The following is a 43,657-nucleotide window of genomic DNA, read 5'->3' on the forward strand; positions in this document are numbered from 1 at the left end:
ATAGCGTACCATTTTCATATGAAAACATGGTGTTTTCATATGGTGGAGTACCATTTTCATATGAAAATGGCATATCAGCATATGTATGGAATTAAACAAAAATGCCTTCCGGTTGGAATCACTTTCCAACCGGAAGGCATTAGCCTTTTAAAAATCTAATTTTACAAAAAAACGTAGTTATTCAATTGAGTGATCAGGTCCAATGTCGCGCAAGGCTCTGCGTATGTCCTCTTCATCCTGCTTGATTAGTCTGGAAAACTCTTTCACACTGATAAAATCGTTCTTCTCTTTGCCAAGTATTGCCCGATTACTGGCTAATATCATTTGGGCTTTGCGTATTCCACATCCAAGCAATTCAGCTACCTGATTGGTATGAATAACAAACTGATACTTGTCATTCCTTGCATACATTGGTTCGCCAAGTGGAAATTCATCGAACCATTCCATGGCTCGTTGCTTAAGGATCTCAATACCTTCGGCGGTCAGATACGGTAACCCGTTAACAACAAAATAAGGCGCTTCACCAGGCTTAAGCCTCGCAATTGACTCGAGCGCCTTTTTCTTACTTTTTTCAGCCTGTGCCCGCGCTTCGGGCGAGTTAAAAAATTCGACCATCTCCATGTTAAAAGCTTTTAGTGATAAAATACTGTTACTAATAGCTACCAATCAGAGAGAAAAGTTTACATAGAAGGGAAATTATTTAATAGAACTATAGAAATTTGATTAAGCTTAACATCAGGAGGAATGAATTGTATAATATCGCGTGTTTCTTCCTCATTAAGACGAAACAAATGGCAGAATTCATTTTAATGTAGCAGCATTTAAAACAGCCTTTCTTTTGCCTCTTTCAAATGGGGAATTCCGGGTGTTGTCGTCGAAGTTATTATCCATGGTAAAAGATTATAGTTTGCGTACAAATAACAATACTAATCCTTACCAATCAGAGCGGGCGCTTACATAAGGGCGGGAGTTGTGGGAGAATTGATTTGTAAATATAAAAAATCTATGAAAATAAAAAATAATACGGCCGGGAAATTATACCTGCAATGCAGGCACGCAACGCTACCCATACAGGTATAAAAAAGTCCCGCTCACATTTCGTGGCGGGACTACGTTAGTCGGGAGTACAGGATTCGGAAACTATGGTATTGGTCTTAATACTTTATAAATAACTCATCAACTAGCCAACCTGTCAACAACCAGTCAACTCGTCAACTACTCCTTAACAATCTTCCTCGTAACAACCTCCCCACCACGCTTCACCTGGATGAAATACGTCCCCTGCATATACTTACTTACATCTATCCGATGCACGGCGCCTGTCATTCGCGCAACATGCACCACCCTCCCCATTACATCATGTACCACAATCTGCGCCCCGGCGCCATATTGAACAACCAGCTGATCCTTCACCGGGTTAGGATAAATAACTACCCCCCGCTCCATTTCACTCATCGCTGCCGGCGCTGCCGCCTGCCGCGCAGTCATCAATTGAGTAGCGCCAATGGTAAAGCTGCCTTCCGGTGCAAAGGCACTCCCTGCATACGCGGCATCTATCGTTTGCACACTCCACACATAATCACCCGGCGGCAATCCTTTCAGCTTCCATCCCAGGTTCTGGTAGGCATTGCCCAGTGAACTCGTCATGCGCACGCCCGTTGAAATATTCGCATTGGGGAAAATATAGTAATGCCCGTTCGCGCCCTTTACATATAAGTTATAACTCAGCGCTTTTACCGGCGTTTCGGCATCGGCGCCGGCTGTCCAATTCAACTGTACGCTATCACCCGCCACCTGCGCCTGTAAACCCGATGGCGCTAATGGCGTATTATTCGTATTCATTGTTACGTTCTTAAACAGGAACGCCACATTGCGCGTATACGCTCCACTATAACCGTTCAACAACACATCGGTTCTGCCATCATGATCGAAATCGCCCAGTTCTATAGTGCCTTTATTGATGCCGGGTAAATTCAAACTCTCGGGGCTTTTTGTAAACACGCCCGTTCCATCGTTCAGGAAAATATTCGTTACCTCGCGCGCTTCACTGCTGCTGCGGCCGGTTAATAATATGTCGTAATCGCCGTCATTGTCCCAGTCTACAAACGCACTGCCTTTTCCATTACAGTTTTGGCGGTAATTCTGGAAAGTAGCTTTCTCTGTATAATTACCCGTACCATCGTTCAGGTACAACCGGTAAATATCATGACTTCCGGCATCGCTGTAACCATCGCCATCGCCGTTCAGCAACATATCGAGGTCGCCATCGGCATCCACATCGGCAAACTGCGAACTGCCCCAGTGTTTTTGTTTGAACGGAACCGCCTGCTCGGCAAACGTTCCATCCCCATTGTTCTTCCACACTTGTGTATACCGGCGCGATGCGCTGCGGTTCCAGGCCTGCACACAAAAGTCGATATCCTGGTCATTGTCTATATCAACCCAGCTGGCATCGGGGTCCTGGATGTTCATCGCATTGTTCACCCGGTTCACCGGCGCCTGCACGCCTGTACTGTTTTGAAAATAGAACTTGTTGGCATTGCCATTTCCTATCATGAAATAATCGGGGTAACCGTTATTGTCCAGATCGGCAATACCCGCCACCGGCGCATTTACCTGCGGCATGGTTTCCAATGTGAAAAACCCGGTTCCATCGTTGCGCAACAGGCGCGCATAGGGCGCCCAGGCATTGGCGCGGTCCCACCCGGCAACAATCACATCCAGGTCGCCATCGCCATCCACATCACCGGCGTTTATACCCGGTGTATAGATGCCGGGAATACTTTGACCCGTGGAGGTAAAATTGCCATGGCCATCATTTTTCATTATGCCGCCTACATAGGGATCAACGCCTGAATAAATAATATCGAGGTCGCCATCGTTGTCGATATCGGCCGACAATGATTTCCCGTAATCGAACCCAACGCCCACGCCGGCATATTCAATAGGCGGCTGTGGCGGCGGTATATATGGCCTGTTGAATGCCATCGCTTCATTATACGCCATCGGCGATTTTTTATCGCGGTATACCATACCCGCCGGCGTTAGTACGGTGGGCGATTTATAGAACATGCGCCGGGTATCGCCTACCCATTCGTACAATGCATAGCGTTCTACAAACGAACAGGTATCGAGCACGTTCAAAAACTTCGCAATGGTCTCCGCCTGATCGGCATAACCGGGCGTACAACAGGTCCAGTTGGCGCCATTGTTCCATTCGGTGATCCAGAGCGGACGGCCCGTACGGTCGTGTATTGCTTTTAAGCGGTTGTATAATTGTTGCGGTGTTTGTCCGCCCAGATAAAAGTGCATGGCCACAAAGTCAACGCGGTAGTTCAATGCATCGGCGCGATCGATAAACGAATACAGCCATTCGAGTCCGCCATCACTGGGTGAAGGCGATCCGAGGCGCAATCCGCTGCGCATGAGTTCGGGCCACAATGCCAGCGCATCGTCGATGCTCATATTGGCCTGATCGGTACGTTCGGGTTCATTGAACCCAAGCGCATGGGTGCTTTTCTTTTTATTATTGATATTGCTGAACGCATTCCACCAGCGGTTGTGCCGCATAGGGATGTATTCAACATTGTGTCCGCTTACGGCTACATTGTCCCAGTCGTATTGCCAGCTGGCATTGAGCGCTTCGGCGGCATCGCGTCCGCTCGTCCAGCCCTTTTTCGCAACCCAGCGCCAGGGTAGTACGCGAACAAACGATACATCGTTGTACAAACCGGCGGGCAGCGAGTCGATAACAAGATCCTGTTTATCGGCAATATATACGCGGCTGTAACCCGTGCCCATAGAGTCTTTGGCAAAAGTGGCCATATAGCCTTTTTTCAGCCGGAACGATTTTATGGCATCGTGCATGCCGCCCAGTTCGCCTGCTCGATTATACGTGTACATTCCCAACTGCTGTGAAGCGCCGGAGCGGTTCAACCCGTCATATACCTGTAGTGGTTTGTAATCGTGGGGGTGACTGATCACCATGGTTCCCTGCAGGTATTGTTCTACCCGAATATTGCTATCGATCACCGCTTTTTTGCCATCGACCATTATCTGCGGCAGATACGTATTGGCGAGAACCGAGGGTTTTATATTCGGAAAGTACAACCATACGTTCTCACTCCGCAGATCGAGCATGGAGCCTTTTAACGGGTTGGCATCACCGGTGATGGTCACCTGCGCATTACCGAACAACAATAATATTTTGTTGGTGATGGCAGCCACCGTATCAGTATAGTTATTGCGAATGAACGGCAGCATGGGCAGCGGTACGCGTTTTATCGAATACGTTTTGCTGGCGCCATTCTCGGCGGTCACCACAATTTTCATCTGGTTGGTGATATAGGCCGTAACCGGAGCCGCCACGCCGCCGGTATCTGTTATTGTAAAAGTAGCATGGGGCGATACGGTGATGGCCGATCGCAGTTGTGCCACCCTGCAATTGATGGGCAGCCACACGCTCGCATTAAGGGGATTAAGCAAACCAACCGATACGTTGGTGATCTTGTTCTTCTCTCCCACATCGCGCAGCGTTATGGGGTATTGGCCGGAACCGTTCAAACCCTTTACCAGCACGGCCATGGTATCGGACACTTTTGCGGTGTCCTGCATGGCCACAGGTAAGCCACTTACCAAACTCACAATATCAACCGTTGCGGTGGGCGCCACCTGCAGCGCGCCTTTTAATTGTGTCACCGTTTTGCCAGGGGTAACGTTTATAAGGGTATGATTGGTTGTATCGATGCTGCCCTCGGTGGTGGAGAGGATGGAATAATCATTGATAAGGCTTACTTCCAACTCATCGATCAGCACCTCGAGCGGTGCGGGCAGGGTGGTTGCGGAAGAACCGGTTTTGATGGCGAAGTATACATCCACGAATGCCGAGGTATCGGTTCCCGGTACTTTAAACACCTTTTTACCGCTGCAGCCATTCATTACGAAGGTGCCGTCGGTATTGGGACCGCAGCCGGCCCAGGTGCTGAAACCGCGCACCACATCGCCGTTGTTGTTTGGGGCATAATCGGCGTTGGGATTAGGGGCTATGGTGCTCAGATAAATTTCGCACCAAAAGCTGGCGGCCATACCGGTTTTAAAAGCGCCATTCACCACATAGGATTTACCTACCTGCAGGGACAGTTTTTGCCAAAAAAGGATATTAGTCCGGTTGGGACTGGTGATGCGCAGGCATCCACCTGCCCCGGCCGCCGGCGTTTGGGCGGTATAGTTAAACGCATAGGACGCCGGGAATGCGCTACCCTGGTGGTAGACGGTCCACCCCGCGGAATCGCTCATATTACCATTCGTTAGTTGTTGCTGCGCAAACAGCGCGGCAACCGGTAATATGGTTAGAAAAAATAATAGACATACATGAACTTTTTTCATTGGCAGGCAATTGTGGTTGAATGAATTTGTAAGGTGGGCAAGGTGCGTTGGATTTTTTTTCTGATGGAGGGTGGTTTTATGATTTTAGGGGGGACAAACTGGTAATGGGGGGAGTTGCAAAGGTGCTAAAAGGATTTGGGGAAGAATGCTTAGCTCCCTGGTTGACACGAGTCAACAAATCAATTAAAACCAACCACTTACCATACAATGAAGGCCATAGCGGCTAAATTCGTTATATTTGATTAGAATAATTTTAAATGATATGGCAGCCGGGAAACTTTTTTTTAAACTAAGCGCTGAAGAACAGGAAAACAGGTTAAAAGCTGTTTTGGAAAAGGAAATGGAAATTGCAAAAGCCAGGAACCTGCCAATCATTTACAGGAATGAGTTATGCGTTAAGCCAAATTATTTCATTCACAAATACCCCAACGGACGGCAGGAGCTGATAGAATTGAATCCCGACAATTCTGAAGAAACTGTAATAAAGGTTTTACAGGAAGCATGAACAATCCCGGTCTTTTTATAATAGCAGGACCAAACGGCGCAGGTAAAAGCCTTTTCTCAAAAGAATTAGCAATAACAGAACTGGAAGTTTTTGACGGCGACAAACACATGGCCGTACTGGTAAAGAAATATCCCGAAACGGGTAGTGAGGCGCTATGGTCGTATATCAATGAAAACATATTCGAGGAACAAAAGAAAAAGGTCATTCGTTCACGCCAAAATTTTGCGTTTGAAACCAACTTCAGCTCAGCGAATCCCATGAAGACTGCCCGGGAATTTAAGAAAGAAGGATATCAAATACATTTTGTCTTTATGGGACTTTCTTCAATAGAAGAATCGTTAGAACGAGTAGCGTGGCGTGTTCGTTTGGGAGGACATAAAGTGACAGAAGAGTCAATCAGATATAATTATGAACATGGTTATAAAAACCTGTACAAATACATAACCGAATTTGATACAGTTCTTATTATAGATAATAGCATTTCTTTGGTTGGAAAAGTTGTAATACCTAAAAGAATACTACATATAGAGAATGGTGAAGTTTCCTTAATACCAGAGGAATATCCAGCCTGGGTGCAGCCAATTCTCGATACTTTCAAAATTTCGTAAAAAGCAGTTACTTCAGGGTGGGCGTAAAATAAAAAAGGTCCACTGTAGAAACAGCCGACCTCTAACGATTGCTTGCCATATGAAAAAAAACGTAAGATCTGATTTATAGTGAAGCTTTCGCTTCGTGGCAGCCTTCTCCTCTTTTGCCTTTATGCCTCTTTGCCTTTCCCTTTATGCCTCTATGCCTTGTTGCCTATGTGCCTTCTCTTATGCCAGCCGGTGGAACTATTTGAAGAAATCACTGGCTAATCAACTCTTCCAACCAATTGAAAAACGGTATCGCGATAGTTACTGTTTGCATATTCGAAGCTGACAGTGTCATGAAGAAGTATACTATAATACTTTTTTTCAGACATGGTATTTTTTGATATGAATGCAAAATAATAATTAACGTCGGTTCTACCTGGCGCTATTTTAAAAGTATCAGACAAGGTTTTTACGTTGAACGCTTTGGCCATTTGACGTGGTACAATATCATATTCGCCGTTTTTTGAGCTGATTGAAAAATCGCGTATGTCAAAAAGTAATGAGTCCCTGTTTTTATTAATTATAACACATTCAATGGCAATTGACTTCTTTTTGCCTGAAGTGTAAAAAAAATGTGCATTAGAAAATTCTATAGTTAGTTGATTTTTTGCTGTAAAATTCTGGCAATACCTCTTACTGCATATAAAACGCGCATGATCAGGGTACCGGTGACAATTAAAAGGCAATATAAACAGTAACCCAACAAACAACAGCTTCATAGTTTATGCATTTTAATATGTTACTGAGCTATGAATTTATTATAAATATGGTCTCGAAAATATTTGTAAAATCTATCTGAGGCATTTTCATTCGTTCCTGGCGTTTGATCAGAATCACCTCCTATAATCCATTGTTCATGCATACCTCAAAAGCCTTTGAACTGCGGTATTGCACCCTCAGCCGCACCTATAACGGATCCCCAGGTAATTTCATTGCCAAAGGCTACATTAATACCGGCGTTTGTAGCAATAAATTGAGCCATTCCATGATGAGGACAAGGTAAGGCTGTATTAAGAATAATTAAAGCCCGTAATCTATGTGATTACGGGCTTTAATTATTTTACCTGAGATCGATGGCCAGCCGGTGGAACTATTGAAATATTGCCGGCTAATACCTTGATCCAATCAACTGTAAAATGGTGTCGTGATAATTACTTCCCGAATATTTGAAGTTGATAGTATCACTGAAAAGAATATCGTTATACTCTTTTTCAGACATCTTATTCCGTGAGACGAAAGCAAAGTAATAACCCAAACTGGTTATACCTGGTCCAATTTTGAAAACGTCTGACTTAGATTTTACATTAAACGCTTCTGCCATTCGCCCTGGCACAACATCGTATTCGCTATTATTCGAGCTGATCGAAAAATCACGACTATCAAACAGCAGGGAATCCGAAGTCTTATTATGTATAGCACACTCAATGGCAATTGACTTCTTTTTATCCGAAGTGTAAAATAAAATTGATCCTGTAAATTCTATCGTCAATGAATTTTCCGTCACGAAACTTTCACAAGGCCGCTGGCCACATATAAATTTCGTATGATCGGGGTACCTGTGGCAATGATACGGTGCTATAAATAATAAACCAGCAAACAACAATTTCATAAATAACTTATTAGCGTTTATTGTTCTATAAAATCAGGACCATACGTTTGTTTATAAAATCATGCCGGGCGGAGGAGCCGCCGGGCGCGACCAGGTGTATAAAAGAAAAAAGGTCCACTGTAGAAACAGCCGACCTCTAACGATTGCTTGCCATATGAAAAAAAACGTAAGATCTTGTTGGGGTGAAGCATTTGCTTCGTAGTAGCTTTCTTCTCTTTCTTTTTCCACTTTTACTGTGCTACCGTTGTTGATGATGTAAAAGTACAGCGCGCATCGTTTATTGCATAATCACCTTTTTCACAAATTCATGATGGCTAACGAAGCTATATAAATGCAAAACCCGCGGCCAGTCTGGAAAAGCACCCCATTTTGTTTATGATCTCCGCACCTGTTTTATCAATGAAAAAAGAGGTGTTGATTAAACGTTTTGCCTGTATTAACCAGGGTGAGTAGGTAAGGTTGCATGCGTGAATAAAAAAAACAACAGGCAATGAGCAACCACTATCAACGCTAAGGTACCAGGTTGGATTTACTGTCCTTTATCGCCCAGTCGGCCATGGCCATCAGGATCGGGGACAGTGATTCACCGGCCTGGGTAAGAGTATATATAGTGATCGGCGGCATCAGCTGCTCTACCTTTTTTGCCACCAGGTTATCGCCCACCAGTTGTTTTAAATGCTGCGCCAGCATCTTCTCCGTAATAGCAGGGATAGCCCTTTTGAGCTCACTGAACCTTTTTGGGCCAGCCATCAGGTTATACAAAATAACAGGCTTCCAGTGGCCGCCCACCTTGTTCATTGCATACGTTATGGGACAGGCACTTGCGGAAATGCCCTTATTCTGATTCCTGGTTGATTGCTCTTTTACTTTTGTCATGACACTTACTTTGGGGTAAGCTATTGTTATAAAGTTAGATCAAAAATAGCTTTGCTGAAACATTTAAACAATTAAGCATGAAATACACAGTAACCGGTTCACTCGGCAATATCAGCAAACACATCGTTGACATACTTGTTAAAAACGGGCACGACGTCACTGTTATCAGCAGCAACCCGCAAAAGCAAACAGCCATCGAGGCCCTGGGCGCGAAAGCAGCCATTGGCTCTGTCACCGATGCCGCCTTTCTCACCAATGCATTCAAAGGCGCAGATGCCGTTTACACGATGGTTCCACCCGATTTTACTAAAAGCGATTATCGCCAGCATATGGCTGATACAGGTAAGAACTACCTCGGGGCGATCAAGGCCTCCGGCGTAAAACGGGTCGTTAATTTAAGCAGCATTGGCGCTCATTTGAGCGCAGGAACCGGTCCCATCGCCGGGCTGCATGAAGTGGAACAATTACTGAATACGCTGGATGGCGTGGCCATTAAACATTTACGTCCGGGTTTCTTTTATACCAACTTCTTTTTTGATGTGGCTGTGATCCGTAACCATGGGATCATGGGGAGTAATTATAGTGCTGACAGCAAATTATCGATGGTACATCCAAAAGATATTGCGGTAGTGGCAGCGCAGGAACTGCAAACCGCATTTGAAGGTAAAAGCCATGAGTATATTGTCAGCGATGAACGAAAAATGGCCGAGGTAGCACAAACTTTAGGCGCTGCTATTGGTAAACCGGAATTGCCATGGGTTACCATCAGCGATGAGCAGTTATTGGGCGGTATGACCGGCGCCGGCATGGGCGATTCGATTGCCAGATTGTATGTTGAAATGGGACATGCTATCGGCAAAGGCATCCTGTTCGAAGATTTCCATAAGCAGCCTGAATTCGCGGGCAAGACAAAACTCACCGATTTCGCTAATGAGTTTGCAGCAGTATATAATTCAAACCAATAAAAGTTTTATAATTCTGCCCATGTAGGAGCCGCAAAAGTGATTATAGTCAACGCGCGGCAGCACTCCCTTCAGGGGTCAGGGGCATAAAAAAAGGTCCGCTGTAGAAACAGCCGACCTCTAACGATTGCTTGCCATATGAAAAAAGTTATAATCGAATTGAGTTGAAGCGTTCGCTTCGTAAGCGCGCGACTTGAGGCTTTGCAGCTGTATTTGCTTTCGGCTTTAGCCTGTATTTGCCTTTCCGCCCTCTATGCCTTTGTGCCTTTGTGCTTCTCTTCTGCCTCTATGCCTTATTGCCTTTTTTTTATTGATGCAAATTTACAATGCGCATCCATCACTGCATAATCGGCTTTGTCACATATTCATGATGCCTAACGCTGCAATACATATGCAATTTGGCTACCAGTCTATAACATCATTGTTGCTTACCGGATATTAAACGGGCATCATGTATAAAAATTGTATTAATTGTAAGTTTTACTAATAAAATCCATGTACTACCAGGAACAGGACAGTGCAGGATAGTGCACTATAAGTATTCAGTTCTGAGTTCCGGGTTCCGCGGGGGACAGGGGATATAAAAAGAAAAAAGGTCCACTGTAGAAACAGCTGACCTCTAACGATTGCTTGCCATATGAAAAAAAACGTAAAATCTAATTTGGGTGAAGCCTTTGCTTCGGGTAGCTTTCTTCTCTTATCCTCGTGCCTCTGTGCCTTTTTCTTTGCTACCGTTGTTGATGATGTAAAAGTACAGCGCGTTTCGCCGCATTCCTAACCAGCTTTTTGGTCATTTCATTACGCCAACCGCTGCTATACAACTGCAAAACCCTTAACCATCCTGCATTTCAGCCAATTTTACGTGTGATCGTTACCACCTGCGTTCAGGATAGTACAGGATAGTACAATTGGCAATAACTATTTAAAATAAATAACCGTTTAATCCCTGCCAATCAATTGCAGTACGGTGTCATAGCGATCACCCCGGGCGTACCCGAACGTGATAGTATCACGAAACAGGATATTCGAATACTCCTTCTTTGACATTTTATTTTTGGACCTGAACGCAAAAATGAAATTGTACTTTTTACGGCCGGGAGCCAGTTTGATCGTGTCGGGCATAATATACTCCGAATATCCGGGCGCGCCTTCACTCGATACGGCTTCATATTGGGCGTATTTCGAGCTAACGGAAAACGCGCGTTTATCAAACAGTAAGGTATCGGCGCTACTGTTAATTAAATTACAACCGATGCCAATTGACTTTTCTCTATCCAGGCGAAAAAAACGAGCATATACAAATTCAATATCCGGCAAATTAGCTGTTTTGAAAACCTGGCAATTCGAACGGCTACAGATAAAATATGCATGAGTTGGGTACCGGGTGCAAACAGCAGATGATAACATAAACATCAATGCTACTAATATGAATCTCATCAATAATTATTTAGCCGCGAAACTGATTTATATGATCTCTGAAATGATTAACGACTTTCCTTTAGGCGGGACAAGGGGGATAAAAAAAAGGTCCACTGTAGAAACAGCTGACCTCTAACGATTGCTTGCCATATGAAAAAAAAGGTAAAATCTGATGTAAGTGAAGCTTTCGCTTCGGGTAGCTTTCTTCTTTTCTTCTGCCTCTTTCCCTGCTACCGTTGTTGATGATGTAAAAGTACAGCGCGGCAAATTCCTATCATAACAAGCTTTTTCACTGTTTTATTATGGCAAAGCCTTGTACACACTAACAAAACCCTTGCTACACAAGCCTTTCAGCCGGTTATATCTGTAATAGCCAACGCAAAAAAACAGTGAATAACCATGGCAAATTATACGCCCCTTTACTTTTCTTTAACATTTTTAACAACATCGATGCCCTGAAACCGGCCTGCAGCCGGCATTTCAGCTAAACATTTCAGCAGCCTGATGACCTGCTTCTACCCAATAACTAAAGCACCCGCCCATCAACCTGCCAGCCGTTACTTACAAGGCCGCACAGCGTACACCCATTCACCATTGACCACTCAACCTGCCTGCCATTACTTATGAAGCCGCACAGCGTACGCCCTTTCATCATTGACCATTCACCATTCACCATTGATGCGCCATCGGCTAAATTAAAGTTCATGGTAAGGCTACCAGTGTTGCGTATACGGGTACGCTGACTGCCATTTTTTCTATCGGTTGATAAATTACCGATAAGGCGTCGTTGAAATTCCGGGAGCCTGACGAAAGCGTAACGTTGCCTGCCGTGTAGGCAGTTTTGGTGCCCGATTCAAAGGATTCGGTCAGCGTTGTCAATTCGGTGCACCGGTAGTTGAACCGGCGCCGTCAACACCATCGATATTCCAGGCCGTAAACAGGAGGGAAATAGAAAAAACGCCGGCCAGTAGCCGAACATTCATATTGGTTGGTTGAGTCATATAATTAAAGGTTTAAAAGCAAGTACGTCAAATATTCCAACTGATGCGTTTAATACCTTTCTAATAATATTCTAATAATCCTTTATGGCAATTACGAGGTAAATGTGATGTACTTAAATGGAAACTTAAAGGGAGAATAACATAAGTAAGGCGGAAGACTGTGTACTTTACTACAACTTGCGGAAGATTTTGAAGTGTATCGTTTGAACGAGTGGGTTAAAAGAGGGGCTGGATAGACATCCGCCCCCGTTTTAATCCAAAAATACTCTTTGAAAAACTAATGTAACTTAGTTCAAATTACACGCCAATCGCATAATAAACTAACTTTTGCTTATCTATTTTGTGGCAATGTGAATTAATTTCCTCCTCAGGGGATTATTTATTCCTTTATCGTTGACGAAATTCCCGGTTTAGGAACGTTAATGTACTATAGTACAATGACTTTGATGTTTATTTATTTATTTAAACGTCGACAGGGGAACGCTGCCGTTATACTAACGCAGGCGTTCCGCCATGTAGTCATGCACACACCACTTCATGTACATAGTATTTCTACTGCCGGGTTCATAAAAGTGTACAGCCTGTGCTTTATCCTTACTTTTGAAAAAAAGAACTCATATTATGCACAAAGTCCGCTGGGGTATTTTAAGCACCGCCAAAATAGCGCGGGAGAAAGTGATCCCCGCCATGCAACGTGGAAAGTATTGCTACATCGCCGCCATTGCTTCCCGCAACATCGGGCAGGCAACCGAAACGGCCGCCCGGCTGAATATCCCCACCGTATACGGTTCGTATGAAGAATTACTGAACGACCCCAACATAGACGCGGTATACATTCCGCTGCCCAACCATATGCACGTTGAATGGGCGCAGAAAGCCATTCAGGCCGGTAAACATGTGTTGTGCGAAAAACCGGTTGCCCTTTCTTCAACCGAAGCCAGGCAATTGCTAAAGGTGGCGCAGGAGCACCCGCAGGTTAAAGTAATGGAAGCCTTTATGTACCGCTTTCACCCGCAATGGGTGCGCGCCAAAAAGCTGGTCGATGAAGGCCGGATCGGGCAGTTGAAAACCATTCACTCCTTCTTCTCTTACTTCAATGCCGACCCCAATAACATCCGTAACCAGAAAGACATGGGCGGCGGCGGCATGATGGACATCGGTTGTTACTGCGTTTCGCTGGCGCGGTTTATCTTCAACAGCGAACCGTTGAAAGTATACGGTCACGTTACCATCGACCCCGTGCTGCTTACCGATACCATGGCTTCGGGTATGCTTGAATTTTTAAACGGAACCGCCACTTTTACCTGTTCAACCCAGTTAATGCCTTACCAACGGGTACAGGTACTCGGTACCGAAGGCCGTGTTGAAATTGAAATACCTTTCAATGCGCCGCCCGACGCGGTAACCCGTTTGTGGCTGCACTCAAAAAGCGGTTCGGAAGAGATTACTTTTGAACCGGTTGATCAATACACGCTGCAGGGTGATCTTTTTGCACAGGCGGTTATAAACGATACACCGGTGCCTACCCCTTTACAGGATGCCATCAACAATATGAAGGTCATTGAAACAGTGTTGGCAGGCGGGCAGCATTGACGCTACCATGCTGCATGACGATTTTCGCTTGCCGAATCGTGAAGAAAACGCGCCGTTGAAATGGTTTGCTGAAAACGCGCCGGCTTTTTGATAAAGTCAACCGCGCCGATCTCAAGGCATCTTGCTTTTTCTACCTCATGCACCGAGGTAGTGAAAATAATTACGGGGATGTTTTTGTAAACATTATGCGATTTTAAACGCGACAGTGTTTCCATGCCATTGAGCATTGGCATATTGAGGTCAAGCACTATCAATGAGGGCATGCCCGATTGTTCTATAAAGGTGTCGAGGTAGGAGAATACCTGCAACCCGTTTTCAACCAGATAAATATCATTAGATCGTCCTATCTCTTCAAATGCCGTATGCAACAAATACCGATCTTCCTGATCATCATCGGCAATTAAAATAAAAGGTTTTTGACTCATCATTATTAGTAATATCAGTAAACAATACAAATCAGGTAAGTACACGAGGTATTTACGCAATTCAGAACCAGCCGGGTCTTTCGGCGGAATAACAAAAAATCAAATAACAGTGTTTCTTAATTCGGTACAGGATACTAATAATCAGAGAGAGAACCTGGATCCTTAACTTAATGAAAGTGTTCTTCGGGTTTGTGTAATCAATCGAGAAGTAAGTTAAATCTTTAGGTCGAAAAATAAAAATGTTTGACAAATTTTACTTCAAATCCCGTCATTTTACGGTGACACCATGCTGGTTAAAGTTAAACCATTGAGCATGCATCAACATTCACTACTGTCATCTTCTATACAAATTCAATTTGCTTTATCATTGTAGCGTATCGTTGCAACAATCAAAGGGAAACAATAAAAATAAACCCGCTATATCTTGTACCGATCGCCTGCAAAATGTAGTATATTTAGAAACGCTGTTTGTATAATTTCTTATCCCATCCCATCATCCCATCCCATTATCCCGGTATCCCAACGCCCCTGTACCCCAACATCTCAATATTTCTTCACTTAAAAAATTGTTTATGGAAACCTTAGTTCACTATGGCATGAAAGTAAACCAACTTTACGATGCCTTCAACCGCCGCGACATTGATACTATTCTGAGATCACTGAGCAACGACTGCATTTGGGAGGTGATGGGACAACCGGAAATTTCCTTTGCCGGCATCTATCATGGCCGCAACGATATAAGGGAGTTCTTCGGTAAACTGAACGATGCGCTTAATATGACCGACATGACCGTTGAACATATTCTCGAGAACGGCAACCTGGTTATTGCAACCGGTCACTACACCGCGGTGGCGCGTAAAACGAACAAACGCTTCTCTTCTTTCTGGTCCATGACCTATGAGTTCAATGATAACGATCAGATAGTTCATTTCCGCGATTGTTTTGATACGCTGGTTTGCGCGCGGGCAATGAGAGAGTAATGTGCTAATGAAAATCCAAATATAGCGTCAGTTAATGCGCCAATGAATAAAGACCCGTAAGCGTAAGCGTTACGGGTCTTCTGTATTTTTAATTAGCTAATCAGCACATTAGCAACTTAGCACATTCAGTTATTTAGTAAACACCAATATCGCAGCGCCGCCTAATTCAATCTGATCGCCATGCTGCAATTCATGCGCTACCCCCGGTACATTCAGCGACTTCACTTTATCATCGGCAGTATAGATCTTCGTTTTGTTGCCGTTTTCGGGCAGCCCGCCCCTGTCGGGGAACAGAAAGAATTTATCAAGCTGCGGGTTATACATGATGTAGGCATGATTGCGGCTTACATGTAAATTGGCTTCGCCGTTTTGCGCATCGAACGCCGCATCTTCCTTTCCCCAGAACACGATATCATTGGTATGAATTCTTCCGCTGGTGAGCTGCGGACTTTTTGTTCTGCCTATATTGAACTTCAACTGCTGCTGCGGGTTCAGTTCGTATTCGGGAAACTCGGCTTTTCCTACCAGCACCTGCAGGCGGGCAACGGAGTACTGCTGTACGAAATCCTGCCCGCGCCTGATCACTTCAAGCCCCATAGTGCCATTGGTGATGCAATAGTCGGGCACTTTATCTTTTACAATATGATGTTCAAAGAACCAGCCTTCGGAGAGTTGAATGAAATTATTTACCAGCTTGCGCTCGAGATGATCTTTGCGGAACATGCCCGGCGTATCGCTGCACAGGGCTACGGCCAGCGTTTCTTCCAGCTCCTTGCTGTTACACAGCATGTATAACCGCAAGCCGGCAATGGTATGTCCTTTTTCATCAATATAGGGCTTTAACCCGTTGATGATAAACCGTACGATCTCTTCCCGTTTTGCCCTTGTGGCCGGAATGGATAATGCCGGTTGCATCCCTGCTGCCACCGGCTTACCGGTGGCCGGCGTGTGTTCACCCTGTTCAGGCCCTCCCGGCGTGGGGTTGGAAAGCAGGCGTTTAAGGAAGTTTTTCATTATTATGATGTATGGTGGTTATTGATACTGTTACGTCTTACTTTATCAGCAAAAAGCCTAAGCAAATTTTTTACGCCTTTCGGTTTTAACTTTCGGAACCCTGTATTCGCTTGCAGCTTGCAGCGTGCAGCTTGCGGCTTGCAGCGTGCAGCTTGCGGCTTGCAGCTTGAAGCTTGAAGCTTGCAGCTGTATTTGCTTTCAGCTTGCAGCTTGAAGCTTACAGCTGTATTTACTTTCAGCTTCCCTTCATACCTCGGTGCCTGTCGCTCAACCATATCTCACTTAAAACGATACGATGTACCCCCTCCTCTCCAACACCTTCGCAATGGAATTCGCCACCAGCACGGCGTTGGACGAACCCTTCCCCCTTTCTATTCTAATACAGGTTACCGTGCGCGACTTGCGATCGGGCGTTGGCGCAAAGAACACGTACCAGCCGTCAGATTCTATCTCGCCATTGATCACCCGCTCTGGCGTACCCGTTTTACCGGCCACTACCAGGTTCTTTATTTTCTGTTTATACGGCTGATTGCTCTGATCGATCATATACCGGGTGAGGGTACCCGCATACGACGTATCCTCCGTTATTTCAACACCTGTGCCCACTGGCTGCTTCAGTCCCGCTTCCTGCAACAGATACCTCGATGGCATCATCACCCCGTTATTGGCAATAGCGCCCGCCATCCGCGCCATAGCGGCCGGTGTGGAAGTGAGCGTGCTTTGCCCCCAGGCCAGCCCCGAGAACGGACTGCGATAACGGTTCTTGGTGCCCTGCAAACGCGGGTTGTTATATGCCCGCCGGTCGTGGTTCAATACTTCTTTCCGCCAGAAGGCCAGCTCTTCCGATAACTTTTCCTGGTTCGATGAGGGCGCAAAATCGTACCCGCCGCGCTGACTGATATTCATTCCCGTTGCCTGGTACAGCGCAGCCAGCTGATCTTCGAGGTTGTTCTCATTGGCCATGCGAATGAAAAAGATATTGCTCGAATTCACGATGGCTTCATGCATATCGACATAATTCACCTTGGGAATGAACGGTTCCTGTTCGGTGGGGTTATCGCGGAAGATCTCGTTGCGATAGATATCGCGGTATTTCACTTTGGCGGCATCGGCGCCCATTTTATTAAAGGCGGCCAGGCCGGTCAGTATTTTTGCGGTGGAACCGGGCGCCGTGGCGTACGTCATGCCGAGGTCGCGGTCGGTTACCGGTTTGGGCAGTTTATTTCTTTCGCGGTCGGGCAGCAGCATCAGGTCGGGCATTTGCAGGTTGGGCAGCGGGTTCAGCGCAGAAGCCAGCAGGTCGCCCGTGCCCGCATCGAGCACTACCACGGCTATGCGATCATTTTTGAAATTGCTTTTGCGTAAGGAATCCTGGATCTCTTTCTGCAAAGCCGCATCGATGGTTAAATGAATATCGCGGTCCTTATGTTTTATTTTTCGCACCGCTTCATTGGTGGTATCGATGCCCGATTGCAGGCTTTCCGCCAGCGGCGAATAATCATAACTCACCAGTTTGATGGTCTTTTGCACCGGCCGCGTAAATTTATCGGCCCGGTATTCCGTACTTACATAATCGCGTTTTTCCGGACTGGTGGCATAACCGCGCAATGAGGTCAAATGCCGCGCTTCGGCAAAATAACCATTGCTTTGCCCCCAGAACAACCGGGTATTGTAATCGCCCGTCCAGAAGAAAAGGTCTTCCCCGAACGGATAAAAACGCACCACTCTTTTCTGCACCAGGTTCTGCAACCGGAATGTATCGATACCTGCTGCGAGATAAGCATCCATATGTTGACGGATGTCGTTGGGCTCGCTGGTAGCAATGACCAGGCCGTTGCGGTCGTAGATAGAACCGGCTGCCAGCACCCGCGTGAGCTTATCTATCCGCGGGTTGTAACTATAAATAGGCAACCCGTTGCGGTTGATAACGCGGGCCGCTTTTACCAAAATCTCTTTACTATGCACTACCTGCACCTGGTACAACTTCACCATGAGCGCCACAATACCGGAGAGGAAAAATATGATCCCCGTTCCCAGTACAAAATCATAATACCGGCGCAGGTGTCCGGTTTGAATGGCCAGGCCGGGCCGGGAAGAAATACCGGCTACAATACCCATGGCGGCAAGGTTAACTATAAGCGAGATCTTTCCATAACTCAGGAAGGGAACCGTTACACCCGTCAGGGGCAATAAGCCTATGGAACCGCCGGCGATCAGCAGGAACTGGATACCCGTGGCAATGGCAATACCGGCGCATAAATAAAAACTGAATGGTTGTCCTGCCCGGCGTGCATGTAAAAATGAACGGTGAATGAGCATGCCGAACAACAGGAACACGGCCACCAGGCCGAGCCAGCCCAGTTCTTCCCCAATGCTCGGCAGGATCATATCGGTATGCGCAGCGGGCATGGTATTGGGAAAACCGCGGCCGGGGCCTTGCCCGGTCAACCCGCCCGAAGCGAGCGTCCAGTAACTATGCGCGAGGTGATCGCCGCCAAAAACGTCATTATTCCACTGGCTTAACCACATGGCTTTGCGATCGGCAAGGCGGTCGCCGATACCGGGCAACTGATCGCCAAAGGCAAAGGCAGCGATCACCAGTAAAACGATAACAGGCGCATCGGCCAGCACGGCAAGGGCGCCATACCATTTTACGGTTTTCACCTGCCGCATTGCAAACATGGTTACAATAACCGCCGCAAAACTGATGGCGGTGGCCAGCCAGCCCGGAATAAAATTGAGCAGCAGACAATACACGATACCGGCCAGCAGGGTGATCAATAAATTCCCGCGTGCAATGCTATAGAAAAACAAAAAGGTAAAACACATTACCATGGCCGGCCCCATATCGCCCATTAATAAGTACAACGCCAGCACAAAGCCTACACCCACCAGTACGCCAATGCTAACGATAAAACGCCAGCGGATATCCGATAAGTTGCGGATGTTCTCTTCATTGGCGGCAAAGAAACCGGCGAGGAACAACAACAGCAGGTACTTGGTTATTTCACTGGGCTGAAAGGTAAAACCGCCGAGCTGGATGTTCACTTTCACCCCGCTGCCTTCCGGACCGGTACCTATCAACAAGGTCAGCAGCGCCATAGCTATGGCCAGAACGAGCCAGGTGTACCCGCGCAGGCCATACACGCTTTTCTTTTTGAAATTGAACAGCGCATCGAACCACCAGCGGGTATATAATTTACGAATATCGATCAATGCAAAAGCTACAAACCCTGCCAGACCAACTATAACTCCCTGTAATGCCTGTGCTGCATGCAGGGTATCGGTAAGGGGGTGTTGAATGCTGAAGAGTAATAAGATGGAAATGCCGCATAACAACAGTAACAGCGGCAGTATAAATACATCGGGTTGTTTTTTGCGGAACCATAAAATAAGGTGGGCCAGGAAGAAAGCCAGGATGCAACCGCCGGCGATGAGCCAGTAGGAAGTTATGAATTCTTCGGGTGTGCGAACCAGCAACACGCCGTCGGCTTTTATTTGTGCGTATGCGATGGCGCCGATCAACCTGATCTTATGCGGTTTGCCGGTAAACGTAAACGATTTGTTGCCGGCAAGCTGGGCGCTCCCCTTTCTGCTCCCGAATTCAAAACCGGGTTGTAAGGGCAATACGCTGTAACCTGAATCCTTTATCAAACCCGTAAACTGAAATTTGCCATCGCTGCCGGTGCGGGCATAAACCACATGATCGTATAACGAATCTTCATTGGGCGTGGCAATATGTTCGCGCAACTGCACCAGTGTGCCGGCCATGGGTTCGTCCTGGAAAAGAACTCGTCCGCTTATTTCATATTTTCCGGTGGAAATTTTTACTGTAGAAGGATAATTGACGGGTTCTTTCAATTCCTGCTGATACAAAACCGAATCGAAACCGAGGCGTTGACGCGAAGCTTCTATGCGGCCCTGAAAATCTATGCCGCCTTCGGGCGATTTCCACGATAGCGGGGCATACAATCCAAATGCGCTTTTATTGATGGAGCCGAGGTTATCGATATGGCCGGTATTCATTAACCGGGCCGACAGTGAATCAACCAGCAGGTCAACATCGCGTTTGTCGGAGAAATAATTACCGGCGACGATTATCTTTTTTAGGGAGTCCCTGTTGATAGCGGCTTCCACTTTTATGGCGCGGCCATTTTGCAGGGCTTCATTGGTCCGGGTTAAACCGGGATATAATGTAAAGAAGAGTTTTCCAAACAATACCAGCAGTAGTACGGCGGCGCCGGTTAACAATAACCACCCTTCTGTTTTATTAGAATTATATGTACTTCGTGGGGCGTCCATCCTGAGTTTGTGGTTTATGGTTTGTTGTTTGTGGTTCTTCCAACCCGAGCCTCATAATAACGAGCAGCAGCTTCCATCCTTAGTTTGTGGTTTGTCGTTTGTTGTTTGTGGTTCTTCCAACCCGAGCCTCATAATAACGAGCAGCAGCTTTCAGATCCTGGATTTTGCTTACAACTGTATTTGTATTCGCTTGCAGCGTGCGGCTTGTAGCTGTATTTGCCTTTTGTATTTGCTTTCGCCTTTCGGCTGTATTTGCCTTTCAGCTTGCAGCTTACGGCTTGCAGCTTGCAGCTTGCAGCTGTATTCTGTATTTGCCTTTAGCCTTTAGCCTTTAGCCTGCATTAGCTTGCAGCTGTATTCAAAACTTAAAACTTATAACTTACAACTTAAAACTTATGAAAACTTATAACTACCTCGTGCCTTTTACAATCAACTGATCAAAAGCTACCGTTTGCGCCCCATCGACCCGCAGGCCGAAACAATTGCCGTAGCCGCCGGTAAATGGCAACACATTTTCTACTTTATCATTTATATAAAAATAGATCGAGTTGTTTCTTTTTTCAATGCTCAGCGTGTTCATGGCATTATGCTGGTGAATATTCACCGAGCGCGTCCAGTTGATGATGGGATGCCAGTCGCCATTGGTCATGGCGCCGATGGCATAATACCCGCTGGCGGTGATATAATACACGAAATAGGCGTCGCTGTCGGTATTGCCGCAAAAGTTGATGCCATAGGCTTCATCGGGTTCATTGCCCCATTGGGTAGCGCTGGCCGACACGCTGAAGTTGCGTTGGATATCGAGGTCGAACTTTACGGTGGCATGATAGGTCAGTGAATCGGTGAGTCCTTTGATGATATATTTTCCGCGTTCGAATTTGAACTCGCTGTTCTCATCTTTACCGGTTTCCCAAATGGTATCGGCGCCACCGCTGAAATCATCGTAATACACGCCGTTGGGCAAACCAACACCCGCATCGTGTGGCGCAGCCGGTGCGGCGGCACTGGCAACTTCCACCAGTTCGCTATCCGGTTCGGGTGTTGTATGCACCGCGGGTGTTACCAGTGATTTATTATCTGGTGCGGTGCCTGATTTACGTTTTACCTGTGCAACGGATACCGAATCGACCGGCAGCACAGTGGCGGCTTCCTCTTCGGCCGACTTAGCACTTTTCTTATGCGGGAACACTGCCCACATGCCCATCATGAATGCGCTGAACAACAACACGCCCATTATGGTAAACACAATTTCCTTTTTTTTGCCTGCCACTACTTTGGGCACCGCCATGGGTTTGTTGAAAACCTGCGTAAGCTTTTTTTCTTTGGGCGGCGCCGGTAATGTTTTTTTCCTGAACTGGCCCTGTGCATTTTCAATGGCCGCTTTTTGCAACTGCGCCCGCACCTGCGCGGTATCGCTTAAGCGGTACATGGCCTGCTTCGTCAGCAATGCATGCAGCAGTTGCAGCAGGCTGGGCGGCAGATACCGGTCATCGGGCAGTACCGGTTCGGGTACCGGCGATTCAATTACGCGGTTGATATGCCACAACAGGTCTTCATCGTGATAGGCAAACGGTACGGTGCCGGTGAGGCATTCATACAGTACAATACCGAGTGAATAGTAATCGGTGGGCGTTGATACGGTCTTTGAATGATTGAACTGTTCAGGCGATGCATACTCATAGGTAAGCATGGAAGAACCGGTAACCGTATTGGTTTGCTCGCGCAATTTGGCAATGCCGAAATCGGTAAGCAGGAACTGCAGTTCGCCGTTGGGCATGCGGCGGTACATGATGTTCTCGGGTTTTATATCGCGGTGCACAACGCCTTTGGCATGGATGGCTTCCAGCGCATCGGTCATATGCTGCGCCAGTTGGATCACCGTATCTACTTCGAGCGTACCGCGCTCTTTCAGCAGGCGGCGTACATCGCCGCCCTCGATCAGCTGCATCACGATATACGGCAGTTCCGCATCGAGATGCACATCGACGATCTTAACAATATGATCGTGCTGGATAGATTTCATGATCTCCGACTCGCGCTGGAAACGGCGCAGCGTGTCGGCATCGGTGTTAAAGGCAAAGTGTTTGATGGCAACGAGGTTACCCGAAACCAGGTGCCTTGCTTTAAGCACGCGGGCATTGCCCCTGCCTATTTCACCCAGGATCTCGTATCCTTTAAAATATTCTCTGAAAATGGATGTTGCCATATTTATTGTATCTCCGTATTGGTCATTTGTACAGAGAGACCTTTATTTGTAGTGTCAGGTTTAACCAGGTTACTCACAGGATACTTAACGTTTTCAAAAAATGTGTTCTCCAATTTTACATGAACCGGTATGCTCACCTTTATGCCGGTCTCAAACCCTTTCAGCCGCAGGTTTTTGATGACAATTGTATCGCCTGCCCTGCCTGACGATTTGTTAATTTCTACTGCCGCAAAATGATTTGCCTTTTCTTTCGCCGGCATCAGCAGCAGGTTGTTGCCTACACTATCGGCAAAATGCTGTACATCGGTGATGTTCTTCGGGCCCGTCAGCCGCATGGTGTCCGGCGCTTTTTCCACAACAGGTCCCGATGGCGCTGCATGCTGGCCGCTGAAAATAGATGAAGGCATTTTGCTGCCGGTATCTTCACCGGCTGGGGCGATCGTTGCTTCATTCCTGCCTGGCCTTCCATTAGCTTTTTCCTTTTGCGAGAAGAAGAACCAGCAACTGACCGCCAGTAACACAATTACAAGGACGTTCCATTTCACCCATTTGTTACCACCGCCTGTTTTTTTAACAGTTGTGCTTTTCGCTGAAGGTTGTGTGGTGGTTTCAGTGGCAGGCTGTTCAGGCGGTGCGCTGTTCTTGTCTGTTGATGGAGGTGAAGCAATTGCGCCGTTTTTTGTTTTAACGGTCTTTTTAACTTTTGTACCGTTAGTTGGCTGCACGGTTTGTTTGGTGCGGTTGTTCTTCAACAGCACAACGGTTATATTATCGTGGCCACCTGCTTCATTGGCAAGCGCGATGATGTTATTGACCTTTGTATTCAATGCAGCGCCGGAGGCCAGGATCTCCGCTATTTGTCTGGCGGTAACCATATCTGTAAGTCCGTCGCTGCACAACAGCAGTCCGTCACCCGGCAGCAATTCCTCCCGGCCGTATTGCATAAAATCATCGTCATCGATGCGGTGAATGGTAGAACCTACTTCACGCAGGATCTGGTTACGCTGCGGATGGCTCATGGCTTCGCGTTCGGTTATTTCACCGGCATCTTCGCGCAGCCCAACGAATGAATGGTCTTTGGTAAGTTTTTGCAATACGCCTTTGCGGTAACGGTACATGCGCGTATCGCCCACGTGCACAAAATAAACCGCGCCGGCGCCTGCATCGGCGACGGCCGCTGTAAGCACACAGCACATTTCGCTGTACTTCGGGTTTTGCGCGCGCTCTTCGGCAATACGATTGTTGGCGAAGATCACCGCTTCGCGCAACATGGTAAGCGTATCGCCTTTTGGCGTTTGCATGTACTGGTCGATAGCTTCCCTGGCAATAGCCGCCGCCCTTTTTCCTCCTGCATACCCACCTACCCCGTCAACCACAACCAGCAACGCCTGATCGGGCGTCCATAACGGCCGGCAGGTATAGGTATCCTCATTTTCCGTCCGTCGCATGCCGGGATGCGTATTGCCACTGATCAAAATAGTTTTCATATTATCGTGGCAGGTTTTTAAAATGCCGAATTAATAAAACGATCACAAATACGAACAACGCTATGGATGAGATGGTGTTGATCATGGAATTGTTTACAACTGTTTAAATGTAAGCGTTACCATGCCGTTCAGCAATACCTGGCTTTTGTCGCGCAGATCGAACCAGCGGGGGTTGCCGGCTTCACTTTTCTCTATCACCGTTTCGTTTACCCGGGTTTCGTTATTACTGAAGGAAGCGATCTGGAATGAGCGCTGCGCTTCATTCCACCTTATGCGTGCATGCGGGTTGCTGACGAACCCCGATTCTATCAACAGGTAATTGCTGTAGCCCAGGTTCTCCGGTTCCTTTCGCGCGATCACGATTTCGGTATCTTTCATAATATACACCGCATCTTTACTGGTATCGGCGGTATAGTATTCAATACGGGCCAAACCGGCATCGGCCTTGCGGGCCGTGATTTGCGTGGTGGCGTTATTGGTTACGGCAACATGGGTGATGTTTAATTCGGGATTGAACTTTACCGTGAAGGTGCCGTTCTCGGCAAAATGTAAATGGCGCAGCACATCGAGGTTGATATCCATTTTATCAAAAACATTGGTAGCTTTTGATTTCATGGTCACTTTGGCGGTATTATGCCGGTCGCCGCCGCCGCTGCCGATAGGTTTCAGTCCGGTAAGCATCCCGATAACGCGTACATCTTCCACCGTTATTTTTTCCTGGTTGAAATCGGTGCCTGGTGCAAACCGGAAATGCCAGTGAAACGACACGGGCGACAGTTCATCGTAATTCTTTTTATAACTTTTGAGCTTGAGGTAAAATGCTTTCAGCGCTTCTTTTACAATGATGGGAAGTGATGATAACCGCTCTTCGTACACATCGGGGTGAAGAATGACCAGGAAATGCATGTTGAATAATAAACTTTTACCAACCGACTCCCGTTTGCATGAATTGTCGAAGCAGTCGAGCAATTCTTTCAGGATAACGTTGTTGGTGACCGGTCCGTTAGCGGCACGCTGGTCATTGCTTTCCGGTAGTATTATTGATTTGAGGGCGGAAAAAAAATCCCCTGACTTTTTCTTCATGGAATTCCCTGTTTTAACCTGGTTTACGGCGATCATTTAGACGAATTAAAAATAATTGATTTGAGAACGTGCGCTTCGTAAAGAAAACATAAAATGCATAGGTTTGGAATGCTCTTTGTAGTGGAGAAAACCCTGCCAGGATTGTTTTAACAGTTTCATGTGGAGGGTTTAACGAACTGTTAGGAAATGCGGAAAGAGGCTGCAAGCTGAAAGGCAAATACAGCTGCAAGCTGCAAGCCGTAAGCTGAAAGCGAATACAGCCGAAGGCGGAAAGCCTAAGGCCTAAGGCAATACAGCTGCAAGCTGCAAGCCGTAAGCTGCAAGCGAATACAGCCTAAGGCGGAAAGCCTAAGGCGGAAAGCCTAAGGCCTAAGGCAAATACAAAATACAGCTGCAAGCCGTAAGCCGTAAGCTGCAAGCTGAAAGGCAAATACAGCCGAAAGGCGAAAGGCGAAAGCAAATACAAAAGGCAAATACAGCTACAAGCCGCACGCTGCAAGCCAAATACAGCCGAAAGGCGAAGGCTATCGGTACTTCTGAATTTATACGCTCAATTTTACTTGCTCACGGCTTTAGCCTTAAGCTATCGACGCTCGTTGCCTCGTTGCCTTTTTTGCCTTTACATTAAAAAAGCCCCCGCTATCCGCAGAGGCTCACTTATATCTTAGTCATTGACCATTCACCATTGCCCATTCACCTTTGACCATTCACCATTGACCATTCACCACCTTACAACTTCAGGATCACCAGCTTCCCTTCCACCATCGCCGGTATCACCAGCCGGTCCTCGAGGGGGTCGAAGTAAAAATCTGCCGGTCCGCCGATCACGGGCCCATCTAATTTGGTGACTTTATGGGTTTTGAGGTCGATCTTTTCCACAAAACCGGCCGCATGGTCGAGCGCGCCCCAGTCGGAAACGATGAGCGTAGAATCATCGAGCAGGGCCAACCCGTCAAAAGCGCCTTTTACGTCGCCTATCCTCTCGTAAACAGGCATATGGCCTTTCCAGCTGATCACCCCTACCTCACCGCCTTTCAGATTGTCAAAACTAAAGCTGCAGGTATACAGGCGCCTGGTTGCCTTATCAAAATAAACGCCGTTGGCACCTTTTACATCGGCGATCGCTTTGTTGAAGCCATTCCTGATGTTCACCTCGATGATCTTGCCTATATCAGTAGCCGAAACATACAGGGTAAAATCGTCCTGCACCGTAAGATCGTTCAAAAACGAAGTGCCGTGGCCGCTTAAATTAATTTCGATTATCTTCTTTCCGTTCGCCAGGTTAAATCCAACGATGCGATCGATATCCGCCACATACAAAGCGCCGCGAATGATGGCCGTTCCCTTGGGCGCATTGAGTTTTGTATCTACAAACGACTTTTCGATCATTTTACCATCGAGCGATAATTTGCTGATATAGCCATCACCGTCCTTACCCGTGGGGCCCTGGGCCTTTCCAAGATTGGTTACATACAGGTACTGGCCATCTGAGATCACGCTTTCCGGACTGGCAAAGCCGGTAGAATCCTGCGCAAGGGCGCTGCCCGCCAGTACCAACCCGGTAACAAATGCAATTACTCGTTTCATCCTTAATATTTTTAATGCCGCTAAGTTATTCCGGCACGTATGGTTCTAATAACGAAAAAAGCTCAAATAATTGCATTTTTAGCCGGGGATAATATCCTTTCCAGCGCCGGGAACGGCGGAAATGGCCTCTTTTCCCCGCAGGGTATTGGGCGTATAGCCAAACTTTTGTTTGAAGATCCTGATGAAGTGGGGAATATTTTCAAACCCGGCGTCCAAATTTACAGGGGTAAGTGATTTCGGCGCCTTCCCGCATTACAGTTGTTTTATAGCGTAAAATTCAGTAAATTATATTAGGCAATTTATATCTGTTATCCTCCCCATGAACATTAATTATTTCTGCTACAGGCAAACAACGATTTTTAAAAAAATATAAAGTATATGACAATTCCTCCTATTGCCAACCCCGTGGTGTTTTTCGAGATCGGCTGTAAGGACCTATCCAAAACCGCTTCTTTTTACTCCGATCTTTTTGGCTGGACGCACACCGGCGTTCCGATGGCGTCGCTGATCAATACCAATTGTGCAGATGGCATCCAGGGACAGATCACCTCATTGGGCCATGAGCCACAGAATTATGTACTGTTCTACATCCAGGTAGATGATATCAATGATGCGCTGACAAAGATCATCGACGCGGGCGGCAGAAAAATGTTCGGACCGGTAATTCTCCCCAATAACAAACAATTTGCCTGGTTCAGCGACCCCGAAGGCAATCTCGTTGGTTTAGTTTCCAGGTAACCCATGGCAATTGGCAATAAACAATTGGCAAATTAGCATTCCGGAGGTATCGCTTACCTCGCATTATTCAGACAATATTGCCTTTTATCTTTTGTATTTTTCCTATTGTCAATTGCCTATTGCCTGTTGTCTATTGGCTTCAGACAGCCGCGCTGCATTAACATTCCAACAACTTTTTACTATTTTGTAATTCTGAATAATTCGTATATTTAAGTAAGACATTACTCCGGAAATAATGCTTGTTATGCGTTCCATAACTTCTTAAAGCATTTGTATATAGCAAACTCCCATTTTTTTACGCTCTAAAAACTGTTTCATTATGGTTATAGATGCACACGTTCGTTTTTGGAAATATGAAACCCCTGCTAACTGGATAAACAAGGATATGCGCGTTCTTCACCAGGACTATCTGCCCGAACATCTTGAACTAAATGAAAAGCGAAATCATATAGATGGCCTGGTAGCCATTCAGGCCCGGCAAACGGAACTGGAAACGCGGTTTATGATAGAGATCGCGAAAACTCACCCTGAGATCAAAGGTTTCGTTGGCTGGATAGATCTTACCGACGAAGATGTAAAGCAAAAACTGGAACATTTTTCACAATACCCCATTATAAAAGGCTGGTGTTATACTGCCGGAGAAGCGGATACCGGCGATGCGTTACTGAACGAAAATTTCTTAAAGGGCATGACGCATTTGGGTAAATATAAATATACATTCGACCTGCACATAAATCCCCAGCAATGGGCTGCAGCCGCAGAACTGATCGGGAGATTTCCCTATCAGAAATTTGTGGTTGATCATTGTGCACGGCCCGATATAAAACATAAGATCATCGATGACTGGAAATCCTGGATCAGGGAATTTGCAAAGTACCCGAATGTATATTGCAAGCTGTCGGGATTGATGACGGAGGCGGCATGGAGATTATGGCATGCGAGTGAGTTCTATCCTTACCTCGATGTAGTGTTTGAAGCGTTCGGCACCAACCGGCTGATCTTCGGCAGCGACTGGCCTTCGATGCTTTTGTCGGGCAAATATGTGCAATGGAAAAGTTTACTGCATAAATACATGGTTGACAGGTATACCGTTGAAGAAAGAGAAAATGTATTCGGCGTAAATGCGGTGCGGTTCTATGGGTTGTAACTGATAAAAAAACTATAGTAAAAAGGATCATCATAAGCGGTGATCCTTTTTTTGTTGGCACATAAGCCAAACATATATCGATTTACAACAAACTGATGCAACCTTCTACCACTTTAGGTAATTGCTGATCGATCAAATGGCGGTAACTTCAGCAACAACAAAAAACTTATGTTATGAAACCCGAAGCAACCACCAACCGCAGGGGATTTATAAAAACTACCGCCACCCTTGCTACCGGCTTAACCGCGCTTCCTGCTATCATGATGGCCGCCGATCGTGCGGTAGAAGATGGCATTCATATTATTGGACCGAAAGAAGGTTTTTCACCACAGGTAGGCACCCTGGTATCGATGATGAACTGGATGCGTGAAACCGTATTGCGGTCGGTGAAAGGAATGAAAATGGAAGAACTGGACTACCTGCACGATCCCAAATCGAACACCATTGGCGCTATGTTATTGCACCTCGCTGCAACCGAAGCCTATTACCAGGGTAATACATTTGAAGGATTGCGGGAATTCAAAGACAAAGCAAAATGGTCGGTGCCCATGAGTTTGGGCGACGAAGGCCGTAAGATCATTAAAGGGCATGACCTTGCTTATTATGTCGACATCCTTAGAGAAACCCGCGAAAAAACACTGGCCGAACTGCGCAGGCGCGACGATAAATGGCTGATGACCGTTGACCCGAAATTCTTTGGCGGCCAGCCCACCAATAATTACTGCAAATGGTTTCATGTGGTAGAACATGAATCGAACCACAACGGCCAGATCAAGTGGATCAAGGGAAGATTACCGGGCGCTGCAGGTGGCGGGGACTGATAAACTGCCCTTGTCACATTGCATAGTCACGAATGCCCCCTGCCTGCGTTAGCCTGTCTATTTAGCTTTGTAGCATCAACAAAATAAAATGATATGCGAAAAATTATTGTTGCCACCTTTTTGACAATGGATGGCGAAGTTAGGCATGGGTCGTTTGTACCAGACGAAGTGAGTGATGCCGAATTGGCCTGAAGGGAGAAATGGAGCCGCGAGTAATTTTTTTCATTGTAATTTCGGGACTTTATTTTATTGGCTGTTTTAACTTTTATTCATTTAAAACGTAAAGTCCTGAAGTACTTATTTTTTTGTCTCGCATCTTTTATTGCAATAACCGCCGCTGCTAAACCGGAGTTACCCCTCGTCTTTGGCGATCACATGGTTTTACAACGCAACAAACCCGTACCGGTTTGGGGGAAGGCCGAAGCAGGCGCTGCTGTAAAATTGATCTTTGGTAACCAGGTAAAAGAAGGCGTTGCCGGCGCAGATGGTTCTTTCCGGCTGTTGCTCGATGCCATGCCTGCTAACAGCAATGGGCAATCACTGTTCGTGATCAGCGGAGACACCGTTGAATATAAAGATGTATTGGTTGGTGAAGTTTGGCTTTGTTCGGGGCAAAGCAACATGGAATATACCATGAATAAAAGCGGTAAACATTATAAAGCCAACCGATCACAGGGACTGGATTCGGCACAGGTAAGCCAGGAAAACAATCCCGCAATAAGGCTGTTCCTGGTGAATCGCGATCTCAACAAACGTTCAGACCGGAATAAAGGCTGGCAAAGGGCTGAGGCTCCCTGGGTAGGTCAGTTTTCAGCACCGGGATATTATTATGCGCGGGAATTGCAATCGCGGTTAAATGTACCTGTGGGTATGATGGCGGCTTCCATTCCCGGTTCGGCCATCGAGCCCTGGTTACCGGCGCATACGGTAACAGACAGTTTAAAAACAAGGCAGGAACCTGCCGGCAAATTTTACACCGGGCTTATTCAGCCATTGGCGCCTTATGCGCTCCAGGGCTTTCTGTGGTACCAGGGCGAAACGAACTGCATGTTGAACCAGCGCGAAGAATACACTAAGAGTATGCAGTTGCTCATTATGAGCTGGCGGCATCTTTGGAACGATACGAACCTGCCTTTTTATTTCGTGCAGATCGCACCATTCTACTATAGCCGGTCTAAACAAAAAGTGCAGTTGAATGAGCGCAGTCTGCCTTTCTTCCGTGCGGCGCAGGATAAGGTGCTGACAACAAAAAACACCGCCCGCATTATTACCACCGACCTGGTCGACAATCCCGAAGATCTTCATCCTTCCTACAAATGGGAAATAGGCAAACGCCTCGCCTGGCTGGCGCTTGACCGCACGTACGATGTAAAACAGGTTTCGGCCGGCCCGCGAATTGAGAAGGTACGCTTCAAAGATCAGGAAGCACGCGTAACTTATGTAAACCCTGAATCAGGACTGGTTGTGCGCGACAGCAGCAGCATCACCGGTTTTGAACTGGCGGGAACAGATGGCAAATTTTACCCGGCTACAGGAGTGGTGAAGAAGAATAAATATGTAGTGGTAAGTTCACCGGCGGTCTCTGGCCCGGCAGCACTACGCTTTGCGTGGAAAGAGGACAGCCAGCCGAATCTTTTCAATAAGGCAGGTTTACCGGCAGAGCCGTATCAAACGGGGAGCCGTGAAATGCCGGAGTGATGAGGCAGCCCGGAAGCAATTTTACAAAGTTCCGTATCATTGATAAGATGTAAATTACCTGTAGGTCTGGCCGCATTCAACGAACCGGACCTGGATAAATCATTTTATTAATAATTCTTATGAGTAAAATTCTGGGCATTATTGATGAGGACGGCTTTCCTGTCATACCGGAGGTGACACTGATCAACCCTGTAAATAATTATGAGATCAAACCAAAAGCGATCATCGATACCGGCGCCATAGAACTACATATAAAAGCGGAGATCATCAAGTCATTGGAGCTGGAAAAGATTGACGGCACTTTTACCTTACATCCGATCCATGGCAGGCAACCCATAGATATTTTCAAGGCCGGGATCAGGATCCAGGGGATAGAATTTGGATTGGTGCCGGTGAGGACTATGCTGAATAACTTTCCTTTTGATTTAATTATCGGGTGTAGTTTTATCAGAGATGGTAAAATGGTATATGATGGAACTGATAAAACTATAGAAATAAATATTTGAGAAAAAAATGTGTTAGTCTCTCAAGATCAAACAAAGCATACCTGCCCAGGCATTGCGCTTAACCGATAGAAAGATTATTTTTTATGCAAAACTCGTCGAGCCCCGCGGTATGATTCAGGTTACGGGTATGAGGAGTGGACTTTGTGCGGTTGGCTTTGGCAATCTGGGCTATTGCATCGAGGATCTCTGCCGGGGGATTAGCCCCATAGGTGTTTTTTACCTCATTTAGTAAAATGCGCATTTCCAGCATGGCCCAGCGTTGTTCTTCTATACTGTTATAAATTTCGTTCATATCAGGGGTATCAAATTATAGCCACAAAATAATTCCTTTGCAATAGAGTTAGCCAGGTTGTTTTACGGTTTTTAATGCCGTCTTTTTACGGGAATTTTGCTGTTGACCAGGAACAGTACAACAACCACAATCTTGCTTTTAGGGCCGGAGGTTTTACTTCAGGTGTCGGTAAGATACCCCACCTCGCCCCGTGGTATGCCTTTTATACTATTACAAGTAGCATAAAGACACATGAAACAAGTAATACTGATCCACAATCCAACAGCTGGGAATGAAAGCCATAGCAGGGAAAACCTGGTGGCCTTAATTGAAAAAGAGGGCTTCACCTGTAGACATTACTCTACAAAAGAGAAAGCATGGAAAGAACTTGATTACCATGCAGATATGCTTACAATTGCAGGGGGTGACGGAACAATAAGAAAAGTGATCAAGCAACTATTCAAACAAAAGAAAAATATTCCAATTGCATTGCTGCCTTTGGGTACCGCTAATAATATTGCCAAAACGTTAGAACTAAAGGGTGAACTAAAACAAATCATCAGGTCCTGGAAAAAAGCATCGATAAAAAAGATTGATATCGGTCTGTTGCACAACGTGCCCGAAGAGAATTTCTTTCTGGAAGGTTTTGGCTTTGGCATCTTTCCTTATCTCATGAAGGAAATGAAAAAAAGCGAAACGGAATACGACAGTCCGGCAGCTGAACTAAAAGGCGCATTGAAACTATTACATGAGATACTCCTATCGTATGAGCCCCGGAAATGTCATCTGGAAGTTGACGGCACCGACCACTCGGGCACGTTTTATATGGTAGAAGTGATGAATATGCGCTCTATTGGGCCTAACCTGGTATTGAACCCTCAAGCCGATCCCGGTGATGGCGAACTGGAAGTGATCCTGATCCCGGAAGCGCACAAGGATAAATTCGCTTCCTATCTCATGCAAAAGCTGTCAAATGGAGAAGATGAATACCAGTTCCATACTTTAAAAGGAAAACAAATCAAGATCAATTTCGATGGAAAAAATCTTCACTCCGATGATAAACTACTGAAGGTTGACAATGAAGTTGAAATCCTGATTGAAATCAAGGAAGGTTACCTGGACATCTTAATGCCTTGACCCGGTTAAGACCTTTTTAACGTCATCAACCCTGGGGCCAACCTGATCTACAGCTTTCTTTAACTGCTCAGGTGATATATTAAGCTCTTTTGCCCAATAGGTTACCTCATGCTCGTGGAAGATGTTTATCTGAATATCATCCTGTTTACCTGTTTTTCCTATTCAAGGTAAGGAGTAGCCAAATTATCTCCTCACAAATACATTCCGCATTATCATCTACGACGAGGTTTGCAATTAAAACCTATATATACTGCCGGTTAACCTGCATTTCAGGCTTTGGCTGATTTTGATTTATTCAGTGTTTGTCATGGCCCATTTTTAGCATGCGAATTCGTTAAACGAACAAATGGAATACCTTGTAGGGTTGATAACAATAGGCATTGCGGCGTTGGGTATGGCCTGGATGCCTACCATCAGTTCATTTGTTCGTATTTCCTACTCTATAGTCTATATTATCATAGGCATTTTACTGTTTTTAATATTACCCATGCTGCCGTATGCAGATCCGCTCCAGCATCCAGCGATCACATTGCATTTAACCGAAACAGTTGTGCTGGTTGCACTTATGGGATCAGGTCTTAAGATCGATCAGCCATTTTCTATAAGGGAATGGAAACATTCGCTAAAATTGGTAAGTGTGGGTATGATAAGCAGCATAGCACTTACAGCTTTTATAGCCTGGTATTTCGTAGGTATGGATATAGCGTCGGCCCTGCTGCTGGGCGCCATACTTTCACCTACTGATCCCGTACTTGCCTCTGATGTACAGGTTGGTCCGCCACAGGAAAGCGAAAAGGATTCTGTAAAGTTTACCCTGACTGCTGAGGGTGGTATGAATGATGGAACTGCCTTTCCCTTTGTATGGCTTGGCATTTTAATGGCCACTGGTTTCCTTGCCAAACCAGGAGCCTGGATGGAATGGACGAGCTATTACCTGTTGTATAAACTGCTTTGCGGACTGGCAGCCGGTTACCTTTTGGGAAAACTCTTTGGATACGTTTTGTTTTCACTGCCCGAAAAATACCGCGTGGCGCGTATTGAGGACGGCTTTGTTGCACTTTCTATTACATTGGTTGTATATGGCTGCACAGAATTACTGAATGGATACGGCTTTATTGCCGTGTTCACCTGCGCGGTAACGCTTAGAAACTACGAAATGGGTCATGATCTGCATCGCACCTTACATTCCTTCAGCGATCAAATTGAACGTATGCTGGTGGCAATTGTACTGTTGCTTTTTGGCGGGAGCATTGTTAACGGGCTACTCGATCACCTAACCTGGCCACTGGCTATGCTTGGATTAGGCTTTTTGCTGATCATACGCCCGCTTGCCGTTTGGCTCACACTTAGCGGATCGAAACTGACCTATCGGGAAAAATCGGTCATCTCGTTCTTTGGGATCCGCGGCGTTGGCTCATTGTATTACATGAGTTTTGCAACCCAACATACATCATTGACCTGGCTAAAATCGATGTGGTCAACCGTTGCGTTTGTTATTTTACTTTCCGTTCTTATTCATGGGCTTACTGCATCCAGGGCAATCAGCATGCTGGATAAAGGCAGAAAAACAAAAAAAGATGAGCACTGAGAAGCAGACATAAAATATTATCAGGGCTACACTTGTTTACTTCATCCTGGAAAGGATTGCCTTCATTTGAGCTGTTTCTCTTTCCTGGGATTCAATGATCTCAAGAGACAGCTTTTTTACCTCCGGATCGGTGATAGTAGCATTCCTGCTCGTCATGATGGCCGAGGAATGGTGAGGTATCATTGCTTTCATATACTGAACATCGCCTACAGGGGTTTGGGATCGCAGCGCTGCCAATATGATCCCAAAAAGGATAACAGCGCCCACCACTATAGTAATATTCATTTTCTTACTGGGATACATTTTATTCATCATCGCTATCATTACCACGGCCATAGGTAAAGACATCAGCAGTGCCATATATGTTCTCGAAATGCTAAGAAAAATATGACTGGCATCATCCACGTTTAAAAACATGACTGCATACATCGTAAAAAATGATATTGCTATCATTAACAGTAATTTTTTGTAGCCCATCATCTTTTTCTGGTCTACAAAATGATCGTGTTGCTTTCTCATTTCCTGATTGTGTTCCATATTTTTTTATTTAGTACATAAAAGTGATTCCCGCTCCCATTTAAAATCGCTGTCATAGTTCCCGGACAGTGAAATATTTTTATTAAATTCAAAAAGATGCGTGTTGCCTCCTTTGATGGGAGCCGTTGCCAGGTGAGGCACCCCATCGTCGCGATTTGACAACAGAATGCCATGCCAGTGAATGGAAACTTCCTCCTTTTTCCCGTTATTGTAGACGACAATTTTTCCCTTGCGCAATGGCATGCCTCTTTGCTCCGAAGCTTCACCAGGTTGTAGTTCCAACGTAGTATCACTGGAAGGGATTTGCCGGCAGAATCCTGAATAGCCCAAACAAATCAGGGCAACAGTGAAAGAAAAACACTTCATACAAATTGGTTGAGAAGAAACTTTTGTAAGAATCAAAAACGGATCTGCAAGAAATACACAAGGCTATAAGATGACACAATTGTGCCTGCGCGGCTGCGCTACAGCCGGGGAAGAAATCAAATGCGGAAATTCTGATACTGAATAATGAGCGCGCTCTTTAGTAAAGGCGGGCTAAAAGCCCGGAAGTTTTTTTGAGTTGAACGTTCGCTCAGGTTAATTTCGGAAACAACATAATATACAGGATGCACAGTGAATGAAAGGGCGGAAGAAACATAGTGAAATTGGGGAAAAGTATGATCATCACCTGATTTTAAAACTATTGAAATATCCCTGCAGCAGTTCTTACTTTCGTTCGTATGCTTTTCCATTCCACATTTTCCGCATTCCTGGTCCCTTAAGGTAAACAGGGAAGCACCCACCATTTCTCCCATGCAATAGTGAACATTCAGCGTAGCACCTACGCTGAAGCTGATATAGATGAACGTTAATATGAATGCCAGGCACTTTTTCATTTCCAACGCGTACACACTTTGTATTTGATCAACTTACCAATGGACAGCAATTTTAAAGCCAGCTGACAATTAACTTCGGCAATCCGGCCATATATCAGGTTGATAAACAACAGGATTAAGATTCAGCCAGCCAATAATTCGCAATCGTCAAAATCATTATCGTGGAGGGATTAAAGAAAAAGTGTAGAGTAATATTTTCCTCACGTTTTGAGCACGTCTCAAAAAAATATTTACGAGATACAGGCTGATTTTTTGGGAATGAAACGTCCATGGAAAAATTTCTATTTTAGGCGTATAAGTTACCTATAAGAGGGAAGCAATCGACAACTTAGGGACCTAAGTTTACAACTTAGCGCTGATGTTTGCAACTTTCCAGGCAATCTTTGAAACTTCCCAATCAATCTTTGCGAAACCACGCTAATTCAACTTTACGGCAAAGAGTCTCGAATAACGTCAATCAGAAGTTCGGGATTTAATTCTGACCGGACTGGCAAAATTGGAGATTAGTTCTTATTTTTCGTCTTACTAAAAAAATACTAGATCATATAATAATTCATACGATGAGTTTTTTAGGCCGCATATTTCGAAGCAACATGGTAGAATGTCCGCGCTGTTTGGGAAAAGGTACTGTGGACATCGACGATATTAAACGCCTCAAGAAAGAACTATTCTGGGCACCAGGAAAATGTGCCTATTGTAACGGATTGGGGAAGGTACCTCCTGACAGAATCGAAAAATTGGACCCGGATGTTGAATACTTAACCACTGACTTACCTTCCTGGGAAAGACACAAAGTGATCACCGGAGACGATGACGCCATGAAAAGAGCAAGAGAATTCAAAGAGACGGTTTTGGCAGTCGTTGAAGAAATTGAACAAATGTATTACATCGAAAATAAGGAACCCTGTGAAATCGCCGGGCACCTATTTCACAAGCAGGGAAGATTCGTGTATTCTGCTTCCGAAAAACAAGAGATGGTTGAATACGTAGAAAAAGTAATCAACAGCAAGCTCAAAAAATAGGAAGCACTGGTTTTTCCTCACGGGCCGACAATTTTCAGGAATCCGAACTACGTTTAAGCACCATTAGAATGTACAACGTTATCTTAATTGGCACAAGACACGAAGCAATAGGAAAATGCAACGCGGATGAATTGTGTAAAATCATTGAACGCATAAACCCGGATGTAATTTTTGAAGAAATTCCGCCTTCTTACTTTGATACATTTTATATCAACAAGAGTCGACGTAATCTGGAAACAGATTCGATAAACAAATATCTGGAAAGCCACATCATCAAACATATTCCTGTAGATTCGGATGATGTACCACCGGAATCCTTCTTTTAACGCTGTAGAGCGACCATCTGATCATGCTACTCCGCCAGCAAGAAGAAAGAAAATAAACGATTTATTTTATCGCACAACTTAAGTAATGAGTAAGTGGACTTTAATACTACTAATATATGGATTTACGATAGGTTGTAAATCTGAAAAAAAAGCTTCGCCCCAATTAAATATTATTCTTTTCGGCTACGATTCTATTGCCTGCTATTATGGAAACAGTACTGAATTGACGGATTTGAGATATGGAAAAATTACTGATCCACTTTTTATGGATACGATTTTAACTAATGCAAGAGACCGAAGACCGGCGCTGATTGTGTTAAAGCCTGGAGATGGTGCCGCAGTCCTTGGGAATTGGGAGCACCTGGATACGCTGTTTAAAATAAATAATTTTGAGAACAGAAAAATAGACACGCTTGACGAAAAAGAACAGAAATTCTTTAATACTACATCGATAATTCCCTGGCTGAAAGAACATGAAAAGCCATTGAAACTTTTTTTGCCAAAGGACGAAAACGAGCATGTTGTTGTGCCATCCGACAAAACACTGGTAGTTCTTATTCTTAATGAGCAGGAAGCATACGCCTACAATGGAACTGCAGTGAAAACTGGAAGGAAATACACCTATGAAGAACTGGGATTATACCTGGGTACAAAGAAATCACGATCTGGCTTTCTTGTTGTACTCAAGCCTGGCGAAAAATGTTCTTACAAAAGTGCTGTAGATATGCTAGACTTAATGACGATCCATAGGGTAAAGAATTATAGAATGGAATCCCCAACCAAAGAGGAACAGACTCTCATTAATGAACTGTTAGAAACAAAAGCCGAATAAGCTGATACACTATGAGCACCTATGTCATCGGAGATCTGTTATTTATTTTATAAAAACAGACATACCTAAGCCTAGATAAAGACATCCTGAATTACAATAAAGCAAAATTGGAATTAAAAATGAACAAACTTTTACTATTGTTAATTTACTTCTCTTTGACAATCTTTTCTGCGGTGGGTCAGAATGAACAAATAGCACAAATCCAGGACCTCATTGACCAGGAACAGTATGATAAGGGGCTTGAAATAATTGACAAGGTAATTTCAAAGCACCCAACTAACATTTTATTTTACTATAAAGCAGTATGCGAACAACAGAAGAACTTGCTTAAACCGGCGGCAGTTTCAGCATCTTCAGCTCTGAAAACAACCATAACTACCGATACATTATACGAACGTATTCTTTTTTTACGCTCCTTCTGTTACGCACATTCCGGTGAACTGGATTTAGCGATTGCAGATAATGAGACATTGTTAAAGCAATTCCCAAACGACATTCACTATCTGCTTAATATGTCCTTTTTGTATGGAGAAAACCGACAGTTTGAAGATTGTATGAAAGTACTTCGGAAAGCATTAACAATTGATTCCTCCAAAATTTCAATCTTTACTAATCTTAGCTACTACAGTACTCAATCAGGTAAATACGAGGATGCAATCAAATATAGTGAGAAGGGGCTATCTCTGACAAAAGACTCCGTTTGGGTAGCCTCCCTTTTAAATAGTTTAGGCTTTGCACAGGCAAAAACAATTTCAGTTGAAAAGGGACTTCAGACTATTAGGCAAGCTATCAGTTATCAGCCCAATAACCCTTATGCCTTTTTCAATCTGGGGCTTATCTACCTCAGTAAAAAGGAAATTGAGGAAGCGTGTAAAAATTTTAACATAGCGCGGCAATTAGGCGGTATAAATATGACTGAAGAATATATAAAGGCGTATTGCAAATAAATGCACAGCAAAAGCAGCTAATATATTGGAACCAATTTGGCCGTTGACAACGGCCCAACTATTTCCATTCTAGAAATAGTTCCCCTAATTAATATCACTTTTTAAGTTAATTACTAAACAATGGTACAACACTACCTTTTAAATCCTATTCTATCCCTATCTTCCCATTTCCTTTGTTCCGCTTTTTCATCCAGCAAGTTTTCCAGGGCATCATAAATTTGGTTGAGTTGGACATCATGTTCGCCTAATCGCTCTTTAATTTGTTTTAATTGTTCTACCAGGTCATTTTCCTTATAGACAACCCGCCTTATTTGAATAAATGCTCTCATGATAGCAATGTTCATGTTTATTGCCCTATCACTATTTAGTATACCGCTGAGCATAGCAACGCCCTGTTCAGTAAAAACATAGGGCAACGCACTATTGGGGCGCCTGCCTGGGTATGTCATCACAAATTGTGATGTCATACTTTTCTGTGAACTCTCCATCTGCAATCTTACACTTTCCCATTCGTCTCTTGTTAGTTAACATAAAATCGGCAGGGAAACGCTTTCCATTCCGCTTAACAGACTGGTTAAATATTCTTGTTTCTACATCGTAAAGGGCAGCCAGATCCCTGTCAAGCATCACCCTTTCGCCTCTTATTTCATAAATTCTATTTTGAATACTTTGAATAATTTCCATTTTACTAGATTTAAACTGTAAAAAAGTATCTGTCCGCACAGGCAACGATCGACCAAGTCAGTTTATTGATTATTGGTTAATGTCTTTATTTAAAACAATTGTAGTATCGGTTTGTACCAACCGCATCCCATCCCTCTTTATCCACAACTCTTTTATTTTATTAGCAGCCTCTTCCGGCGAAATACGGATATACTTATAAAAATCCTTTGTTCGTTTGTGGCCGCTGATCTTCATTATCAGCTCAACCGGTGTGCCAGCCAGGAATTCATTGGTGCAGAATGACCGGCGGGCAGTATGCGAAGTGATCCAGTCGTATTTGGGTTTTATGACCTCGATACTTTTGTTTCCTTTTTTGTAGGAGAATTTAATGGAGCGGTTTAGTCCAGCCAGTTTGCCGATGGTTTTAATGTGGCGGTTAAATTCAGGATTGGTAAGTGCGGGTATGCGCTCACGGAACTGGCAAGTGAAGATATGCTTGGCTTCCTCGCGTAAGGGAATAATAACCCAGTGATCTGATTTTTCCTGTTTCTTGTATAACATATCAATTTGCAGATCTTCGGGCTTTAAGGTAGAGAAATCGGAGAACCGCAAGCCGGTAAGACAGCCCAGCACAAACAAATCGCGGTATTCGATAAGATGAGGATGGGCAGATAGATCAGTTTGGTAAATGGCTATTATTTCCTGGTGACTTAAATAAATAGCATCGCATTCTTCTTCGGGTATTTTGAAATCGGTGAGGTCGATGGGTGTAATGATCTTTCTTTTAACCCGGTCTTTTATAAAACCGCGCAGATGCTTGATGGCTTTACCAATGGTATTCAGCTTTAAACCCGTCAACACCTCTTGGCGACGCATATGCACATGCTCAAAGGTGAGGTAGTCAATAAAGTCGTGGTAGAAATTAAAATCAAAACTGGCAAAGAAAATTTTCTCCTGGCGGTATTTTTCAAATGCCTGTAGATGTGCCTTTACATTGCCATATACGGTCAGTGTTGCCTTGCTTACTTTTCGTTCTTTGGTATTAATGTAATCATCAAACTGGTAGTAGATATCCTGCTTAGCTTCTTTCTTTGCTGCTTCCTGTTTGGCAACAGCGCTTATGCGCTCATCGAGAACACTTAAATCCAGTGTAGGAGTAAAAGCCTTTTTTACAAACGAACCTTTGTCGGTAATCTGTTTGCGGGTAGCTTCAGCAACCAGGTCCTCTACTAATCTTTTAATACGAAGTAATTCATCATTCAATTTTACCGGACTACCATATTCAGCTGGTAGCTGTGGTGACACGCGTAATTGTTTGGGATGCCAGTACTGTGGTGGAATGTAAATGCCAGTGTTTAGTAGTGTACGGTTCGTTGCACTAAAGCAGTACAGAAAAAAAATCGGTGCAGTTCCGTCTTTTCTAACTCTCTTGGCTCTGCAAATTGGCTTGATCGGTAACAACATTTTTTAGGTCGATTTTTGGTCGACTAACGAATGTGTCTACCTGAATTAAAGGTCGGAAGAATAAAAACTGCCCGCTGTTATGAATACCTGAAAATCAACCGGCTGCAAGTAAAGATGGATAAAAATAAAAAAGGTCCATCATTGCTGATGAACCTCTTTTGCGGACCGGACGGGACTTAACCCTAACGGTTACAATTACTTGAAAATGAAGCGCATACTCTTTGCTGTTTATAATCTTACGCGACCAATCCTGTTTTTTTCAAAAAACTTACACATCCATACGTATCCGAACATGTCATTACAAATATAGCCAAAATGGCAATAACATATGTTTTTCCCCGCGAGTATTTCTTCCATTTATAGGGCACCTTACCCTACAATGCGCGAGTCCAGTTTGACACCATCATCACCCACGCCTAAATGAAACGGAATAGGCATGTTCTTTCCTGATAGCCTGCCGTGTTGTATACCGCAGTCTACTAGTCATGACTATAGGCAAAGACGTTAAAGGAAAATAAAAGACAACTGCAACTGGTGAATAGGTTACAGTTTTCGCCGCCACATCTGGAAATCACGGTTCACTTATTTTTCTTTTCGTGATAGGAGGGTTTCCAGTTATCTTTTAGCTTCAACATTTCAAGTAGGTCTTTATTGAAAAGAAACATGATCAGTTTACCGTTTTCTTTCAAGGCACCACAAAACCGAAGTTTTTCAAGATACCGCAATAGACCAAGGGAAATCAAAGAACACAAACGAATATTATGGCTATTATATAACCCTAACCTACTATTTCCCCGGCTCCCAGGACACTGTCAATATGATAGGCACGTCCATAATGATAGCCCTTGTCGGTTACCATATAACCGTCACCATCCTGGCTGATGAGGCCACGATCCCTCAGTTGCTCCAGTGCAGACTTGTAGGCCGCCACGTTTTGTTACAGTATTGCCTCCCTTTTTTGATATTACAGGCTCAGAGGTTAATATAACCATTAGTGAAATTGCAGAAAACGTTGCTATTTATTTAGGCTTTCCTTTCGCAGCGGGCTTTTTACCCGGTTTATCTTACTTAAGCTAGGGGGCGAAAACTGGTACGAAAAGGAATTTATCCCATTTATTTCTCCTATCACATTAATTGCATTGCTGTTTACAATTGTTATAATGTTCAGTCTAAAGGGAAAACTGATCGTTCAGATACCTTTTGATGTAATCAGGATTGCCATCCCACTGGTCATCTATTTTGCTATATGGTCGGGTAAATTTGAATAATATGTTTCTTACGGCAAATTAATTTGATAAATGTGACTAATAGCCAATAGGCGTGTTATTTTGGGCGATAAGTGTGTAAAAAAACATGGCCGGGATGAGAACCCAGCCATGTTAATTTTATTGGTGCCGTTAATTTTCAACTAGTGAGCGCCGGCACCTTTTACTTTATTTACCCTGGTAAAAATTAATAGATTATGCTCATACAATATCAGGCAGCCCTTCTTATCCGTAGCATAAAATAGATCACAGTTACTGGGCACCGATGAAAGTATTATATAGTTTCCCTTAGCAATTAATTTCTCCAGCCCGATCGAAAATAAAATAACAGGATCTGGCTTGGTCGTTAACGCTTGCAATACCCGCGGGTTTGTTATTTCTACCCTAAGGCTATACTTTTCATTCAATACTATTTTATAATCATTTTCAAGTATTTTTATTGTATCAGAACTTTCCTGGTATTTATTACATTTATACAAATTGCCCCCATGCGCATTTTTAGGTGAGATCATGAAATTACTTATGATTATAATACCCACTTTCACCAGGTTTAATACCCTGAACTGTGCCATACTCTGGAATTTTTGATTGTAACGTTGATAATTTCATCACTTCAGGTTTAATTGACCAACCATTCTTTGTATAGATATACGTTGTGCCATCCTGACTTTTTCCATAAAAAACAGCCGCATGTTGCGCGTCCGGTCCTTTACTTGGATCTGCAAATCTAATAACTGTTTGACCAAAT

Annotated in this window: 43 protein-coding genes; 16 read left to right on the forward strand and 27 right to left on the reverse strand. The window is 44.8% G+C overall.

The features are described 5' to 3' along the window. Positions 1-177 precede the first annotated feature (177 nt). Together A4R26_RS28540 and A4R26_RS28545 are read right to left on the reverse strand one after the other, a co-directional pair. Positions 178-621 carry a hypothetical protein gene (locus A4R26_RS28540; RefSeq protein ID WP_081169950.1) on the reverse strand — a complete coding sequence of 148 codons (444 nt, stop codon included), beginning with the start codon at positions 619-621 and terminating at the stop codon, positions 178-180. 594 nt (positions 622-1,215) lie between these two features. Then, on the reverse strand, positions 1,216-5,385 hold the full coding sequence (locus A4R26_RS28545; protein WP_081169951.1) for a glycosyl hydrolase: 4,170 nt from the start codon (positions 5,383-5,385) through the stop codon (positions 1,216-1,218). A 262-nt stretch (positions 5,386-5,647) separates the two neighbouring features. Here A4R26_RS28545 and A4R26_RS28550 point away from each other — a divergent pair, with 262 nt between their 5' ends. After that, complete coding sequence (locus tag A4R26_RS28550) at positions 5,648-5,890, forward strand: hypothetical protein (protein WP_081169952.1); 243 nt, start codon at positions 5,648-5,650, stop codon at positions 5,888-5,890. Next, positions 5,887-6,498: an ATPase gene (locus tag A4R26_RS28555; protein WP_081169953.1), complete on the forward strand. Its 612-nt coding sequence runs from the start codon at positions 5,887-5,889 to the stop codon at positions 6,496-6,498. Before A4R26_RS28550 ends, A4R26_RS28555 begins: the two co-directional genes overlap by 4 nt. Positions 6,499-6,743: 245 nt before the next feature. On the opposite strand, the gene A4R26_RS28560 is transcribed toward A4R26_RS28555, so the two are convergent. The 3 genes from A4R26_RS28560 to A4R26_RS28570 all read right to left on the reverse strand — a co-directional run bounded on the left by A4R26_RS28560 (position 6,744) and on the right by A4R26_RS28570 (position 9,010). Beyond that, the gene (locus tag A4R26_RS28560) at positions 6,744-7,244 is read right to left on the reverse strand and encodes a hypothetical protein (protein ID WP_081169954.1); all 501 of its coding nucleotides are present in this window, start codon (positions 7,242-7,244) and stop codon (positions 6,744-6,746) included. Positions 7,245-7,633: 389 nt separating this feature from the next. Beyond that, on the reverse strand, positions 7,634-8,134 hold the full coding sequence (locus A4R26_RS28565; RefSeq protein ID WP_081169955.1) for a hypothetical protein: 501 nt from the start codon (positions 8,132-8,134) through the stop codon (positions 7,634-7,636). A 510-nt stretch (positions 8,135-8,644) separates the two neighbouring features. Next, on the reverse strand, positions 8,645-9,010 hold the full coding sequence (locus A4R26_RS28570) for a winged helix-turn-helix transcriptional regulator (protein ID WP_081169956.1): 366 nt from the start codon (positions 9,008-9,010) through the stop codon (positions 8,645-8,647). 77 nt (positions 9,011-9,087) lie between these two features. Between A4R26_RS28570 and A4R26_RS28575 the strand changes: the two genes are divergently transcribed. Beyond that, the gene (locus A4R26_RS28575) at positions 9,088-9,975 is read left to right on the forward strand and encodes an NAD(P)H-binding protein (protein ID WP_081169957.1); all 888 of its coding nucleotides are present in this window, start codon (positions 9,088-9,090) and stop codon (positions 9,973-9,975) included. A 936-nt stretch (positions 9,976-10,911) separates the two neighbouring features. Here the strand turns inward: A4R26_RS28575 and A4R26_RS28580 are convergent. The 4 genes from A4R26_RS28580 to A4R26_RS35930 form a co-directional block, all read right to left on the reverse strand. Beyond that, entirely contained in the window at positions 10,912-11,409 is a 498-nt protein-coding gene (locus A4R26_RS28580) for a hypothetical protein (protein WP_133054813.1), read from the reverse strand. 508 nt (positions 11,410-11,917) lie between these two features. Next, positions 11,918-12,097, reverse strand: coding sequence for a hypothetical protein (locus tag A4R26_RS35505; RefSeq protein WP_081169959.1), 180 nt, complete (start codon positions 12,095-12,097; stop codon positions 11,918-11,920). Beyond that, positions 12,094-12,270 (reverse strand): hypothetical protein, encoded by a 177-nt coding sequence (locus tag A4R26_RS34575; RefSeq protein ID WP_207625843.1) that lies wholly within the window; start codon positions 12,268-12,270, stop codon positions 12,094-12,096. The genes A4R26_RS35505 and A4R26_RS34575 overlap by 4 nt, the downstream gene beginning before the upstream one ends. Continuing rightward, a complete protein-coding gene (locus A4R26_RS35930; RefSeq protein ID WP_278248455.1) occupies positions 12,267-12,392 on the reverse strand; it encodes a hypothetical protein in 126 nt (41 codons plus the stop codon). Before A4R26_RS35930 ends, A4R26_RS34575 begins: the two co-directional genes overlap by 4 nt. Before the next feature lie 621 nt (positions 12,393-13,013). On the opposite strand from A4R26_RS35930, the gene A4R26_RS28590 reads away from it, so the two are divergent. Next, complete coding sequence (locus tag A4R26_RS28590) at positions 13,014-13,985, forward strand: Gfo/Idh/MocA family protein (RefSeq protein ID WP_081169960.1); 972 nt, start codon at positions 13,014-13,016, stop codon at positions 13,983-13,985. Between the two features lie 2 nt (positions 13,986-13,987). Here the strand turns inward: A4R26_RS28590 and A4R26_RS28595 are convergent, their stop codons facing one another. Beyond that, positions 13,988-14,413: a response regulator gene (locus A4R26_RS28595; protein WP_081169961.1), complete on the reverse strand. Its 426-nt coding sequence runs from the start codon at positions 14,411-14,413 to the stop codon at positions 13,988-13,990. A gap of 569 nt (positions 14,414-14,982) precedes the next feature. Between A4R26_RS28595 and A4R26_RS28600 the strand changes: the two genes are divergently transcribed. Beyond that, the gene (locus tag A4R26_RS28600; protein WP_081169962.1) at positions 14,983-15,390 is read left to right on the forward strand and encodes a nuclear transport factor 2 family protein; all 408 of its coding nucleotides are present in this window, start codon (positions 14,983-14,985) and stop codon (positions 15,388-15,390) included. 129 nt (positions 15,391-15,519) lie between these two features. On the opposite strand, the gene A4R26_RS28605 is transcribed toward A4R26_RS28600, so the two are convergent. The 7 genes from A4R26_RS28605 to A4R26_RS35225 all read right to left on the reverse strand — a co-directional run bounded on the left by A4R26_RS28605 (position 15,520) and on the right by A4R26_RS35225 (position 27,285). Further along, on the reverse strand, positions 15,520-16,404 hold the full coding sequence (locus tag A4R26_RS28605) for an FHA domain-containing protein (protein WP_081169963.1): 885 nt from the start codon (positions 16,402-16,404) through the stop codon (positions 15,520-15,522). Positions 16,405-16,686: 282 nt separating this feature from the next. Next, entirely contained in the window at positions 16,687-20,706 is a 4,020-nt protein-coding gene (locus A4R26_RS28615) for an FtsW/RodA/SpoVE family cell cycle protein (RefSeq protein WP_081169965.1), read from the reverse strand. Between the two features lie 409 nt (positions 20,707-21,115). After that, positions 21,116-22,912 (reverse strand): serine/threonine-protein kinase, encoded by a 1,797-nt coding sequence (locus tag A4R26_RS28620; protein ID WP_081169966.1) that lies wholly within the window; start codon positions 22,910-22,912, stop codon positions 21,116-21,118. 2 nt (positions 22,913-22,914) lie between these two features. Continuing rightward, a complete protein-coding gene (locus tag A4R26_RS28625; protein WP_081169967.1) occupies positions 22,915-24,399 on the reverse strand; it encodes a PP2C family protein-serine/threonine phosphatase in 1,485 nt (494 codons plus the stop codon). A gap of 93 nt (positions 24,400-24,492) precedes the next feature. Continuing rightward, positions 24,493-25,482 (reverse strand): FHA domain-containing protein, encoded by a 990-nt coding sequence (locus A4R26_RS28630; RefSeq protein WP_133054814.1) that lies wholly within the window; start codon positions 25,480-25,482, stop codon positions 24,493-24,495. A gap of 729 nt (positions 25,483-26,211) precedes the next feature. Then, positions 26,212-27,069 (reverse strand): SMP-30/gluconolactonase/LRE family protein, encoded by an 858-nt coding sequence (locus A4R26_RS28635; protein ID WP_081169969.1) that lies wholly within the window; start codon positions 27,067-27,069, stop codon positions 26,212-26,214. A 78-nt stretch (positions 27,070-27,147) separates the two neighbouring features. Next, on the reverse strand, positions 27,148-27,285 hold the full coding sequence (locus A4R26_RS35225; protein WP_165760450.1) for a helix-turn-helix transcriptional regulator: 138 nt from the start codon (positions 27,283-27,285) through the stop codon (positions 27,148-27,150). A gap of 162 nt (positions 27,286-27,447) precedes the next feature. On the opposite strand from A4R26_RS35225, the gene A4R26_RS28645 reads away from it, so the two are divergent. From A4R26_RS28645 to A4R26_RS28665, 5 genes are all read left to right on the forward strand, one after another. After that, positions 27,448-27,807 (forward strand): VOC family protein, encoded by a 360-nt coding sequence (locus A4R26_RS28645; RefSeq protein ID WP_081169971.1) that lies wholly within the window; start codon positions 27,448-27,450, stop codon positions 27,805-27,807. A 319-nt stretch (positions 27,808-28,126) separates the two neighbouring features. Beyond that, a complete protein-coding gene (locus A4R26_RS28650) occupies positions 28,127-28,954 on the forward strand; it encodes an amidohydrolase family protein (protein WP_081169972.1) in 828 nt (275 codons plus the stop codon). Between the two features lie 173 nt (positions 28,955-29,127). Next, positions 29,128-29,775 carry a DinB family protein gene (locus A4R26_RS28655; protein WP_081169973.1) on the forward strand — a complete coding sequence of 216 codons (648 nt, stop codon included), beginning with the start codon at positions 29,128-29,130 and terminating at the stop codon, positions 29,773-29,775. Positions 29,776-30,150: 375 nt separating this feature from the next. Next, complete coding sequence (locus tag A4R26_RS28660; protein ID WP_081169974.1) at positions 30,151-31,473, forward strand: sialate O-acetylesterase; 1,323 nt, start codon at positions 30,151-30,153, stop codon at positions 31,471-31,473. A 119-nt stretch (positions 31,474-31,592) separates the two neighbouring features. Further along, entirely contained in the window at positions 31,593-31,979 is a 387-nt protein-coding gene (locus tag A4R26_RS28665) for a hypothetical protein (RefSeq protein WP_081169975.1), read from the forward strand. Positions 31,980-32,037: 58 nt separating this feature from the next. On the opposite strand, the gene A4R26_RS28670 is transcribed toward A4R26_RS28665, so the two are convergent. Next, positions 32,038-32,271, reverse strand: coding sequence for a hypothetical protein (locus tag A4R26_RS28670; protein WP_081169976.1), 234 nt, complete (start codon positions 32,269-32,271; stop codon positions 32,038-32,040). Between the two features lie 231 nt (positions 32,272-32,502). On the opposite strand from A4R26_RS28670, the gene A4R26_RS28675 reads away from it, so the two are divergent. Then, complete coding sequence (locus A4R26_RS28675) at positions 32,503-33,387, forward strand: diacylglycerol/lipid kinase family protein (RefSeq protein WP_081169977.1); 885 nt, start codon at positions 32,503-32,505, stop codon at positions 33,385-33,387. Here the strand turns inward: A4R26_RS28675 and A4R26_RS36160 are convergent. After that, on the reverse strand, positions 33,376-33,549 hold the full coding sequence (locus A4R26_RS36160; RefSeq protein ID WP_081169986.1) for a DUF3606 domain-containing protein: 174 nt from the start codon (positions 33,547-33,549) through the stop codon (positions 33,376-33,378). The genes A4R26_RS28675 and A4R26_RS36160 overlap by 12 nt on opposite strands. A 184-nt stretch (positions 33,550-33,733) precedes the next feature. Between A4R26_RS36160 and A4R26_RS28685 the strand changes: the two genes are divergently transcribed. Further along, entirely contained in the window at positions 33,734-34,975 is a 1,242-nt protein-coding gene (locus A4R26_RS28685; protein WP_081169978.1) for a cation:proton antiporter, read from the forward strand. Between the two features lie 36 nt (positions 34,976-35,011). Here the strand turns inward: A4R26_RS28685 and A4R26_RS28690 are convergent, their stop codons facing one another. The 3 genes from A4R26_RS28690 to A4R26_RS36260 all read right to left on the reverse strand — a co-directional run bounded on the left by A4R26_RS28690 (position 35,012) and on the right by A4R26_RS36260 (position 36,390). Then, the gene (locus tag A4R26_RS28690; protein ID WP_207625844.1) at positions 35,012-35,512 is read right to left on the reverse strand and encodes a DUF305 domain-containing protein; all 501 of its coding nucleotides are present in this window, start codon (positions 35,510-35,512) and stop codon (positions 35,012-35,014) included. Positions 35,513-35,518: 6 nt separating this feature from the next. Continuing rightward, positions 35,519-35,878 carry a multicopper oxidase domain-containing protein gene (locus tag A4R26_RS28695; protein ID WP_081169979.1) on the reverse strand — a complete coding sequence of 120 codons (360 nt, stop codon included), beginning with the start codon at positions 35,876-35,878 and terminating at the stop codon, positions 35,519-35,521. A gap of 116 nt (positions 35,879-35,994) precedes the next feature. After that, on the reverse strand, positions 35,995-36,390 hold the full coding sequence (locus tag A4R26_RS36260) for an HYC_CC_PP family protein (protein WP_081169980.1): 396 nt from the start codon (positions 36,388-36,390) through the stop codon (positions 35,995-35,997). A 629-nt stretch (positions 36,391-37,019) separates the two neighbouring features. Between A4R26_RS36260 and A4R26_RS28705 the strand changes: the two genes are divergently transcribed. The 3 genes from A4R26_RS28705 (at position 37,020) to A4R26_RS28720 (ending at position 39,517) form a co-directional block, all read left to right on the forward strand. Continuing rightward, the gene (locus A4R26_RS28705) at positions 37,020-37,412 is read left to right on the forward strand and encodes a hypothetical protein (protein WP_165760451.1); all 393 of its coding nucleotides are present in this window, start codon (positions 37,020-37,022) and stop codon (positions 37,410-37,412) included. Positions 37,413-37,823: 411 nt separating this feature from the next. Then, positions 37,824-38,570: a hypothetical protein gene (locus A4R26_RS28715; protein WP_242675043.1), complete on the forward strand. Its 747-nt coding sequence runs from the start codon at positions 37,824-37,826 to the stop codon at positions 38,568-38,570. A gap of 119 nt (positions 38,571-38,689) precedes the next feature. Next, positions 38,690-39,517, forward strand: coding sequence for a tetratricopeptide repeat protein (locus A4R26_RS28720; protein ID WP_081169983.1), 828 nt, complete (start codon positions 38,690-38,692; stop codon positions 39,515-39,517). A 131-nt stretch (positions 39,518-39,648) separates the two neighbouring features. On the opposite strand, the gene A4R26_RS35720 is transcribed toward A4R26_RS28720, so the two are convergent. The 4 genes from A4R26_RS35720 to A4R26_RS35230 all read right to left on the reverse strand — a co-directional run bounded on the left by A4R26_RS35720 (position 39,649) and on the right by A4R26_RS35230 (position 42,575). Beyond that, positions 39,649-39,846, reverse strand: a complete 198-nt coding sequence (locus A4R26_RS35720; RefSeq protein ID WP_242675044.1) for a hypothetical protein — start codon at positions 39,844-39,846, stop codon at positions 39,649-39,651. A gap of 91 nt (positions 39,847-39,937) precedes the next feature. Beyond that, complete coding sequence (locus A4R26_RS35725) at positions 39,938-40,201, reverse strand: ORF6N domain-containing protein (RefSeq protein WP_242675045.1); 264 nt, start codon at positions 40,199-40,201, stop codon at positions 39,938-39,940. 69 nt (positions 40,202-40,270) lie between these two features. Beyond that, positions 40,271-41,485, reverse strand: coding sequence for a site-specific integrase (locus A4R26_RS28730; RefSeq protein WP_500684388.1), 1,215 nt, complete (start codon positions 41,483-41,485; stop codon positions 40,271-40,273). 937 nt (positions 41,486-42,422) lie between these two features. Continuing rightward, positions 42,423-42,575: a helix-turn-helix domain-containing protein gene (locus tag A4R26_RS35230; protein ID WP_165760449.1), complete on the reverse strand. Its 153-nt coding sequence runs from the start codon at positions 42,573-42,575 to the stop codon at positions 42,423-42,425. A gap of 130 nt (positions 42,576-42,705) precedes the next feature. Between A4R26_RS35230 and A4R26_RS35935 the strand changes: the two genes are divergently transcribed. Next, positions 42,706-42,912 (forward strand): arsenic resistance protein, encoded by a 207-nt coding sequence (locus A4R26_RS35935; protein WP_278248456.1) that lies wholly within the window; start codon positions 42,706-42,708, stop codon positions 42,910-42,912. A gap of 513 nt (positions 42,913-43,425) precedes the next feature. Here A4R26_RS35935 and A4R26_RS35235 read toward each other — a convergent pair. Continuing rightward, positions 43,426-43,657 (reverse strand): hypothetical protein (locus A4R26_RS35235; protein ID WP_165760452.1); only part of this gene is annotated, 232 nt, incomplete at its 5' end.

The organism is Niastella populi (assembly GCF_002078015.1).
Taxonomy (GTDB): Bacteria; Bacteroidota; Bacteroidia; order Chitinophagales; family Chitinophagaceae; genus Niastella; species Niastella populi.

Bases quoted from the DNA above. Each gene is read 5' to 3' on its own strand.
- A4R26_RS28540 (WP_081169950.1), bottom strand. From the start codon at position 621: ATGGAGATGGTCGAATTTTTTAACTCGCCCGAAGCGCGGGCACAGGCT.
- A4R26_RS28545 (WP_081169951.1), bottom strand. From the start codon at position 5,385: ATGAAAAAAGTTCATGTATGTCTATTATTTTTTCTAACCATATTACCG.
- A4R26_RS28550 (WP_081169952.1), top strand. From the start codon at position 5,648: ATGGCAGCCGGGAAACTTTTTTTTAAACTAAGCGCTGAAGAACAGGAA.
- A4R26_RS28555 (WP_081169953.1), top strand. From the start codon at position 5,887: ATGAACAATCCCGGTCTTTTTATAATAGCAGGACCAAACGGCGCAGGT.
- A4R26_RS28560 (WP_081169954.1), bottom strand. From the start codon at position 7,244: ATGAAGCTGTTGTTTGTTGGGTTACTGTTTATATTGCCTTTTAATTGT.
- A4R26_RS28565 (WP_081169955.1), bottom strand. From the start codon at position 8,134: ATGAAATTGTTGTTTGCTGGTTTATTATTTATAGCACCGTATCATTGC.
- A4R26_RS28570 (WP_081169956.1), bottom strand. From the start codon at position 9,010: ATGACAAAAGTAAAAGAGCAATCAACCAGGAATCAGAATAAGGGCATT.
- A4R26_RS28575 (WP_081169957.1), top strand. From the start codon at position 9,088: ATGAAATACACAGTAACCGGTTCACTCGGCAATATCAGCAAACACATC.
- A4R26_RS28580 (WP_133054813.1), bottom strand. From the start codon at position 11,409: ATGAGATTCATATTAGTAGCATTGATGTTTATGTTATCATCTGCTGTT.
- A4R26_RS35505 (WP_081169959.1), bottom strand. From the start codon at position 12,097: ATGAACTTTAATTTAGCCGATGGCGCATCAATGGTGAATGGTGAATGG.
- A4R26_RS35930 (WP_278248455.1), bottom strand. From the start codon at position 12,392: ATGACTCAACCAACCAATATGAATGTTCGGCTACTGGCCGGCGTTTTT.
- A4R26_RS28590 (WP_081169960.1), top strand. From the start codon at position 13,014: ATGCACAAAGTCCGCTGGGGTATTTTAAGCACCGCCAAAATAGCGCGG.
- A4R26_RS28595 (WP_081169961.1), bottom strand. From the start codon at position 14,413: ATGATGAGTCAAAAACCTTTTATTTTAATTGCCGATGATGATCAGGAA.
- A4R26_RS28600 (WP_081169962.1), top strand. From the start codon at position 14,983: ATGGAAACCTTAGTTCACTATGGCATGAAAGTAAACCAACTTTACGAT.
- A4R26_RS28605 (WP_081169963.1), bottom strand. From the start codon at position 16,404: ATGAAAAACTTCCTTAAACGCCTGCTTTCCAACCCCACGCCGGGAGGG.
- A4R26_RS28615 (WP_081169965.1), bottom strand. From the start codon at position 20,706: ATGGACGCCCCACGAAGTACATATAATTCTAATAAAACAGAAGGGTGG.
- A4R26_RS28620 (WP_081169966.1), bottom strand. From the start codon at position 22,912: ATGGCAACATCCATTTTCAGAGAATATTTTAAAGGATACGAGATCCTG.
- A4R26_RS28625 (WP_081169967.1), bottom strand. From the start codon at position 24,399: ATGAAAACTATTTTGATCAGTGGCAATACGCATCCCGGCATGCGACGG.
- A4R26_RS28630 (WP_133054814.1), bottom strand. From the start codon at position 25,482: ATGAAGAAAAAGTCAGGGGATTTTTTTTCCGCCCTCAAATCAATAATA.
- A4R26_RS28635 (WP_081169969.1), bottom strand. From the start codon at position 27,069: ATGAAACGAGTAATTGCATTTGTTACCGGGTTGGTACTGGCGGGCAGC.
- A4R26_RS28645 (WP_081169971.1), top strand. From the start codon at position 27,448: ATGACAATTCCTCCTATTGCCAACCCCGTGGTGTTTTTCGAGATCGGC.
- A4R26_RS28650 (WP_081169972.1), top strand. From the start codon at position 28,127: ATGGTTATAGATGCACACGTTCGTTTTTGGAAATATGAAACCCCTGCT.
- A4R26_RS28655 (WP_081169973.1), top strand. From the start codon at position 29,128: ATGAAACCCGAAGCAACCACCAACCGCAGGGGATTTATAAAAACTACC.
- A4R26_RS28660 (WP_081169974.1), top strand. From the start codon at position 30,151: ATGGTTTTACAACGCAACAAACCCGTACCGGTTTGGGGGAAGGCCGAA.
- A4R26_RS28665 (WP_081169975.1), top strand. From the start codon at position 31,593: ATGAGTAAAATTCTGGGCATTATTGATGAGGACGGCTTTCCTGTCATA.
- A4R26_RS28670 (WP_081169976.1), bottom strand. From the start codon at position 32,271: ATGAACGAAATTTATAACAGTATAGAAGAACAACGCTGGGCCATGCTG.
- A4R26_RS28675 (WP_081169977.1), top strand. From the start codon at position 32,503: ATGAAACAAGTAATACTGATCCACAATCCAACAGCTGGGAATGAAAGC.
- A4R26_RS28685 (WP_081169978.1), top strand. From the start codon at position 33,734: ATGGAATACCTTGTAGGGTTGATAACAATAGGCATTGCGGCGTTGGGT.
- A4R26_RS28690 (WP_207625844.1), bottom strand. From the start codon at position 35,512: ATGGAACACAATCAGGAAATGAGAAAGCAACACGATCATTTTGTAGAC.
- A4R26_RS28695 (WP_081169979.1), bottom strand. From the start codon at position 35,878: ATGAAGTGTTTTTCTTTCACTGTTGCCCTGATTTGTTTGGGCTATTCA.
- A4R26_RS36260 (WP_081169980.1), bottom strand. From the start codon at position 36,390: ATGAAAAAGTGCCTGGCATTCATATTAACGTTCATCTATATCAGCTTC.
- A4R26_RS28715 (WP_242675043.1), top strand. From the start codon at position 37,824: ATGAGTAAGTGGACTTTAATACTACTAATATATGGATTTACGATAGGT.
- A4R26_RS28720 (WP_081169983.1), top strand. From the start codon at position 38,690: ATGAACAAACTTTTACTATTGTTAATTTACTTCTCTTTGACAATCTTT.
- A4R26_RS35720 (WP_242675044.1), bottom strand. From the start codon at position 39,846: ATGAGAGCATTTATTCAAATAAGGCGGGTTGTCTATAAGGAAAATGAC.
- A4R26_RS35725 (WP_242675045.1), bottom strand. From the start codon at position 40,201: ATGGAAATTATTCAAAGTATTCAAAATAGAATTTATGAAATAAGAGGC.